This is a genomic window from Aestuariivita sp., from assembly GCF_049276915.1.
Classification (GTDB): domain Bacteria; phylum Pseudomonadota; class Alphaproteobacteria; order Rhodobacterales; family Rhodobacteraceae; genus Aestuariivita.
The window spans coordinates 1-57,189 of the sequence record NZ_JBASXK010000051.1; the positions used below are offsets into that span (position 1 = coordinate 1).

Consider the following 57,189-nt stretch of genomic DNA (forward strand, 5'->3'; position numbering starts at 1 on the left):
GGTACAAAACGTCCATTGCCCCTGTCAAAACAGGTACAAAACGCTCAATTTCCCGCTATGTGATGGGAAACGCGATATCCGGATCCTCGCCATACTGCGCCTCTGATGCGACCTGCGCCTTGACCTCCGGGTGATGTTGCTTGCGCCTCGACATCCCCGATCTGTTTCGCGGTGTGGCTCCCATAGCGGCATGTCTGCCTTGCCCAACACCATGCCAGCGGTCTGTCACCTCGCCACCCGCCGACGGCTTCAGAACCCTGTTGGACGGGCCGCAGCCTCAACAGCAGCCCGGACCCAGAGCAGACACCGGATGAACACGTAGTCATGCCTTATTTCCCCACAAATACAGATACTTGCTGGCATGTTTTCTGACATCGACAGGGCGATCCACAACCAAATGCTGAAGATGTTGCGCGGCCAAGGCCCAATCCCCGTCGACTTTCGGCGAAGGTGGTGCGAGCATGAACTCACGTTCGTGCACTGAACGGCAAGGAGAGGTGGAATGAGTCAGATCTGGCAAATGACAGCGAGCGAAATCGCTTCGGCGGTGCGTCTGAAAAAGCTGTCCGCAACCGAAGTCACCACTGCGCATTTCGAACGCCTCGACGCAGTAAACCCGAAAATCAACGCAGTCGTGCAGGACTGCCGCCAAGACGCCCTGCAGGCCGCCCGACAGGTAGATGAAACGGTTGCCCGCGGCGAAGATCCGGGCGCTTTGTGCGGTGTCCCGGTCACGATCAAGGTCAATGTCGATCAGGAAGGATATGCGACCACGAACGGCCTGCGCCTCCTTGAAAATCAGGTGGCGCAACATGACAGCCCGGTTGTGTCGAACATTCGCAAGGCAGGCGGCGTGATTGTCGGGCGTACGAATACTCCGGCATTCTCCCTGCGATGGTTCACCAAGAACAGCCTGCACGGGCAAACGCTCAATCCACGCAACAAGGGCATAACGCCCGGAGGCTCTTCCGGTGGCGCGGCCGCAGCAGTCGCTTCAGGCATCTGCGCCGTGGCCCATGGCACGGATATCGCGGGCTCTATCCGCTTTCCTGCATATGCCTGTGGATTGCATGGGTTGCGGCCGTCTCTTGGTCGGGTTCCTGCCTATAATGCAAGCGCTGCAGAGCGATATATCGGCGCGCAGCTTATGGCGACATCCGGGCCGATTACGCGCAGCATCTCGGACATCGCCATTTCGCTGACGGCCATGGCGGCACCTGATCCGCGCGACCCATGGTACATGCCAGCGCCCCTTTCACAGCAGGAGTTCCCCAAACGGGCAGCATTGGTGGTGGCACCGGATGGCATGCCCGTGGCAGATGACGTTCGCGCGGCCCTGGCCGATGCTGCGGACAAACTCAGAGCAGCGGGTTGGAGCGTCGACGAGATTGACTGTCCGCCCATGCGGCCCGCCGCAGACATCAATGCATGTCTCTGGATGGCGGAAACACAGTTCGGCGCAAAAGATCTCATCCGGCAAGAGGCCGATCCGGACGCAGTGTTTGTGTTTGAGCAAATGATGAAAACTGTCGGCGACATCGGACTGGTTGACGTGATGACAGCTCTGCAAGCGCGCGCCGGACTGGTCAGGGAATGGGCAGTGTTCTTGAAGGACTGCCCGCTTGTCATCTGCCCGGTGTCCGGAGAACTACCCTTCGATCAACAGTTGGATGTGCAGTCAGAGGATGCTTTCGCAAAGGTGTTCGAAGCACAACTCACACAAAGGGCGCTGCCGGTGATCGGTGTCCCGTCCCTCTCGGTTGCGACGGGTCAAAGCCGGGGCAGGCCGGTCGGTGTGCAACTGATTGCGCCAAGCTACCGAGAAGACATTCTTCTGGCCGCGGGCTTCGATCTTGAAGCGGCGGGAGAGCCGATCCAAGTTGCCGAACCGAATTGGGATTAGATCGGAATGTTGGCTTCACCACCGGTGTCAGAGATACCTGCCCCGGAACCGCGGTCATCTGTGAAACGGCCCGAGCATCTATCCGAGCGACTGCGCAGGCACGGACCGGACCGCCACTTTCTCAGCGGCCGGAGATGAGAAGCGCGCCCTGACTGATCAAACGCTCGATCTCATCGGCACAATACCCGTTCTCGGCCAGCACCTCGGCCCCATGCTGACCCAATGTCGGGGCCGGGCGGGCAACACCACCCGGGGTCTCGCTGAACTTGACCGGCAGGCCGATGGCCTTGACCGGGCCCGCCACCGGGTGATCCGTTTCGACGATCATGTCGCGTGCAACCGCTTGTGGGTCGCGATGCATCTCGCAGATGTTCATCACCGGCCCGGCGGGCAGACCTGCGGCCTCCATGCGGGCAAGCCAGTCGTCCGTGTCGCGGGTTTGCAGATGGGTTTCCAGAAGCGGCACCAGATCAGACAGATTGGTTATCCGCTCCAGATTGGTTGCAAAGCGCGGGTCTTCGCCAAGTTCCGGCGCATCGATCACCTCAAGCAAACGCAGCCAGTTTCGCTGGTTGGCGGCACCTATATTGATCCAGCCGTCGCTGGTGCGGAAGGATTGATAAGGCGCATTCAGCGGGTGGGCAGAGCCCAGTGCCCCCGGAGCCTGACCCGTGGCAAAGGCGATGGCTGATTGCCAATACGTCAGAGAAATCCCTGCCTCGAACAGTGAGGTGTCCACCATCTGGCCCTCTCCGGTGGCCTGCGCACGGGAATAGGCCGCGACACAGCCCATCGTCGCCAGAAATCCGGCGGTGATATCGGCAATCGGCGCGCCGGGCTTGACGGGCGGGCGGCCCGGCCCTTCGCCGGTAATCGACATCAGGCCGGACATGCCCTGAGCAATCAGGTCAAAACCGCCGCGTTCTGCATAGGGGCCGGTGCGGCCAAATCCGGAAATCGCACAGTAGACCAGCTTGGGATTGCTCTGACGCAGGCTTTCATAGCCAAGACCGAGTTTCTCCATCGTGTCGTGGCGATAGTTCTCGATCACGACATCCGCGCTGTCGAGCATTTTGCGCAGCACCGCAATGGCATCCGGGTCCTTGAGGTTCAGCGCGATGCCCCGCTTGTTCCGGTTCATCATCAAATAGGCCGCGCTTTCGCCCTTGATATCGGGCGGCAAGAACCTTCGCGTGTCGTCGCCATCGGGCTTTTCCACCTTGATCACATCGGCCCCCATATCGGCCAGCATCATCCCGCAGACGGGACCGGCCATGATATGCGCCAGTTCAATCACCTTCATGCCCGCAAGGGGGCCCACGGAGCTCATGAGCCGCTCCATTCCGGTTTGGTCTTGGCGAGGAATGCCTCCAGCCCATGTTTGAAATCATTGCTCATATAGCACAGCGTGATCAGGTCGCTGTCCTCGACCGCAAGCGCCGCGCGATTGCGGCGCATCGCTTCCTTGGTGGCGCGCAATGTCAGAGGTGCCATCCCCGCTAGATGCTGAGCAAGCTCCTCGGCCCGTGCCATCAAGGTGGCTTCATCCGGCAGCACTTCGGAGACAAGGCCTGAGGCCAGCGCCTCTTCTGCGCCCATCAAACGCGCGGTGAAGATCATCTCGCGTACGCGGCCCGCCCCAAGCAGTTCACTCAGACGAGCCAGGTTGCCCGCATTCAGGCAGTTGCCCAGCGTGCGCGCAATGGGAAAGCCGAACTTCAACTGCGCGCTGGTGATCCGGATATCGCACGCCGCCGCGATCGACGCACCACCGCCCGTGCAGGCACCATGCACCGCAGCCACTGTCGGCACCGGGCATTGATCAACCGCCGAAAGTACCCGTGTGATCTCATCTTCATAGTCAAGGGCATCCTGCGCGGTTTCAAAGGCGCGGAACTGCGTCATGTCGGTCCCGGCTGCAAAAGCCTTTCCACCCGCACCGCATATGACCATGGCACGGATGGATCCATCCGTCGGCATGTCCGCGCACAGACGGGCCAGTTCCTCATACATTGCGAAGGTCAGCGCGTTGCGGGCCTCGGGCCGATTGAACGTGACCCAGAGAGTCGTCCCTTTCTTCAGCGTGGTGATTTCACTGGTCATGCCTGATGTCCTCCCTCAGACGCGGGGCCGTTCTCGTCCTCAAGGGCTTTGATATGGGCCAAATGCTTGTTCATCATGTGCAGTTTCATGATCCGGCCCAGCCCTTCGGCATCGCGCGCGCGCAGGTGTTTCATGATGATCTCATGCTCATCGATCGCCTGCGCCCAGCGCTCGTCAGACAGATTGGCCATGTAACGAGCCCGTCGGACGCGTGCGGCCAGAAGCTTGTGGTGACCTTCGAGGATCTCATTGCCCGCGCCGCGTATCAGGGCCTCGTGAATGTCCTGATTGGCCTGAAAATACGATTTTCGATCCCGCGACGCATAGGCCTTGAGCATTGCCTCATGGCGTTTCTCGATCCACGCGAGTTCCTTTGCGCCCAGATGCTGACATGCCAGTTCTCCGGCCAATTGTTCAAGCACCGCAATCACGGGGAATGTGTTTTCCAGCTCTTCGCGCGTGACTTGTGCAACCCGTGCGCCGCGATTGGCCTGCAGTACGACGAACCCTTCAGAGGCCAGCACCTTGAGCGCTTCGCGCAATGGCGTGCGTGAGACACCGAAGCTTTCGCAAAGCTCTTTTCCCTCGTGAACGTGGCGCTGGACATGTACGGCGGCGCAACCAAGTTTTCGCTGATCGCGATCCCGATGTTCGTGCTTGCCGGTGCGATCATGAACGCCGGAGGGATCACGGATCGTCTGATCAACTTCGTCACCGCATTGATTGGTTTCGTTCGGGGCGGATTGGCACATGTGAATATCGGTGTGTCGCTGTTCTTTGCCGAAATCTCCGGGTCTGCAGTTGCCGACGTTGCCGCCATGGGATCCGTCATGATCCCGCAAATGAAAAAGCGCGGCTATTCCGGTGCCTTTGCCGCGGCGGTCACATCGTCTTCGGCTTCGCTGGCGATCATCATCCCACCCTCTATCCCCATGATCCTCTATGCAACTTCGGCGAATGTCTCGGTCGAGCAGCTGTTTGTCGCCGGTGTGATCCCAGGCCTCATGGGGGCGGCTGGCCTGATGGGCGTGGCCTATTACTTTGCCGTGCGCTATGACCTGCCCCGCGAAGAGCGTTTCTCGGGTCGCCGCCTGTGGGAAGCATTCATTGATGCGCTGCCCACTTTTGCCCTGCCGGTCATCATTCTTGGCGGCATCTTCGGCGGCTATGTCACCGCAACCGAAGCTGCTGGGCTTGCCGTGCTGGCCGCGATCTTGATCAGCCTGTGGTACCGTCAAGTCGATCTCAAGCACCTTCAGCGTTCGATGCTGGATGGTGGCATGCAGACAGCGGTTGTGATGCTGCTGGTTGCGGCCTCGGTGGTCATGGGCGGGTTTCTGACACGCGCGCAATACCCCCAGGAATTGGCCTCGGCCATTCTCAGCCTCACGGATAACAAATGGCTTGTGCTGTTGATCCTGAACTTCTTCTTCCTGATCATCGGCTTCTTCCTGCACTCTGCGGCCGCAATCATCCTTGTGGTCCCCATTGTCATCCCGCTGATCGAGGCAGTCGACATCAACCCGATCCACTTTGGCCTCGTGGTCACTCTGAACCTGGCGATTGGTCAGCAGACACCGCCAGTCGCCAGTGTGCTGATCACCGCCTGTGCGGTGGCACGCGCGAATATCTGGGATGTGACCAAGGTGAATATCTACTTCATCGCAGTCCTTCTGACCGTGCTCTTGATGTGCACCTACATCCCGGCGATCCCCATGTTCCTGGTGGATTACTTCTATAACTGATGATCTGGCCACACAGCTGTGTGGCCAGGCCTCGACACTGAAAGATCGAAGATGGACCTCGAACTGGCCAATTTTCTGATTGCGAACGCGCTCGAGTATCGTCGTCGAAACAACCTCAAGCCGCTGACAATCGCGGTTATTGATGCAGGCGGACATCTCGTTGCCTTGCAGCGTGAAGACGGGACCAGCAATCTCAGGGCCGAGATCGCGCAGGGCAAAGCCAAAGGCGCTGTGGCGATGGGACTGGGATCGCGCGCGCTTTTCAACCGGGCACAGGAACAACCCTATTTCATAAGCGCGATGAACGCGCTGAATGGGGGTAGTCTCGTGCCCGTACCCGGCGGCGTTCTGATCAAGCGCGATGGCGTATTGATCGGCGCGATCGGTATAACCGGCGACAGTTCGGACAATGACGAAGCCTGCGCCCTGGCCGCCATCGAGAACGCGGGCCTGAGCGCAGAAGCAGGATAAGCCGAAAAGTTTCTGAGATCGCGGCACCTTCAATCCGGATCGCGGGTGTCTCCGGAACCAAGGTCCAACCTGTTCAGATCTTCAGTAAGTCCAACTCCGACATGCAAAAGTCGCGGTGGCCTGGTGGCCGGACGCGATTGCCCTTGCGGGCCGCCGCGCGCTATTCGAAGGTGGCAGGTGGCCCCGATAGCTGCGCGGGGCCATTTTTGGGACAGGCAGACAGGTGAAGGAGACCGTCAGATGGCAGGTCTGATGACATTCGAAGCGCTGAAATCAGCGGTGACGGTGGGTGACATAGATACGGTTCTGGTCTGCATCGTGGATATGCAAGGTCGTTTGCAGGGCAAGCGTTTCGTGGCACAGCATTTCGTGGACAGCGCATGGGAAGAAACCCATTGCTGCAATTACCTGTTGGCGACGGATATCGCGATGGCCACACCTGATGGCTATGCCGCCACAAGCTGGCAGGCCGGCTATGGCGATTACATGATGAAACCGGATCTCGGGACGATCCGCCCGATGCCCTGGCTGGAAGGGACGGTCATGGTGATGTGCGACGTGATGGATCATCACGGCCACCATGAGATTGCCCATTCACCCCGGGCGATGTTGAAGAAACAAATCCGCCGGATCGAGGCCCTTGGCATGACGCCGATCATGGCGACTGAATTGGAGTTTTTCCTGTTCGCGCGCTCTTTCAGCGAGATTTTCGCCTCGGGCTTCCGCGATCTGCAGCCAATCAGCGACTACAACGAGGATTACAGCATCCTGCAGACCACCCGCGAAGAACATGTGATGCGCCCGCTGCGCAATCACCTTTACGCCGCAGGTATCCCGGTCGAAAACTCCAAAGGCGAGGCCGAAGCGGGTCAGGAGGAGCTCAACATCCGCTACGCGCCAGCGCTGGACACCGCCGACCATCACACCATTGCCAAACATGCCACCAAGGAAATCGCCAATCAGCAGGGCCATGCCGCAAGCTTCCTGCCCAAATGGCATCACGACCGCGTCGGCAGCTCATCCCATGTGCACCAATCGCTGTGGAAGGGCGGGGAAAACGCCTTTTTCGACCCTGATGCAGAATTCGGCATGTCCGAACTGATGCGCAGTTACATGGCCGGGTTGATCCATTACGCCCCGGACATGACCGTGTTCATGGCCCCCTATATCAACAGCTACAAACGCTTCGCCAAGGCGACCTTCGCGCCAACCAAGACAGTCTGGTCCGTCGACAACCGCACCGCCGGTTTCCGCCTCTGCGGAGAAGGCAGCAAGGCGATACGCGTCGAATGCCGGATACCGGGCGCGGACATGAACCCCTATGTGGCGATGGCGGCGATGCTGGCGGCAGGTCTGGCCGGCATCGAGGAAGGGCTCGAGCTACAGCGCCCCACCACGGGAGACATTTATGAGGCGGCGCAAGGCGGTGAGATCCCCAAGACCCTGCGCGATGCCGTAGACACGCTGCGCCACTCCCGGATGCTGCGAAAAGCCATGGGCGACGATGTGATCGACCACTACACCCGCGCGGCCTTATGGGAGATCGAGGAATTCGACCGCGTGGTCACCGACTATGAAATTGCCCGTGGCTTTGAGCGAGCCTGACCGAGAATGCCCGGGACCATCACGTGCATCGTGCCTGTATACGTATCGCTGGCAGCTGGACAGGCGACGGTTCAGGCGTCGGCCATCGCCTTTTCCGGTCTGCACTGGATCGAGCAAGCCAAAGGTCTCTCGGTCCTCGTCCGACACGGTCTGACCCGACCAAAACCTTACCATCCGAGGAAACAGCAATGACATTGCGCGCCAATTGGTCCTATCCCACCGCCATCCGCTTTGGGGCGGGCAGAATTTCCGAACTGGCAGAAGCCTGCGCGGCAGCGAGCATTCGCAAACCCCTGCTTGTGACCGACAAAGGGCTGGCCAACCTGCCGATCACCTCCGCCACGCTGGATCTGATGGCGGCCGAAGGCCTGGGCCGTGCCATCTTAGCCGAGGTTGACCCCAACCCTACGGAGATCAACCTGGCGGCAGGGCTCGCGGCCTATCATGCGGGCGGCCATGACGGCGTGGTGGCCTTTGGTGGCGGCTCGGGCCTTGATCTTGGCAAAGCCGTGGCCTTCATGGCGGGACAGACTCGGCCCGTTTGGGACTATGAGGATATTGGCGACTGGTGGACCCGCGCTGACGCTTCGGCCATTGCGCCCATCGTGGCCGTGCCCACGACAGCGGGAACCGGATCCGAGGTAGGCCGTGCCTCGGTGCTGACCAATTCAGTGACGCATGAGAAGAAAATCATCTTCCATCCGAAAATCCTGCCCTCGGTCGTGATCTGCGATCCCGAACTGACCGTCGGCATGCCCAAGGCGATCACCGCAGGAACCGGGATGGATGCGTTTGCCCATTGCCTTGAAGCCTATTGCTCACCGCATTTCCACCCGATGAGCCATGGCATCGCGCTCGAAGGGATGCGGTTGGTCAAGGAATATCTGCCCCGCGCCTATGCAGATGGCAGCGATATCCAAGCGCGCGGTCAGATGATGGCGGCTGCGGCGATGGGGGCTGTCGCCTTCCAGAAGGGTCTGGGTGCGATCCATGCGCTCAGCCATCCGATCGGAGCCGTGCACAACACACACCACGGCACGACAAATGCGGTGGTCATGCAGCCCGTGCTGCGCTTCAACCGCCCGGCCATCGAAGCGCGGATCGATCAGGCCGCTGCATATCTGGGGATTTCGGGCGGATTCGACGGTTTTTACAACGTCGTGGGTGCTCTGAATTCCGAGCTTGGCATCCCTGCCAATCTGACTGCCCTGGGGGTCTTGAACCCGGATCTGGACGCTCTGACCGCCTCCGCCTTGAAAGACCCCAGCACCGGCGGCAACCCGGTCGAAATGACAGCGCAGAACACACGCGCGCTGCTCGAGGGCTGTTTTTAGACTCCATGGGAAAGGGGCGAATCCCCCCGCCCCACCCGGACATGACTGACGCCAAGCCAGGTGCGCAGTCACAAGGGGGCTTTGCCTGCGACATGTCCGGGGTTGCCTCTTGTCGTCGCGCCTTCGCAAAGGGCAAACATCGAAAGTTATGCTGAAAAAAGAGACAGTCGCTGAATCCTCGTGCATTCTTTGCGTAAAGAGTGGAAATTGCCCAAGTAAAATTTACCGTACAGTCAAATATCGAGGAGTCGGGGAATGCTGGATCTACTTGTCAGGCAAGCGCGCCTGCCCGATGGGCGCGGTCCTGTAGATATCGGCGTGTCGGGGGACAAGATCGTCGTCATCGCGCCCCATATCGACACTCAGGCCCAAGAGGAAATCGACGCCGCTGGCCGGCTGGTCTCGCCCCCGTTCACGGATCCGCATTTCCACATGGATGCAACCCTGAGCCTTGGGCTTCCACGGCTCAATGTCTCGGGCACACTTCTGGAGGGTATCGCGCTCTGGGGCGAACTCAAGCCCCTGCTGACGCCCGAAGCCGTCATGGAACGCGCGCTGCGATATTGCGATCTTGCAGTCTCGCAAGGGCTCTTATCAATCCGGAGCCATGTCGATGTTTGCGATGACAGCCTGACTGCTGTCGAAGCCCTGATCGAGGTGCGCAAACAGGTGGCACCCTATATCGATCTGCAGCTTGTGGCCTTCCCGCAGGACGGGCTTTACCGTTCGGCCACAGCAGAAGCCAACCTGTTGCGCGCACTTGATATGGGGGTCGACGTGGTTGGCGGCATCCCTCATTTCGAACGCACAATGGCCGATGGTGCCCGCTCGGTGACGCGGCTGTGCGAGATCGCCGCCGAACGTGGCTTGATGCTGGACCTGCATTGTGACGAAAGCGATGATCCGATGTCTCGCCATGTTGAAACCCTGGCCTATGAGGCCACCCGGCTGGGTCTGGGCAATCGTGTAGTGGCCAGCCATGTCACCGCGATGCATTCCTATGACAACTACTATGCCACCAAGCTGATCCCGTTGATCGCCGAAAGCGGAATGCACGTGGTGCCCAACCCGCTGATCAACATCACCCTGCAAGGCCGCTCTGACACCTACCCGCGCCGGCGCGGGCTGACCCGGGTGCCCGAACTGCGCGCGGCTGGCGTCAACGTGGCCTTCGGTCAGGATTGTACGATGGACCCGTGGTATTCGCTGGGCTCGGCTGACATGCTTGAGGTCGCCCATATGGGCGTGCACGCCGTTCCGATGACATCGCGCGAGGCCATGAGCTGGGCTTTCCAGTCGGTCACCCAGAACGGAGCCATGGCCATGGGCCTGCCCGATCCGACGATCCGCGAAGGCGGACCCGCCAGCATGGTTGTGCTGCAGGCCCGCGACCCGATCGAGGCTGTACGCATGAAAGCCACCCGTCTGGCCGTGATCAAACACGGCAAGGTTCTTGCCCGGACAAGCCCGCGCCTTGCCGCGCTGGCCCTGCCCGGCCGTCCCGAAACCCTCGACCCGGCCGATTATGCCCCCGTGGCCGAGGACTAACCCGCCTGACATGACTGCCACCAAAAAGGAAAACCTCATGAAACTGACCACTACCCGCCGCCAGCTGATGATCGGCGCTGCCGCCACACTGGCCCTGCCCGCCTATATTCGCCGCGCCAATGCCCAGAGCGTTGTGCGCGTTGCAGGCGTTCACATGTCGCCCGTCGAAAACGCCTGGAACAGCCGCATTCACCTGGCGTTTCAACAGGCTGCCGCTTCAGGCCTGATCGAATATGATTTCTCAGAAGGCGTCGCACCAACCGATTACCCCCGCGCGATGCGCGAATATGCCGAAGGCGGTGCGCAGCTGGTTTGGGGTGAATCCTATGCCGTCGAGCGCGAAGCACGCGAAGTGGCGGGCGATTACCCCAACACGGCCTTCCTGATGGGATCTTCCGGTGGACCGGAAGGTGCAAACTTCGGTGTCTTCGGAACCCGCAACCACGAAGCAGCCTATCTTGCCGGCATGCTTGCTGGCCGGATGTCCCAAACCAACGTCTTTGGCTCGGTCGGCGGATATCCGATCCCCGAAGTGAACCTGCTGATCAATGCCTTCCGCATGGGTGTAAGCGAAGTGAACCCCGATGCCACCTTCGTCAACGGTTTCATCGGCGCATGGTTTGACCCCGCGCGCGCGAAAGAGGCCGCAATGGCGCAAATCGATGCCGGGGCGGATATCCTTTTCGGCGAACGGATCGGCACGGCGGATGCTGCTCAGGAACGCGGCGTCAAGGCCATCGGCTCGCTGATCGATTACACGCCGCGCTATCCCGGAACCGTATTTGCCAATGCGATCTGGAACTATGGCCCGACCATCGAAGCGATCGTAGCCGATGTGCAGGCGGGCAACCCGGTCGGACGCGACTATACCGAATATTCGTTCATGTCCTACGGCGGCAACGAGCTGATCTATGTGGCTGACGAAGTCCCTGCAGACGCGATCCCGGCAATGGAAGCCAAGCAGGCGGCAATTCAGTCCGGCACATGGAACGTTCCCATCGACAACAATGAACCTGCCTGAACGCGCAGACTGTGAGTGACGCCACGGCCCTTGCAGCCGCCATTGCCGAGGGGCGTACATCCGCCCGTGCGGTGATGGAGGCAAGTCTTGCCGCCTGTGACTCGCAGGCGGCGCTGGGGGCCGTGGTGTATCGCAATGACTTGATGGCCCGCGCCGATGCCGACGCCGCTGACAAGCGGCCCGGCGAGGGGCGCGGACCATTCCACGGCGTTCCGTTTCTGGCAAAAGATCTGGGCTCCAGGGCCCGGGGGCTGGCCGCCAGCGCCGGTGCCGCCGCGTTTCGCAACATCGCTGCATCGCAAGACGCGGATGAGGATCTGTTCCGGGCCTTCCGCAGAGCCGGTCTCATCCCGTTTGGCCTGAGCGCAACGCCCCCCTTCGGCCTTGCGCTCAGCAGCGAACCCGAAGCCCTGCCACCTGCCCGCAACCCCTGGAACGCCGCACTTACGCCCGGCGGCTCCTCCGGCGGTGCTGCGGCGGCGGTTGCCGCAGGTATCGTCGCAATTGCCCATGCCACCGATGCTGCGGGATCGATCCGAGTGCCCGCCGCCTGTTGCGGGCTGGTTGGGCTCAAGCCCTCACGCGGCGCGGTTCCCGGTGGTCCGACCTTTGCAAATCACCTGATGGGGATTGCATCCGAACTGGTTTTGGCGCGTTCGGTCCGGGATGTGCAGGCGGTCTTCAAGGCTCTACACCTGCAAACAGCCCCCGGTTCCCGGACTGACAGCACCCGCATTGCGCTGGCCCTGCCCGAGCGCTGTGACGCCGACCAGACCGGGGCTGCGCAAGCTGCCGCGAGGGCTCTGACGGATGCGGGCTTCCTCGTTCAGGAGATCGCCGCTCCCGACCGATTGGGGGGCGAGGCCCATGCACTGGCCCGCTTGATCCTGTCGGTGTCTCTGGCCGAATGGCTGGACGCCCTCGATATCGCGGACCATGAAGTGCCCCCCCTTGCCGCAGCACTTGCCGCTGAGGGGCGCGCTCTACCCGCCACCGATCTCTTCGCCGCGACCCGCCGTCTGGCGCGCCTGTCAGACGAGGCCCGCGCGCTGTTTGAAGGGGCAGATGCGATACTCAGCCCGGTTCTCGCATCCTCCCCGCCGCCCATCGGGGCCTTTGATCTAGGCCGAACCGATGTGGATGCCCATTTCGCTCAAATGGAGGCCTTTGCGCCGAATGCGGCCCTTGCCAATATCGCCGGCCTGCCGGCCCTGGCCCTGCCCTTCGGCATGGCAAACGGCCTGCCGCTGGGTGTGCAACTGCTCGGCCCGCCCGGATCCGATCTTGCCCTATGCCACCTCGCCGGCGCGATCGAATCCCGCGCGCCCGCCCTGACCTATCCCAATCCGATCGCAGGTATGCCCATATGACCCCGGTTCTGGAGCTTGACGGCATCACCAAGCGTTTTGGATCGCTGATCGCCAATGACAATGTGACCCTCTCTTTGGGTCAGGGCGAGGTTCTGGCGCTGCTGGGCGAGAATGGTGCGGGCAAGACAACATTGATGAACATCCTCTTTGGACATTATGCGGCGGATGAAGGCTCCGTGCGGGTATTCGGACAGGAACTGCCATCGGGCAAACCCCGCGCCGCCATCGAGGCCGGTGTCGGCATGGTGCATCAGCATTTCACCTTGGCGGGCAATCTGACGGTGCTGGACAATGTCATGCTTGGCTCGGAATCCCTGTTGCGGGCAAGATCGGCACGCTCTGGGGCACGCAAAAAGCTCATGGAGATATCCGAACGTTTCGGCCTGCCCGTCAAACCGGATGAGAAAGTCAGCCGCCTGTCTGTCGGTGAACGCCAGCGGGTCGAGATTCTCAAGGCACTCTATCGCGACGCCCGCGTGCTGATCCTGGACGAGCCCACAGCGGTGCTGGCCCGGCCAGAAGCACAGCGCCTGTTTGAAACGCTGCGCGAGATGACGAAAGAAGGGCTGTCGCTGATTTTCATCAGCCACAAACTACATGAGGTCATGGGTGCGTCAGACCGGGTCGCGGTTCTCAGGGGGGGCCAGATGGTGGCCGAGCGCAAAACGCATGAGACCAGCCCCGAGGAACTTGCCGAACTGATGGTCGGTCGCAAGGTCGAACGCCCGGTGCGTCAGGACCACAAGATTGGTGCGCCGGTCCTGATTGCCGACAGGGTGCGGGTCGAAACGGACGGGGAAACGCAGCTGAACGATGTGTCCTTCAGCATCCATGAAGGCGAGATATTGGGCATCGTCGGTGTCTCGGGTAATGGACAGGCAGCCCTTGGCGCGCTTTTATCCGGGCTGACGCACCCGGTCTCCGGTACCCTTACGCTGGCGGGCGAGGATGTGGGAGCACTGGGACCGCGCGGCATGATCCGGGCCGGTGCGGGGCGGATACCGGAGGATCGCCATGCCGAAGGCGCGGTGGGCGAGCTTGCGGTCTGGGAAAACGCGGTGCTGGAGCGGCTGCGCAGCCCTGAGTTTTCCCGGCGCGGTTTCGTCCGACAAGGGGCCTGCAAGGCCTTCGCCGCCGGTCTCATCAAACGCTTTGACATCCGCGGAGCGACCCCCGACACGCGTACCCGGCTTTTGTCCGGCGGCAACATGCAAAAGCTGATCCTCGGTCGCTCCCTGTCGATCGGGCCGCGCTTTGTACTGGCCAACCAGCCGACACGCGGTCTGGATGAAGGTGCCATCGCTGCGGTGCATTCCGAACTGCTGGCCGCGCGCTCTCAAGGGGCCGCGATCCTGCTGATTTCCGAAGAACTCGAAGAAGCCGTGGCGCTCTCGGATCGCATTCAGGCCATCGTCAAGGGCCAGCTGTCGCGCCCCGTGCGCGCCGAAGACGCCGATGCCCAGAGCCTTGGCCTGATGATGGCCGGTGTTTGGAAGGATGATATCCATGCGGCTTGAACGTCGTCCCAATGTGCCGGTGCATCTTGCCATAGCCGCCCCACTTGCAGCGGTGGCGGTGGCTCTGATCCTTGCCGGAGGGCTGATCGCAGCGGCCGGGGTCAACCCGCTGACCGCCTATGTTGAAATGCTGCGTGGTGCGCTGGGATCGCGCCTGTCGATCACCGAGATGCTGACCCGCGCCACACCGCTGATCCTGACTGGTCTGGCCGCCGCTGTCGCCTTTCGCGCCCGCCTCTGGAACATCGGCGGCGAGGGTCAGTTCTTTATCGGTGCCCTTGTCACAGCATGGATCGGGCATTCGCTTGGCCTGCCGGGGCTGTTGGGTATCCCGGTCCTGCTGGTGGTTGGCATGCTGGCTGGAGCCGCGCTGCTTGTAGGTCCGGCCTATCTGCGGCTGCGCTTTGGCGTGGACGAGGTTGTGACCACGCTTTTGCTGAACTTCATCGTCATTCTGTTCGTCGGCCTGATGATCGAGGGCCCCCTGCGCGATCCGCTGGCCTTTGGCTGGCCCTCTTCGGTTCCCGTGGACAGTGATTTCAGGCTGCCCGACCTGATCAGGGGCACGCGGCTGCATGTGGGCTTGCTTCTTGCGATTGCTGCGGCCGGGATTGTCTGGCTGATCCTTGCGCGCACGGTATTCGGTGCGGAAACCCGAGCCGCTGGCCTGAATGCAACGGCGGCGGCTTTTGCCGGCGTCTCGCTGCCCAGAACCCTGATGGGCGTGGCGCTGCTTTCGGGCGCGCTCGCCGGGCTGGCAGGATCGGTCGAGGTTCTGGGTGTCACGGCCGGTGTGACCACCACCATGTCTCCGGGCTTTGGCTATGCAGGGATCGTTGTTGCGATGCTGGCCGCACTGCATCCCGCCGGCGTGATCGCAGCGGCCGTGTTCGTGGCCACCGTCTTTGTCGGCGCGGACGCCATGAGCCGCGCCACGGGTGTGCCCAGCTTCATCGCGGACGTGATCGTGGCCCTGTGCCTCTTGACGATGCTCGTGGCGCTCTTGTTCACAACTTACCGGGTGCGCAGATGACCGACGTTCTGGACCTTTTGCTGAATACAAGTCTTTGGGCAGCCGTGCTACGCATCGCCACGCCGCTTATCTTCGGTGTTCTGGGTGCGTTGCTGTGCGAACGCGCCGGTGTTCTGAACCTCGGGATCGAGGGGATCATGACCATGGGTGCCATGACCGGCTGGCTGACCGTCTACCTCGGAGGTGACCTGTGGACCGGGTTGATGGTCGCGGCCATATCCGGAGCGCTGATGGGGCTGTTGCATGCCATCCTGACCGTACCTTTGGGCCTGTCGCAGCATGTCTCGGGGTTGGGCATCACGCTGTTTGCCGCGTCCCTGTCCTATTATCTCTATCGCCTGATCGTCGAGGTTGGCAGCCTGCCGCCGACGATCGAACCGTTCCGCCCTCTCGATATCCCCATTCTGACGGATATCCCCGTTCTGGGGCCGATCCTGTTTTCCCAGACAATGCCCACCTATCTTGCGCTGCTGTCCGTTGCGGTGATGGCCTATGTGCTGGCGCGCACGCCGCTGGGTCTGGCCATTCGCATGACCGGTGAGAACCCGCATGCCGTCGAGGCTCAGGGTTTGAACCCGATCCGCATTCGCATCGGCGCAGTCATGGCGGGATCGGCGCTCATGGCAATCGGCGGCGCATTCCTGACAACGGCTGCCTTCAACAGCTTTTTCCCCGAGATGGTCCAGGGGCGTGGCTGGATCTGCATTGCGCTGGTCGTCTTTGCATCCTGGCGCCCCGGAAAAGCCCTGATCGGTGCCTTGCTTTTTGCCTTTTTCGACGCGTTCCAGTTGCGCCTGCAAACCTCGATCGAAGGTGTACCCTACCAACTGTTCCTGATGGCACCCTATGTGCTCTCGATTGCAGCGTTGATCCTTGTGGCGCGTCGCGCCGAAGTCCCCGAGGCACTGATGGCACCCTACCGCCGCGGCGAACGCTGAACGCAACTGTGTTCCTGCTGCAGCGCTTACGCCTGAGGGCGGCCCCTACGTATGCTGATCATTGCATGGTGCCTGCGAAATGCTAGGCTGGGGGGTGTCTGATACTGATCAAAGGATCGACCGTTGGCCGATACTCCGAAGATTACCGCATATGAACATTATGACATGCCTTCCTCTCTGCGCCCCGGCACCCAGCGGCGCGACTGGATGGACGATACTCGCGAAAAATTCGCCTATCGCTGCCTGCCGCTGACAATCGCAAACAGCCATGGCTGGGAGGTGATCGGGGACACGACCTTCCGTGCGGTCTGGAACGGCAAGCCCGAGCCCTCTGGTGTTCAGTTCGACATCAAGACGCAGGGCCAGATCATGCCCTCCAGCCATTTTGGCGACGGGATCATCACCTTCACCATGCCATATCTGTTCCGCACCGATGAGAACATCGGGCTTTGGGTCAGCGGCGCGCCCAATCAGGTCAAACACGGGATTCAACCCCTGACCGGGCTGGTCGAAACCGACTGGTCTCCGATGAACTTCACCATGAACTGGAAGATCACCCAGCCGCATGTGCCAGTCGCCTTCAAAGCCGGCGAGCCGGTCTGCTTTTTCTTTCCGTTGGATCGAACTTTGGTCGACCGCATCGAACCCGTGATCCGCCCTCTGTCGGACAATCCCGAACTGGCTGCAAAAAACGCCGAATGGTCCAAAAGCCGCGCCAATTTCCTGAAACAGATCAAGGTCGAGGGCTCTGCCGAAAGCCAGATGGGTTGGCAGAAAGACTATCACAAGGGCCGCTTCCCGCCCGAGGCCGACAAAGCCACCAACCACTATTCCAAGATCAAGGCCAAGGCCTTCAAGCGCCCCGAGTAAGACAGAGCTTCATCACGCTTGGGATGGAAACAACATATTGAGCCGTGCCGCCCAGTGATCGCCGGCGCGCCAGTGATCCAGATCACCATACTCGAGCGCGTCCCATCTGCGCTTTTGCACCGCCCCCCAGACCAGGGCGAGGTTGCACGAGATCGCCGGTGTCAGACCGTCTTGATGCCCGCGCAGGATCGGATGCAGTGTCGCCATACCTGTTCCCAGCATCAAGACAGCATCCGCGCCGCTGTCGGACAGACGTCGATAGGACGCCAGCACTGCCGGTCCGGACATGGCATAGATCGGATGAAACGCCCCCTCTTCCAGAGCCGGGCCGGATTTGGCCACAACCTCAAAGCCATGCGCTTCCCAATAGGGAGTGCTCGCCCGGTTCAGATCTTCGGGATAGGGCGACAGAACTGCGATCTTGCGCGCGTTCAGCGCCCGCAAAGCCGCCACGGTGGCCAATGCTGCGGTCAGGAAAGGCACACCGCGTGCCGCTTCGACCTCGGCCACGATCCGCGCCTCTTCCTCGGCCCCGATCAGATAGGACGCCCCGGTACAGGCCGCCGCGATCACATCGACAGGCGCATTGGCGAATTGCTCGGTCGTTGAGCCGAACCGCGTGGTGTAGTCAACCAGCCGCTCGGGGATCGTGCCCATCTCCGAGACAAGCCGCGCATTCAGCATTGACCAGCCGGGCGGCATCAGCGCCCAGAACTCGGGCTCGACCGTGGTGTTGGCCTGCGGCGTCAGCACCCCCATGACGCCGCGCGCGCCGTATTCCAGAGGGCCGCTCACAGCCAGCCCAAGACGCCGGGAAGCCAGAGGCTGAGCGCGGGAAACAGGATAAGAACAATCAGCCGCGCCAGATCAGCGAACACAAACGGGATCACACCACGAAAGATCGTGGACAACGGCAGATCGCGTGCCATGCCATGTAACACAAAGACGTTGATCCCGATGGGCGGGGTGATCATGCCCAGTTCGATCACCACGATCATCACCACGCCCCACCAGATCGGATCATAGCCCAGTCCGATCACCAGCGGATAGACAAAGGGCAGCGTCAGAACCATGGCAGCAATCGTGTCGAACAAGGCACCAAGGATCAGGTAGAAGATCATCAGCATCACGATCACCATCAATGGCGACAGACCCAGGCTTTCGATCCAGTCGACCGTGGCGGAAGGCAAGCCGGACAGCGTGGCGAAATAGGAAAACACCGATGCACCGATGATGATCACAAAGATCAGACCGGTGTTTGACGCCGTATCACCCAGCGCTGACAGGAACTTGACCTTGGTCAGCCGTTTGCGGAAAATCGCAAGAAGCAGGGCAACGGACGCCCCGACCGAGGCGGCTTCGCTTACCGTAAAGATGCCCGAGTAAATGCCACCCGACACGATCACCGCCAGCAGGATCACCGCCCAGCTTTGATAGCTGGCCTTCCTGCGTTCTGCCCAGGCGATCCGGTCGCCCAGCGGGGCAAGATCGGGGTTGCGCTTGACCACCCATGCAATGGCGACAAAGTAAAACACCACCGCCATGATCCCCGGAACAACAGCCGCGAGAAACAACGCGATGATCGAGTTTTCCGTCAGGATCGCGTAAAGGATCATCACCACGGACGGCGGCACGATCATGCCCAGCGTCCCGCCCGCCGCGATGGATCCCGCCGCCAGAGACTTGGCATATCCGCGCTCCAGCATCTGCGGCAACGCGATGCGCGCCATGGTGGCCGCAGTGGCCACGGAGGATCCGCAAATCGCGCCAAATCCGGCACAGGCACCGATCGTGGCAAAGATCAGCCCGCCGCGCCTGTGCCCGATAAAGACATAGGCCAGACGATAAAGCTCATCCGATAGACCGCCCAGATGTGCCAGATTGCCCATCAGCAGAAACATTGCGATCACAGCCAATCCCTCGGCAGCCATGGCCGAAGACGGTTCGGTTGCCAGCAGGGTCAGCGCCGGGCCGAACCCGATGATCAGCCCGGTGCCGATCACGCCGATCACGCCCATCGCGATGCCCACGGGCACCTGCGCGATGATCAGCACGAACATCGCTCCAAGGCCCAACAGGCCAGTTGTCATTGGATCGCTGAACATCGGGTTATGCGACCTCGCCTTCGTGGCGCAGATTGTCATGCGCGGGGGGCGTGCCGGTGATCAGCGCCTTGCCCCAGGCAAGTGTCACATAGACCTGCACCGGCAGGCACAGCGCCATGATCGCCGTGGTTCCCCACCACCATGGCGCAAGAGGAACGTCGATGGTGCGCGTCGTGCGCCCGGCACTGGCGTATTTTGCGGTCAGTTCAAAGAATTGCCAGACAAGGATCGCAAAGAAAACCAGCGTGACCAGGGCTGCAAGAAACTCGAAGAACGCGTTCACGCGTGCTCCGCCCAGCTTGCCCATCACACGCACGGTGACATTGGTCTGACGCAACAATCCAGCCGGAAAACACGAGGCGATGACCAGCGGGAAAATCACCTCGCCATAGTCGGAAAATCCAGAAATGCGCGGCGCATTGAGGTAACGCGCCGTACCATCGTAAAAGATCAGCAGCGCCATCACCACCAGACCGCAAAACCCCACAAGGGCCACGCTCTGGGTTATCCGGTCAAGCCGGAGAGCGACGGCGCTGCCGGTCATCAGCTCTGTCCCCGCATATCTGCCAGCAGTTTGACGGCGGCATCGTAGACCGCCTGTCCGTTCGGCGTTTGCGCGATCCACGCCTCATGCACGGCTTTGGCTTGCTCGACATACTTGGCCATGGCGGCCTCATCCGGTGTGACGATCTCGATACGTCCTTCGGCGATCACACCCTCGCGGATGGTATTGCCGATATCGGTATAGGCTCCACCGCCCATCTCGGCCATTGCCATGCCACCGTGTTTCATGATCGAGGCCTGCGCCTCGGGTGACAGCGAGCTCCACTTGTCCTCGTTCATCAGCAGAAGGAAGGGGATCGCTCCGGCCGGCACGATATAGGCCTGATCGACCAGAGGCAGGGATTTGAACGTCTGCATGCCCGTCCAGCCCTGAATGGCTCCATCCACTGTGCCGCGGTTCAAACCTTCGTTCATCTCGGCCGAACTCAGGGTCTGAGGTGCAGCGCCCAACGCCTCGAGCCAGGACGCATGAATGCCCCCGACCGAGCGGATCTTCATGTTGGCCAGATCGTCCAGAGAGCTGATCTTTTTCTTCATGAACATCGCATTGGGTTCAGCCGCGAAAAAGCCGATTACATGCACGCCATCGAACCCGGTGAGCAGACCCATCTCATGCATCTGCCAGCCCACGACACTGGCTTCTTCAGCTGTGCGGAACAGGAACGGCAATTCGAAAACGCCCATCTCGGGGAATTGCCCGGCTGTATAGCCCGGCAGAACCCAGGTCACATCCGCAACACCATTCTGAACCAGTTCGAACTGTTTGAACGGGCTTTTGCCCAGCGTGCCGCCCCAAAAGCCCTGCAGGGTCACGTCATCGGTTTCGGCCGCCACCGCCTCCATCCACGGCTTGATGACTTTGCTCACGCCGACACTTTGTTCCGGTACAAAGGTACCAACCTTGACCAGCTCTTGCGCCAGAACCGGCAAGGCGGTGAGTGTTGTCAGTGCAGCGCCCGCCAGCGCCATTTTCCAGTGTTTCATGATAACCTCCTTGTTGGATTGTCCCTGTTTAGGTTTGCGCCCCGAGTTTTCTCAGTGGCTGTGGATTGATCGGTATCGTGACCGTGCGCTCTTCGGTGTAGAACGCCTCGCAGGATGCACCGCCCTCGCGCCCCACACCCGAAGTCTTGAACCCTCCGAAGGGGGCGCGCAGTTCGCGCATCATGGGCGTGTTGACCCAGACCACGCCCGAGCGCATCTGCTCGCTCATGCGCATCACCGTTGGCAGATGATCGGACCAGATGTATGAGACCAGCCCAAAGCGCGTGTCATTGGCAATCGCTGCGGCCTCGTCCTCGCCGTCAAAGGGCAGGAAGGTGGCAAAGGGCCCAAAGATCTCATCCTGCGCCACGCGCGCCGCATTGGAGGGCACTGTCACCGCAGTCGGGTTCACGAAATATCCCGCCCCCAGATCCTCGCGCCGCGTTCCGCCGGTCAAGACCGTGCCGCCATCTCCCTTGGCGATGTCAACGAAACTCAGCACCCGGTCGCGATGGGCCGCCGAGGCCAGCGGCCCGATATCGGTGTCCTGAGACAAGGGATCCCCGACGCGCACGCGCCCGGCGCGTTCCACAAAGCGCCCCACGAAATCATCAAAGATCGACCGCTCGACCAGAATGCGCGAGCCGGCCAGGCATTGCTGACCGTTGTTGGAAAAGATGCCCATCAGCGCACCGTCCAGAGCCCGCTCCATATCCGCCGAGGCAAAGATGATATTGGCCGATTTCCCCCCCAGCTCCAGCGTGCAGGGGACCAGGTTGCGGCCTGCCGCCGACATGATGGCGCGACCTGTCTCGGTTCCGCCGGTAAAGCTGACCAGATCAATGCCCGGATGATCAACCAGCGCCGCCCCGGTGACAGGTCCGCGCCCGTTCACAAGGTTCAGCACGCCCTCGGGCAGCACCTCTTGCAAAAGCTCGACAAGCCGCGCCAGCGCCAGTGGCGTCTGTTCGGAAGGCTTGAGCACAACCGTGTTTCCAAAGGCCAGAGCGGCGGCGATCTTCATGGTCGCCAGCGCCACCGGCGCATTCCATGGCGCGATCAGCGCCGCGACCCCGACCGGAACGCGCGACACGGTCGTCATGTAACCCGGCGTCTGATCATAGCGCTGGCCCGACGTCTGGCTGATGTATTCGGCAAAAAACCGAAAGTTATAGGCCGCGCGCAGCATGTGGCGCTCGCGCAATTCGCGCAGCACCAGACCTGTGGCCGCGCATTCCAGCCGCGCCAGTTCGTCAACATGATCCAGGATGGTCTGACGACAGCGTTCAAGTGCTTCTTGTCGCTGCGGCAGGGTCAAACCGGGCCAGGGCCCACGATCAAAGGCCCGGCGCGCAGCGCTGACGGCCCCGTCCACCGCCTGCGCATCATCCTCGATCAATGTCGAGACCTGCGCCCCTGTCGCGGGGTAGAACACCGGGAGTTCCAGACCACCGCCCGAAGTCGCCCGATCACCGGCCCAGCCGGTCACGCGCGCAGGTGGCGCAATTGGCAGATCAAAGCTCATGGCATGAAGGCTCCCCCATTCACATGCAGCGTCTGGCCGGTGACATAGCTGGCCTGATCGGACAGCAAGAACAGCACCGGTCCCGTCACATCGCCCGGCAACGCCACACGTTTCAGCGGAATGGCCGCCGCATAGGCTTCGATGTCCAACCGCACGGGCGCATCCTCATCCGAACGCCCCGTGCCACCGCGCAAAAAAGCCGTATCCACCGCCGAAGGGGCCACGCAGTTCACCCGGATGTCCGGTGCCAGTTCCAGCGCCATCTGCCGCGTCATGGCCGCGATCCCGGCCTTGGCAATCGCGTAAGGCCCATAGCCCGAGCGCGCGAGATGCCCCAGACCCGAGCCGATCTGTACGATGGCACCGCCGGGGGTGATGATGGGCGCAAAGGCTTTGGCGGCGAAGAACGCGGCATTCAGATTACCGCTCAGCACCTCGGTCCATTCCGCCACGGAGCGTTCGAGCAGGGGCTCATTGCCGCTGACAAAGCCGCACAGGTTGACGAAGCCCGCGACCGGGGTGCCCAGTTCCGACACCGCGCGCGCCATGTCCTGCGGGTCGCTGGCGTCGACGGCATGCATCTCGATGCCCTCCATCGGATGCGCCGCGATCGAGCGGGGCAGATCAAACACGACGGGAGTCCAGCCCGCGGCCTGCGCATCGATCACCAACTGTCGGCCAATGCCGCCGCAGCCTCCCAGTAGGGCCAGTCGTTTCGTCATCACAATCCCTCTGCCCGGCGCAAACCTTCGATCATCGACGAGCGCAGCAGGAAACTGCGCGCCAGACCGGGATCACCCGCAATCCGCTTCAAATCATCCAGATGTGCCTGACGCGCCACCGGATCGGTGGCATTCATGCGTGCCCGGTTCGCATCGGCCTGACCCACAATGTCATCGCGTGCAATCGGGCGGCGCTTGCGCTCATAGGCGTCCAGCACGTCATCACCGGCCCCCCCGGCCACTTCGATCAACAGATCAGCCAGCGCCCAGGCGTCATGCACCCCGCCGTTCATCCCCATCCCACCCTTCGGGCTGTTGAGATGCGCGGCATCGCCGGCCAGAAACATGCGGCCCTGCCGATAGCGCGACGCGACCCGGCGATGGATGCGGTAAATGCGTTTCTCCACGATATCCATGTCCCGTGCCGCGGGCAGAATATCCACGGTCTGCGCGCGGATCGAGGCATCTTCCAGTGCCTCCTCCGGCGTCTGATCGCCCATGGGATGAAGCGACACGCGCCACAGATCCGGCAAGCGCAGCAACGAATAGGTGCCACCCGGTTTCCAGATGTAATTCACGCCAGACAGCCCGCTGAGATGATCTTCAAACGGGAAATGCGTGGTCACCAGAATGGTGTTTTCGGGATAGGTTCCGCCCTCCCATTGCGCGCCAATTGCCTCGCGTACGACAGACCGCGCGCCATCACACCCCACCACGACGCTGGCGCGCATGGTTTCGGAGCCGGACTTGGATCCCGCGGTCACGGAGACACCATTGCCGTCTTGTTCCACCGCCGTGACCGGGCTGGCAAAGCGGACCGTGCCTTCGGGCAGGCGAGCCAAAAGTGCCCGGCTCAACTCGGCCTGACGACATTGCAGGCGATAGGGATGCGCGGTGTCATCGGCCAGAACCGACAGATCAAACTCGGCCCGGTCCTCGGTGCTGTGCATCCGGATCTGCCAGGTCGGCGTGATCCGCCCCTTGGCAATCAGCGCATCCGTGATGCCATCTTCATCAAACATGTCCAGCGTCGGAGGATGAAAGGTCGACGCCCGCAACTGATCGGTGATCTCGGCTTCTGCCTCAAAGACCTGCACCGGCACCCCGGCCTGAGCCAGACGCCACGCCAGCGTCAACCCGACAGGCCCCGCACCGACAATCACAACCGGATCGGTTGACAGATCCACCTTGTTCCAGCCCTCTGTAAACACATGCTCTGGTTAAAAATGATATATAGATATAACATTAATGCAATAGGCCTGACTCAGACCTGCAGGACACGAGAATTAACGCATGACATCAAAAGGCTACAGCAAGGACGCCGACGAACAAACCACCGTGCTGAACGCGGCTGACGGGGTGCCTCTCTACCAGCAGATCTTTGTGATTCTGCACAACAAGATCCAGTCCGGAGAACTTGCACCCGGCGATCCTGTTGCCAGTGAACAGGAGCTCTGTGCCGATTTTTCTGTCTCTCGCATCACCGCCCGGCGGGCGCTGAATGAACTGGCGGACCGCGGTCTGGTCGAACGTCAGCGCGGACGCGGCACTCGCGTGGCGGGATCTCCGGCCCAACCCGTACGCGCCTCGATCGACGGGCTGCTTGAAAACGTCAGCCATATTGGGCGCACCACAACCGTACAGGTGCTGCGCAATGGCCTTGTGCCGGCAGGAGGCGAAGCCGGGACCGCCCTCGACCTCGCGCCAGAAACCCCCGTTTTGCGCGCAGTGCGCGTGCGCCGCTTGGGAGGTGCAGCGATGTCCTATCTGATCACCTCGGTGCCTGAAGACATCGTTGCACGCATCAGCGGTCAGGACATGTCTGAAACGCCGTTGTTGCTCTTGTTGGAACAGGCCGGCGTGGCCGTGGCGACTGCGCGTCAGACCATCACGGCAACAGTGGCCGATGCGCAGGTCTCGGCGGCGCTGGATGTTCCCGCCGGATCCCCCCTGATCGAAGTGCGCCGCATCGTCTTTGACGCCACCGGACGCGCGGTCGAATACATCAAGATCCTCTATCGCCCCGAACTCTATCAGTTCGAAATGATGATGCACCGACGCAGCGGAGCAAACGGTCGCGTCTGGCATGCGCAGGACGCCGTCACCCTGGAAGGGCCGGACACGGTACAATAGGCCTCAGGGCGACAGCCATTGCCCGGACCAGCCGTTTGCGGCTTCAAAAACCGCGCGGCGATGCTGCGTACCCAGTTCCAGCAGATCGATCCGGGCAATCGCGCAGACCAGCACGGCGAAATCCTCTGGCCGACCAAGCACCGTGTATTCAAACGGGGCTGCAATCGGCGCGCCCACCGCCGGGCTTTTGCCATAGGCCTGCCGCGATCCCTCCGGTACCCGGGCCCACCTGTCGGCGACAGCATCACCCGTCAGCACATGGACCTGCACATAAAGCCGGATCTGCAAGTCGACCTTGGGATCCCAGACATGCAACTGCGCGCGCGGATTGTGTCGCACCGCAGCCAGTTTTGCCGAGGATGGATCGGTATGCACCTCGGCCCAACCCTCCGCCCGGTTTGCCGCGCGCAAAACCACCGTGCGCGCCTCGGGCCAGCCCTCGGGCGAAACAGTGGCCAGCACCGGATGGCGCGCGCCAGCCCGTCGATCCGCCACACCACGCGACAGCCTTTGCCAGCCGTGATCCAGAAAGGCCCGCAGATCGCCTGCCTCATTCATATCCCGTCATCTCCAGATATCCCCGCCCCTCATGGCTGCCCTTGATGGTCACCGGCCCTTCCCAATAGGGCAAGGACACGGCCATCCAAGCCTGAGGAAACGCAGCCTCGACCGTTACATCCACCCCCTTGTCAGGCAATTTCACCTGCCAGCGGGTCGGCACGCTGCGCCCGGCCACCTCGGTCTGTGTCAAAGGCTCTGCACGAAAGGCCCCGTCGGGAAAAGCCGTGGCGGTGCCATCCGGCGCGATCCATGTGGCCGAGGAAAAAAACGTGCCATCGGTTTGGCGCAACAGAAAACCCATCATCTTATCGCCACTGTCAAAGGACAGCGAGAACCAGTCCCACCCCGATTGATTGTCCGACAAAGGTTGCGAGGACCACTCTCGATCCAGCCATGCCGACCCGGTCACCGGCACGTCCTTGTCACCCAGACTGAGAACGCCGCTGACTTCAAAGAACGGTTGCGAATAATAATAGCTTGCCTGCCCCTCAGCCGATTTCACGGAAAAACCGCCAGCGCCGTGAAACACCAGCGGTCCCTGCGCCTTCAGATCCAGATCATAACGAAACTCCGGCCCCGAGGCGCTCAGGCGCATGGTGTCGAAATCCGGCCCCGCCATCTCCCAGTCATCAATACAGGCGCGAAACGGTGCGACCTCGACACCTGCCTGTCCGATCCCGCCCCGTGCCAGACGCTCGGCAACATAATGGGCATTGGGGGTGGTCACGGCCGCATGGGCGAACCAGATCTGCGGATCCTCCCATCCTTGCCGCGTCTCCGGTGCCAGCGCCGAGCGGAACAGCGTCCATTGCACACCGTAAAGCGCGCCATCCGGCCCGCTCAGATTTGCCGTGAGATACCACCATTCAATGCGATACTCCGGATGCGCGCCGTGATCGGCCGGAAACTCGAACTGCGGATCAGGCTGCGGGATGGCAAAACCCTCGGCATCGCTGCCAAGCCCGGCAAAGCCCTGCGTGATGCCCTGCACAGGCATCAGCATCAGTATCAGCAAGATAAATGCGAAAGGTCTAACGCTCATTGGCAAACACCTTCAGCAAATCCCCCGGTGGCGTATGCGCGAGCCGGATCGCGGGCCACAACGCCGCCAACGCCGCCGCACCCAGCGCGAACACTCCCAACCGGGCATAATCCAGCGGAAACAGGAACATCGGCAGTTTCCAACCAAACGCCTCTACATTCACGATGGCCAGCAACACCCAGGCCAGAGCCAGCCCCAATGGCATGGCCAGAACCGTGGTGAAAACCGCCAGAACCGTCGCACGGAGCAACTCGAGCCGACCCAGCCGCGCCCGCGTCACGCCCAGCGCCCAGACCGGAGCCAGTTGCGGCACCCGGATCGCCGCCAGCGTGAGCAGGCTCATCAGAATGGCAAAACCCGCCACCGCCAGCGTCAGGATGTTCAGCGCGCCGGTCACCGTAAAGGTGCGCTCGAACACCTCGATCGAAAACGCCTTGATCTGCGCCTGATTGATGATGCTGCCCTCTTGCATCCCATACTCGTCTATCAGCGCCCGCCTGAGCGCGTCCGGATCATCGCTGCGCAGGCCAAACCGTGTCGCCATGCGCTCGGGGAACAGGTCGGCATACACCGCCTCTGACACCACGGCCTGCCCGATCGGATTGCCATAATCAGCCACGATCCCGACCACCGGCAAGACCAGATCCGGCCCCACCGCCAACTGATCCCCGATCCAGAGCCCACCGCGCCGGGCAAGCTGTTCGTTGATGATCACCGCCTCACCCGCGCCGACCATGTCCCAGACAGGCTCCTGGCTTGCCAGGAACCGCCAGTTTTCACGATAGGTGGGCCCGACCCGCGCCCCGAACAAATCCGCAGGCAGGCCCGCCAGCCGCGTCTCGACGGACTGTACCGGCAGCACTTCGCGTGCGCGGGTGGCCAGAAAGGCCTCCAGAACCGGGCTTTCTTCAGCACGTTCGACCGTGACAAACAACTCAGGGGCCAGCCTCTGATCCAGAAACCCGATAAAGGTCAGCCGGAAACTCGACACCATGGTCGACACGCCAACATTGGCCGCAATCGCCAGCAACAAGGCCATCAGCGCAAGGCTCATGCCCGGGAGTTGCTGGCGCGTATCGGCCCAGAACCATTGCCAGACCACATGGCGCGCACGCCCCTCGGCCAGAGACAAAGCCCAGCGCAGCACCAAAGGCAGCGCCAGCGCGGCACCGGTCAACAAGCAGGCCAAGAGCGCGAACCCGCCAGCCAGACCATTGCCCCACAGCGCAAACGCGCCAGCCCCCGAAAGAAGCGCGCCTGCAACAGCGCCCAGCCGCAGAGCGCCCGACCCCGAGGCCATCACCCAGGCACGCGGCCGCGCGCTGGCCAGAAGCGGCATGCGCGAGATCTGCCAAAGAGCACTGGCCGACGCAACAGCCGTGCCGATCAGCGCAATCGCATAGCCCGAGGCCCACCACGACGGCCGCAACCGGATCGAACCCGCCACATCCGCACCGTAAAGGCCGCGCAGGGTTGCCGCCACATCCGGCAACAACAGAGCGGCAATCAGATAGCCAAGGATCACCCCAACCGTACCTGCCACCAGCGCCAGAACCAGCAACTCAGCCACCATCAGCCAGACCAGATGGCGCAACGGCATGCCCAGCGCGCGCAGGGTGCGCACCATGCCCCGACGCTGCTCGAACGCCAGACCAATCGCGCCGTGCACGATGAAAATCCCAACGGCAAAACTGAGAAAGGCAAAGGCCGTCAGGTTGAGATGAAAGCTGTCGGTCAAGCGGCTGACATCGCTCACTGCTTGCGCTGCGCGCCGCGTCAGATCCGGGGCAAGCACATCAAGCGGGCGCAAGCCCATGGGCTGACGATCGGACAGGATCATCCGCGTCAAGAGCTCGGGCCGATCCAGCAAACGCTGCGCCGTGCCGATATCTGTGATCGCCAGACCCGGCGCGATGCCCGGATCAATGCGCACGGCCATCTCGACCGCCCCCTCCAGTCGCGCAGCGGTTTCGCCATCCGCAAACAGGATGCCGTCCGACAGAAAAGTGGGCAGATCGCCGCCGCTGTCCATTCTCACCGGCGACAAGCCCCCCGGCGTCGTCAGAGGGTCCAGCCCAAGCACCCGCACGCTGCCCCCGTCCAAAAGCACACGCCCCTCCAGAACCGGCGAGACCTGCCAGCCCGCGCGGCGCAGATCAATGTAGCGCGCCTGCGGGATCGTCTCGCCCACGCGGGGCACCAGATGGTCAAACCGCCCCTCGCCAAGTGTTTCGGCAGCCGCGTCATAGCTGGCGCGCGCCTCGGCATTTATCGCCTGAACGCCCGACCACAGAGCAGTGGCCAGCGCCAGACCGGCAATCAGCGTGAACAGCTGCAAGGGATTGCGCCGCCAATGCGACCAGAGCGCGGACAGACCCGCGCCCGTCATGCCAGCTGACCCTGGCTCAGATGCACCACACGCCCCATCCGCGCGGCCACGCTAGCCGAATGCGTCACAACCATCAGGGCCGCACCGGTCTGTGCCACCAGCCCAAGCATCTGATCCAGCACCTCCGAGGCGGTGGCCTCATCCAGATTCCCGGTCGGCTCGTCCGCCAGCACCAACCGGGGCCGCGCCATCAGCGTACGCGCAATGGCAGCCCTTTGCTGCTGACCGCCCGAAAGTGCCTCGGGGTATTTGTGCAGATGTTCCGCCAGACCCAAGGCACCGGCCAGATCTGAAACCCGCGTCGGATCATTGACCCCAGCAAGACGCGCCTGAAATGCGATGTTGGCCGCGACATCCAGCGAGGGGATCAGGTTGAACTGCTGAAAGATCACGCCAACCTCGCGCCGGCGCAGATCGGCCCGGCCCTGGTCGTCCAGCCCGGTGATATCGCGCCCGTCCAGACGGATATGCCCGCTGTCTGCACTGTCCAGACCGCCCACCAGATGCAGCAAAGTGCTTTTGCCCGATCCGGATTCCCCGGTCAGCGCCAGCGTCTCTCCTGCATCCAGTTGCAGATCGACCCCGCGCAGGACCGGCACAGGGCCATCGGCCCCATCATAGGATTTCATCAGGTTTTCGATCTGCAACAGCATGGCGTGTCAGCTATCACAATCCGGCAAAAGGGAAAGGGACATGCGGCAATCCGGCAGGACCCTTCAGAGCGGAATGACCTCGCCCGCGCCCACATGCGGTGTGCCAAGCGCCGCATGAAACGCCGCCATGTATTCGAACTCGACACAATGCATGGGCAACAGCAACTCGGGTGCCATGCGGCGAAAATAGTCGATCGTGGCTTCGATCGGCGGATCCTCGGCAGCCATCAGGTGAAAGCCGCCGATCACGGCGCGCAGCGGCAGGCCCGTGACGGCCATGGCATGCTCGCAGATGTTGCAGATGTTGCAGATTCCCGCATGCGCGCATCCGCTGACAATCACGACACCCGTCGGGATCTCGAAGGCAAGGGCGGTGTCATCAGGCATCGGATCGTCGAAAAACGCGCCCCTCTCGAACGGGGTTACCCGCGGGATTTCGCCCAGAAACCACGCGCCAGGCATCATCTGTGTCGCTGTCGTTTCGGTCTGGATGTCGAAATCATCAGACAGAACCTGATGAATGCGCGCGTAATCGGCGTGTATGGTCTTGTCGTCGGTGTCCAGAACAGCGGTCAGGATACGCGGGTGCAGGATCAGCCGTTTCCTGTCGGTGACCTGATGATGCAACAAGCCTCGCGTGTGATCACGGTGAAAATGCGACAGCGCGATCATGTTGACCGTGTCGAGATCAATTTCCGCAATCGCGGCATTGCGCTGCCATATATCCGAGAACCCGGTATCGAACAGGATCGTCTGATCGCCATAACCGATCAGCGCGGAAAAGCCCCATTCGGCCTGCCACACCATCCCCGTCGCGAGGTTTTCGCACAGAATACGGATCTCCATACGGGCAGCCTGGCGCGCTTTCCAGCCTGTGCCCAGCGCTCAACTCACGCGGCGGCCATGACACCAGACCGAACGCACCACTGGCATCTGACCGATGCGCGCCACGCGCACCAGATCGGCATACATCCCTTCGGCGATCCGACCCCGATCCGTCAGCCTTGTTGCCTGCGCAGGGGCGGCCGTAACCGTCGCCAGGCCACGCGGTAAATCCCCCCAGAGATCCGCCAGCAGAAATGCCCCGGTCAGCAAGGCCGATGGCACATAGTCAGAGGACAGAATGTCCAGCAACCCGGCCTCGGCCAGTTCATGCGCGGCCACATTGCCCGAATGCGACCCGCCCCGGATCAGATTGGGCGCGCCCATCATAACCGCAATACCGTGATCCTGACAGGCTACAGCGGCTTCCTGCGTAGTCGGGAATTCCGCCAGGCGGATCCCATGGGACGCAGACACATCCACCTGCCCGCGCGTGGTATCATCATGGCTTGCCAGGATCGCTCCGAGCCGCGCGGCCTCGGTCACGGCGACCGCCTCGTGGCGCTCTCCATGCTGATCGCGCAGGGTCTTGAGGTTCTCCACATGGGCTTCGAACTCGGCGTCGGTCAGGTTGTTCTTGCCCTGCACATAAAGCTTCAGCTTGGAGAGATCGCGAAACTGCCGTTGCCCCGGCGTGTGATCCATCAGGCTGACCAGACCAACGCGGTCCTCGGCCGTGAACTCGGCCAGTTCCTCTTCCAGAGTTTCCGAGCACAGCTCGGCACGCAGATGCAGGTAATGTGAAATCTTCAACGCCCCGCTCTTGCGCATCTCCATCAACTCGGAGGCCAGAGGGCGCGCATATTTCAGATAGCGCCCCTTGCCCGATGGGATCGATCCGACCCGCATCGCGTCAAACACCGTGGTGATCCCCACGCTGGCCAATTCCCCGTCATGGGCCAGAATGGCCGGCCCATGGGGCCAGTCCACGCGCGGGCGCGGCTGGATGTGACGCTCAAGATTGTCGGTATGCAGCTCGATCAGACCAGGGATGAGCAGATCACCCTCCATATCCAACGCGCCGGGTGCCTGCGTAGGCCCGTCGGATATCTCGACAATCCGTCCATCGCGCATGACAAGCGTGCCAAAGCGCAGTTCGTCCTCCAGAACCAGCCTGGCATTTGTAATCAGGGTGTCTTGCACGTCGGGTCACCTTTCAAAGGGTCAACTGTTTCAGACCTGCTCGGGATCAAGCGCGGCGAGGCAAGCGGCCACGCTCTGCTCAAGTGAGCCGGAGTTGTCGATATGGGTTACACTCAAGGACGCCGACAGTGGCGGTGCCACGCGGGCGATACGCGCGGCGATATCATCAGGTGTTTCGCGCCCGCGCCGGGCCAGCCGCATGGCACGAATGTCATCGCTGGCGGTGATGTTGAACACGTGCAGGCCCCCAAAAGCCACCGCCGCCACCGGCAAAACCGAGCGAGACAGGTTGACCATCGCGTCCCGCCCTTCAGCAAGCCGCGCGTGCAGCGAGGACGGGATGCCATAGCGCAGACCATGCGCCTGCCAGTGCAGCGCGAATGCGCCCTCCTTCAGACGTGCCGCGAACTCGGCCTCGCTGACGCTTTCAAACGGTTCGCCCTCGGGATCGCTGGGCCGCGTGATCACCCGCTGCACCCGGTAGATGTCAGGGCGCGCCTGGGCCAGCGCGGCCATGACAGTGTCCTTGCCCGCCCCTGACGGACCAACCACCGCAATCAGGCGTCCCCATCTCATGCCGCCATCCCCGGAGTAAAACGGGTTACATCGATTTCTCGGTCAGCCACCCGGTCGCGCGCGGCCTCGTCATGAAAAATCCCAACAATGGCCGTCCCGCGGGCCTTGGCTTCTTCGATCAGGCCCAGCACAGTTTCACGGTTGGTCGCATCAAGACTCGCCGTCGGTTCATCCAGAAGCATTGCCGGATAGGGATGCGCAAAGCCCCGGGCAATGTTGACGCGCTGCTGCTCTCCGCCCGAAAAGGTCGTCGGTGACAGCGCCCAGAGCGTGCGCGGAATACGCAATCGCTCCAGCAGATCACGCGCACGCGCCAGCGCCACTTGGCGCTCGATCGCCACCGCCAGCAGCGGTTCGGCCACCACCTCAAGGGTCGGCACGCGGGGCACCACGCGCAGAAACTGGCTGACATAACCCAGCCTGTCGCGGCGCAACGCCAGAACATCGCGCGGTTCCGCCCCCACCAACTCAACCCCGGCGATTTTGACCGACCCGGAATCGGCCAGGTAGTTTCCATAAATCATCCGCATGAGCGTAGATTTCCCCGCCCCCGACTGACCGGTCAGCGCGACACATTCGCCCGCGGCCACATCGAAACTTGCCCCCGCCATCACCTGAATTCGTGCACCGCCCTGATTGTGCAGGGTAAAGCTCTTGGAGAGGTTCTCGATCTGGATCATCATATTTAATCCCTTGTGAGTAAACGCTGGCTTCGACGAAGCCTCAGACATGCAGAACCGAAGACACCAGCAGTTGCGAATAGGCATGCTGCGGATCATCCAGAACCTGATCCGTCAGACCGGCCTCGACGACGTGGCCACCCTTCATCACCATGATGCGATGGGCCAGCAACCGCACCACGGCAAGATCATGTGTCACGATGATCGCCGACAATCCCATCTCGCGCACCAGCCCGCGCAACAGATCCAGCAATCGCGCCTGCACGCTCACATCCAGACCACCCGTGGGTTCATCCATGAACACCAATCGCGGCCCTGTCACCAGATTGCGCGCGATCTGCAACCGCTGTTGCATCCCCCCCGAGAAGGACGATGGGCGATCATCCACCCGGTCCTGGCTGATCTCGACCCGGCCCAGCCAGTCTGTCGCGCTTTCGCGGATCTCGCCATAGTGACGCGCACCCACCGCCATCAGCCGTTCGCCGACATTGCCCCCGGCGCTGACGGACATGCGCAGACCATCGCGCGGGTTCTGATGCACAAAGGCCCAATCCGTGCGGCCGAGCATCCTGCGTTCCGGCTCGCTTAACGTCAGCGTGTCGCGCAGACCCTGCCCGCGCATGTCATAGAGCACCTGTCCGCTATCGGGGGCCAGATGTCCGGCCAGACAACTCAGCAAGGTCGACTTGCCCGACCCACTCTCGCCGACGATGCCCATCACCTCTCCGGGATAGAGATCAAAGCCGATATCGCTGCAACCGATTCGGCCGCCGTAGGTTTTGGTGATCTCGCGGACCGACAGTAACGGGGTCATGCCGCCTCTCCCTTTGTGCGGGTTGCGCAATAATCGGTATCAGAACAGACAAACATCCGCCCGCCTGCATCATCCACGATCACCTCATCAAGATAGCTGTCGATCGCACCGCACAATGCACAGGGATGATCGGGTTTGGAGGCCTCGAACGGATGATCCTCGAAATCAAGGCTGACCACCCGCGTATGGGGTGGAATGGCATAGATGCGCTGCTCGCGCCCCGCGCCAAACAGCTGGATCGCCGCCATCTCCATCTTGGGATTGTCGAATTTCGGGATGGGCGAGGGATCCATGACATACCGTCCCTCGACCTTGACCGGATAGGCATAAGCGGTGGCAATCGCCCCGTGCCGTGCGATATCTTCATAGAGTTTCACATGCATCAGCCCGTATTCTTCCAGCGCATGCATCTTGCGCGTTTCGGTCTCACGTGGTTCGAGAAACCGCAAAGGCTCGGGGATGGGCACCTGATAGACAAGGATCTGATCCTCTCTCAGAGGCTCTTCAGGGATGCGGTGGCGGGTCTGGATGACTGAGGCCTCACCCGTCCGTTCCGTCGTGGCAACCCCGGCGGTGTTCTGAAAGAACTTGCGGATCGACACCGCGTTGGTGGTGTCATCCGCGCCCTGATCAATCACCTTGAGGGTATCGTCCGGCGTGAGGCAAGCAGCCGTCACCTGCACGCCACCCGTACCCCAGCCATAGGGCATGGGCATCTCGCGGCTGGCGAAGGGCACCTGATAGCCCGGGATCGCGATTCCCTTGAGGATCGCGCGGCGGATCATGCGTTTTGTCTGCTCATCGAGATAGGCAAAATTATAGTCGGAGTGCGTCATGATCCCATCTCCAGCGTCGCGCCATGCGCTGTGTTGCTTGGGGCAGCCCCAAGAAGAACCTGTTCCAAGCCGCTCATTCCGCGGCCTCCTGATGCGCTGCCCGCGCCTCAGTGCGAAGTTTGCGGATCAGCTCCAGCTCGGATTGGAAATCCACGTAATGGGGCAGTTTGATATGTTCCAGAAACCCGGTTGCTTGAATGTTGTCGGCGTGGCTCAGCACGAATTCCTCGTCCTGCGCCGGAGCGCCCACATTGTCCTCGCCCAGTTCTTCCCAGCGCAGGGCCCGATCCACCAGCGCCATCGAGATCGCCTTGCGTTCGGAATGCCCAAAGACCAGCCCATAGCCGCGCGTGAATTGCGCAGGCTCGGTCTTGGAGCCGGTGAACTGGTTGACGGTCTCGCATTCGGTCAGCAGGATCTCTCCGATTTCGATCGAGAAGCCCAACTCGGCAATCTCCATCTCGACGGGCACCGTGCCCACGCGCATCTCACCCACAAACGGGTGATTGCGCCCGTATCCGCGCTGGGTCGAATAGGCCATGCCCAGCACAAAGCCCTCATCCCCACGGGTAAGCGCCTGCAGGCGCAGGGCACGGTCGGCAGGATATTCCATCGGCGCGCGGGTGATGTCCGCAGGCGTCTCGTCAGACCGGATCTCGGGCTGGATCAGACCATCGCGATTGAGAAATTCGGTGACACGCGGCTTGGGCTCGGGATCAGGCATGGCCTCGGGCGGCGGGCTCAGACCTTCGCTCTCGGCGGCCAGTGCGAAATCCAGAAGACGGTGTGTATAGTCAAAGGTCGGTCCCAGAACCTGACCGCCGGGCAGATCCTTGAAGGTTGCCGAAATACGGCGATCACAAAGCATCGCGCCGGTCTCGACAGGCTTGGAATGACCAATGCGCGGCAAGGTCGTGCGATAGGCGCGGATGAGGAAGATCGCCTCGATCAGATCGCCGCGCGATTGCTTGATCGCCAGCGCGGCCAGATCCGGGTCATAGAGCGAGCCTTCGGCCATCACCCGGTGCACGGCCAGCGAAAGCTGCTCACGGATCTGCGAGAGGCCCAGTTCGGCTACATCCGTATCCCCCCGGCGTTCCTCGGCCAGCCAAGCATGGGCATTGTCGATGGCGCGCTCGCCCCCTTTGACGGCTACATACATCTTACATCGCCTCCACAATCGTACTGCGCGGCAGGCCCGCGATCTGATCGCCTGCGGTCAGGAAGAAATCCAGACCCTGCGGAAACAACGCGCGATTGTCCTGAAACGCCTGCGTTTCCGGCAAGCTCAGATACGCGACCGTTTCGATCCCCGGCCCGGAGAGGCGCGCACCGGTTTGGGCCAGCGTAGCGGTCTCGACAATCAGCGTGGCCGCGCGGTCGGGATATTCGGCACTGCCGATGGAAAAACGATGGAGCGGGCTCAGAGCCTGCCATGTACCAAGGGCAAAAGCGGCCGGTTCGGGGCCCGTGACAGGCGCTCCGATGTGAAAGGCAATCCAGGCGCGGATGTCAGCCGTGTCGTGATCTCCAGCCAGATGAATGGGCGTTTCAGGGTCACACAGCACCAACATCAACGTGGCCGCAGCAGGCGAGACCGGAGTCGGGGCCCGCGCGCCGGTAATCGTCTCGATCCGGCCTGGCCGGGACAGCGCATTCAGCGCGGCACGAAAGCCATGGGCCGCATCATGGGGCGCATTGATGAACCCCCCAGAAAGAGCATCGGCATGCATCAGTCTTCTCCCCGGACCATGGTAAAGAAATCGACCTTGGTGCCCGCAGCCTTGGCCGCGCGCGTGGTGCGCCGTGCGGTCTCTTCGCGTGCCAACGGGTCCAGGACAATGTCCCGGATCTCTGCTGCCGCCGCGCCTTGCATCAATGCGTCGACAACAGCCGCGCGTTCGGCATGGGCCTTCGAGCGGCCCTGCACATAGGCATGACCCACAGTCCCGCAGGACAGGCGCAGTGCGCAGCGGGTCACGGTCATTTCACCCAAGTTGAAGGCACCCCCCGTCCCTCCGGTTCGGCCCCGCACCATGACCCCTCCGGTTTCGGGCGGGCGGAGCCAATCGAAGGCGGGCGCGTCGATTTGCGCATAAATCGCGCTGAGTCGCGCTTCGGGGGCGCGCGCCAGAAGACCCATCCAGGTCTTGCGCGCCTGCGCGGGGTCAGTGTTGGGGGGCAGATCATCAAGCATCTAGACACCTTGCGGATTTGTCTATATTTGTCTATTTATAGACAACTCATACGCCAAACCCGCCCCTCATCACAAGCATGGTTTCGTGAAACTTTGGTGACACATGCCCCGCACGCCAATCTGGAAATCCATCTCGCAGACGCTGGAAACCGAGATTTCCGCGCGTCATTATGGCCCCGGTGACCAGCTTCCCACCGAGGCAGCGCTCTCGGCGCGTTTTGATGTGAACCGGCACACGGTGCGCAGGGCGCTGGCTGAAATGGCCGAGCGCGGGATCGTCCAATCGCGGCGCGGCTCGGGCGTTTATGTCTCGGAAAACCCGGCCACATATCCGATCTCGAAACGGGTGCGGTTTCATCAGAACATCAAGGCCGCCGGTCAGTTTCCGCAAAAACGTGTGTTGCGGCTGGAGACACGGGCAGCGGATGCCAAAGAGGCCGAGGCGCTGCGAATATCCAAGGGCGATGCGCTGCATGTCTATGAGGGGCTGTCGCTGGCCGAGGGCAAACCGATTGCCTGGTTCCAAAGCCTCTTTCCTGCCGAACGCTTTGCAGCGCTGCCCGAGATCCTGAACGAGGTCAGTTCGGTCACCGAGGCGCTGAGACGTTGCGGCGTTGATGATTACACCCGCGCCGAGACCCGGCTGACGGCGGTTGCGGCAACATCCGTGCAAGCAGTGCATCTGCAGGTGCGCGAGGGCGCGCCACTGCTACGCTCGACCGCGCTGAACGTCGATCCGGATCTCTGCCCGGTCGAGTTCGGGATCACCTTTTTCGTATCGGACCGGGTCGTTCTGACGGTAACGCCCGACTGATCACTCGTATTTTTCAAGAAAGGCTTCAGCGGGCAATGTGCGGAACTCACCAAGCCGGGCGCGCAATGTGTCGTGATCCCAATCCCACCATGCCAGCGCCATCATCCGCTCGCCAATCTCTTCTGGCAAACGCGCGCGCAGCGGTTTGGCGGGAAGGCCCGCAACAATCTGGTAGGGGGCGACATCCTTTGTCACCAGGGCACCCGCGGCAACTACCGCACCGGTGCCGATCGTGACCTCTGGTCGGATGACCGCGTTGTGGCCAATCCATGTGTCATGGCCGATATGGGCAATCCGCGCGCGTCGGTGCGCGAAGAAATCCGCATCCGCTTCGGCATCATCCCAGTAATCGGCAGAGCGGTAATGGAAGTGGTGAAGCGAGGCCAGTTCCATAGGGTGATCGGTGGGGCCGATACGTACATAGCTGGCAATATTGGCGAATTTGCCGATGCTTGCATTGGCGATGTCGGCAAAACGGTCGCAATATGAGTAATCCCCCATGCTGACCGCGTTAAGCCGGCTGCCTCGCCCGATTTCGACAAATGTGCCGAACTGGCTGTTGGTGATCTCACATTCGGGGTGAATGAACGGGTCTGTGCTCAGGCGGGCCATGTATCAGCCTTTGATCAGTTTGCGCCGCAGCCAGCCCGACACGGTATCCATCATGATGACCATCAGCACGACAAGGATAATGTAGTAGGTGACCTCTTCCCAGTCTTTCTGCGTTATGATCGCCTGGGTGAGCAAAAGGCCGATGCCGCCGCCGGTAATGGCACCGATTACGGTGGCAGACCGGGTGTTGGATTCCAGGAAATAGAGCACCTGACTGAGCAGGATCGGCGTGATCTGGGGGATGACGCCAAAGCGGTAGCGCTGGATCGGTTTTGCACCGGTCGACTGCACACCTTCGATCTGTTTCTTGTCGACGTTTTCCAGCGCTTCGGAGAACATCTTTCCAAAGGATCCGGTGTCAGTAATGAGGATGGCCAGTGTTCCGGTCAGTGGACCAAGACCGAAGGCGCGGGTCAGGATGATTGTCCAGATCAGCCCGTCCACACCACGCACAAAGTCGAACAGGCGGCGGAATGTGAAGCGGATCCACATGACAGGTGTGAAGTTGCGCGCCGCCAGAAAGGCCAGCGGCAGCGCCACGATAGCCGCGCCCATGGTTCCCAGGAACGCCATCAGAACAGTCTCGAAGATCGCCCAAGCCACATCGGCGTGACGCCACATGTTGTTGTGCCAGAAATCATCCCAGATCTCGCCCGCTTCGCCATTGAAGGCGCGCGCGGCCACCTGGGTCACACTCAGGCCGTGATAGGGGCTGTCGAGGGTAAAGAAGAACAGCTCCCACCCGGCGAAATAGCGAAAGACTTCCGAGCGGTTGCGCGTGACCGAAAGGCGACCTGCCTCGGTTGTGACGGCCAGACGGTTGCGCGAAGAGTTGATCCACTCGGGCAGATCACCGGCCGGAAACTCTTGTATCACACCGTTCGTCGTGCTGGGCGTGGCGCGGATCACACCATAGCCGGGGATGTCATATGTGATGGTTTCAGGGCCGAAGGTGACCACATGGCCATCACCCAGATCAATGACCGTCGTCTCACCCAAGGTCACCCATTCGGGGACAGTGCCATCTGGATACCGTCCCTTGCGCTCGCCCTCGATCGAGGCGCTGACCGCGCCATCGCGATTGTCGCGCGTAATGTGGGTCTTATAGCTGTAGGTATCGGCCATCAGGGCGCGTGCATTGTCGGCGCTGGCGCGTTGCATCAGGCCCGGCACGTCAAAAGCGAAGACCGTATAGATCAGATAGGCCAGGATAACGACAGGAACCATCAGGGCGAAAAGGCGCTTGTGGCGAAAGATCGTGACGGCCTGAAGGCGCAGATCGGCGGTGTCGGCGGTCATGGTCATGCCATCTTTCCTTTGATGGGTGCCCCGTGGGTCAGCCTCTCGCGGAAATGGCCCGAGATCTGATCGACCACGACAATGGTCACGAACAGCAGCAGGAACATCGCCGCCGCTTCGTCATAGCGCCCCTGCCCCCAGCTGATGGCGTTCTTGAGTTCGTATCCGAGGCCTCCGGCACCGACAAAACCCAGAATGGCCGAAGCGCGGATGTTGATCTCGAAACGCAACAGCGCATAGCTGAGCCAGTTCGGGGCCACTTGTGGCACTACGCCCAGGAGCATGCGTTGCGACCAGTTGGCACCGACGGATTCCAGCCCTTCGATCGGTTTGAGATCGGCATTCTCGTTCACTTCGGAGAACAGCTTGCCCAGTGCCCCGACCGTATGAAGCGCAATGGCGATCATGGCGGGCACAGGTCCGCCACCAAGGATAAAGATCAGAACCAGAGCGATCACGATATCCGGGACCGCGCGCAGGATATCCATGAGCCGGCGGATCACGCCGATCAGGCGTGGATACCGGGCCAGACCACGGGTAGCCAGCAACGACAGGATGACAGCGAAGATCGCTCCGATAAGCGTGGCGACAGCTGCAATGTTCACCGTCTCGATCAGGGCGGGCAGATACGTCAGGAAATGGCCCGGAAGCTGGTCGATTTTCGAGATCGCTTCGAGGACAAGTTCTGAGGGGTAGTCAAAGAAATTGCCAATGCCGTCCCAGAACCCGCCGCCATTGCGTGCGGCCGCAGTATTGAAACCGGATACCATGAGCAGCACGAAAATCAGCAGCATCACCCCGGAATACAGCCGTCGCCGCTGAACCTGGGCCATGTAGGTTTCGCGCAGGTCCAGACTGGCCTGACGGGGTGCGGAAAGCTCGCTCATGAAACGCCTCGGTCAAAGAGGCAGGCCCGGATTGGGGCCTGCCTTGGCTGGATCGGATCGGATCAGTTGGATTTCGCTTTGCGCGCTTCGATGATCGACAGATAGGCGTCATGGCCGATCGGGTTGAAGCCCAGCGATTCACCGGCCGAGATGTTATAGGTGCACTCGCGGTCGGTCTCGTACATGTTGTCCACCAGAGCGGTCATGGTGGCTTTGACATCCGCAGGCAGCGAGCTGCGCAGCACGATGGGGCCTTCGGGAATGGGCTTGGATTTCCAGATCTCGACCAGGTCGTTCATGTCGACGATGCCGGAGTCCACGGCCTTGCGCAACGCACCGGAGTTATAGCCGTCTTCCCAGTTGCCCTGACCATCGGCCCATGTCACGCCTGCATCCACATCGCCGTTGTTGACCGCAACAATGGTCTGCTCGTGACCTCCGGTGAATTTCACCTCGCCGAAGTAATCCCCGGACGCCATGCTGGCACCGGTCGTCTGGGGGATCTCGATCGAGGGGATCAGATAGCCGGAGGTGGAGTTGGGATCACCAAAGCCAAAGACCTTGTCCTGCATGTCTTCCAGCGAGGTGATGCCGCTGTCCTTGCGGGCAAACCCGATGGAGTGATAGCCGAATGAGCCGTCCAGGTTGATTTTCACCAGCACGGGCTCGACCGCTTCGGGGTCTTGCAGATAGGTCGCCGCATAGGCCGAGGCACCCAGCCAGGCCATGTCGATGGTGCCGCCCACGAGGCCCTGGATCACGCCTGCATAATCGGCAGGTGCAAAAAGCTTGACCGGAACGCCCAGCGCTTCTTCGGTATAGGCGCGCAGGCATTCATTCGAGTTCAGACGGTCCTGTGCGTTTTCTCCGCCCAGGATCCCGATGCGGAATTCGTCGATGGGATCAGCGGCAAGGGCCGGTGTAACAAGGGCTGTGGTCATCAGGGCAGTGGCAAGTAGCTTTTTCATCGTCTCGTCTCTCCAGTTGATGAAAACCCGCCGCAGGGCAGCGACGGGTGGGTCAAGTCAGGCGTATTCCTTCTTGAGTACGCTCAGGTTCGTGGATGTGGCCTCTTCGGTGAAATCGGCTTCGGCACCATAGATGTCGCGCGCCACACCCAGCGTCAGCTGCGCAGGCGTTCCGTCAAAGACCTTGCGCCCGTCCCGCATGCCGATGATGCGGTCGCAATAGCGGCGCGCGGTATCCAGCGTATGCAGGTTGGCGATGACCGTGCGGCCATCTTCATCATGGATGCGGCGCAGGGCATCCATGACGATCTGTGCATTCATCGGATCGAGCGAGGCAATCGGCTCATCCGCAAGGATCATCTTGGGGTTCTGCATCAGGGCGCGCGCGATGGCGACGCGCTGTTGTTGACCGCCGGACAAGGCTTCGGCGCGCTTGGATGCGTTTTCGGCAATGCCAAGACGCTCGAGGATATCAATCGCGCGGTAGATGTCGTCTTTCGGGAACATGTTGAACATCGTCGCCAGTGTCGAGCGCTGGTTCAGCGTGCCATGCAGCACGTTGGATACGACATCCATCCGCGGCACCAGATTGAACTGCTGAAAGATCATCGCGCAGTCCGATTGCCACGCGCGCTTGGCAGCACCGGTAAGACCGAGAATGTCGCGCCCCTCGAATGTCAGCGACCCAGAGGTCGAATCCGTCAGGCGATTGACCATACGCAGGAAAGTCGATTTCCCAGCCCCCGAGCGACCGATGATGCCAACGAATTGCGGGCGATCCACCTGGAATGTCAGATCATCAACCGCCTTGTTCTGCCCGAACAGCTTGTTCAGGCCAATCACACTCAGCATCGCACACCCCCGCTTCCGATGGGGGCACCATCCACGCAAGGCGTGACACAATTGTAAGGGTTTCTTGAAAGTTTTTTGAAGGCTGGAGGCAGGTCGATTGCAACGCCTGCCCGCTTACCCTGCAATAGGGGGCTGCACTCAGAATTGAGTGGGCAGCCATTCCATCACGGCCGGGCGCACAGATTGATCGCCGCGATGGCGCCCGTCCGAGATGATCTTGCGCAGCTCATCCAGATCAACACGCCGCAGCAGGCTTTTGACCGGCCCGATCGACGCCGGGCGCATGGAGAGTTTGCGCAGCCCGATGGCCGCCAGACAGAGCGCCTCGACCGGGCGGCCCGCATCTTCGCCGCAAAAGGACAGGGGTGTGTCTGTCGATGCACAGCGTTCGACGATCCGTTCGATGAAGGTGAGAAAGCTGACATTCAGCGTGTCATAGCGTCGCCGCACACGTTCATTCTCGCGGTCAGCGGCAAAAAAGAACTGCTTGAGGTCATTGCCTCCAATCGACAGGAAATCGACCTCTTGAAAGAATTTCGGCGGCGCAAAGGCCAGGCTGGGCGTTTCCAGCATCGCGCCGATCTTGATGCTTTGCGGCAGGACATGTCCCAGCTTTTCTTCAAGAGCCAGGGTCTTGTCCACTTCGGCGCGCGCGCGTGTGTATTCGTCAAACTGCGCCACGAACGGAAACATCACCGTCAGAGGGCGTCCGTTCGCCGCCCGGATCAACGCCTGAAGCTGCATGCGCATGACACCGGGTTTATCAAGACCGACCCGGATCGCGCGCCAGCCCAGCGCCGGGTTCGGCTCGTCATTGGGCTTCATGTAGGGCAGCACCTTGTCCGAGCCGATATCCAGCGTCCGGAACACCACTTCCTTGTCCTTGGCCGCATCCAGCACGCGCGCATAGATCGCGCTGAGTTCACTGCGGCGGGGCATCTGGTTGCGTACGAGAAATTGCAATTCGGTGCGAAACAGCCCGACCCCTTCTGCGCCCGAGCTTTCCAGCGAGGGCAAATCCGCCATCAACCCGGCATTCATCACCAGCGAAATCGTCTTGCCGCAGCGGGTTTGTGCGGGTTTGTCCTTGATCGAGACATAGCGCTCTTGCGCCTTTGCCTGCATGGCGATCTTTTCGCCAAAGGCCGAGGCGACCGTATCATCGGGGCGCAGATGGACGAGGCCTTGGTCGCCATCAACCATGATGCGATCGCCATTGAGCGCCTCGGTCGTGATGCGTTTGGCGTGCACGACAAGGGGAATGGCCAGCGCGCGCGCCACGATAGCGGCATGTGAGCCGACCGAGCCTTCCTCAAGCACGATACCCTTGAGCTTGCGATCATATTCCAGCAGTTCCGCCGGCCCGATGTTTCGCGCCACCAGAATCGGGTCTACGGGCATCGCGGCCCCGGTTTCCGCACCCTGCCCTGTCAGAATGCGCAACATGCGGTTGGACAGATCATCCAGATCGCTGAGGCGTTCGCGCAGATAGGCGTCCTGCACCTGCTCCATGCGGGCGCGCGCCATGGATTGCTCCTTTTCCACTGCTGCCTCTGCCGACAGGCCGCTGCGGATATCGTCCTGCATCCGCCGCATCCAGCCCTTGGAATTGGCATACATCCGATAGGCTTCGAGGACCTGCAGCTGATCCTTGTCGCCCCCCGCCGAGGCCGCCAGCATCTTGTCGACACCCACGCGCAGCTCTTCAACGGCACCTTGCAGACGTTCAAGCTCGCGCTCGGGATCATCCGCGATCGGGTTGGTGACGACCACACGCGGTTCATGCAGCCAGACATGCCCCTGCGCGGCACCCTCTTGCGCGGTGGTGCCGCGCAGCAAGACGGATTGCTGGTGGCGTGCAGACAGGGCCGCTCCCTCGCCCACAAAGGCACCCAGTTCAGTCATTTCGGCCAGCACCATGGCCACAACCTCAAGCGCGTAAATCTCATCGGCCGAATATGTTCGCTGGTCCTTGGACTGGACCACCAGAACACCCAGCCTTTCGCCAAGCCGCTGCACCGGCACGCCGAGGAAAGAGGAATAGATCTCTTCGCCGGTTTCAGGCATGAAACGAAAGCCCTTGGCCGAGGGCGCATCGGCGGTATTGATCACCTGCGCGCGTTTGGCCACGCGCCCGACCAACCCTTCGCCCAGCCGCATCCGGGTCTGGTGTACCGCTTCGGGGTTGAGCCCTTGCGTGGCGCAAAGCTCAAGCGTGTCTTCATCGCGAAACAGATAGATCGAGCACACCTCGGTGCCCATGCTGTCAGCGATAAGGTGCGTGATCTTGTTAAGCCGCGCCTGACCGGCAAGTTCCCCGGCCATGACATCGCGCAGACGGACCAGCAGTTTGCGGCTTTCGCTGTCGGTTTGCTCAGACATCGACTTTTGGGCCTCCCCCGAGCGGTATGTTTCCACCGCAACGGGTTAGATCATACCGCCACGCTCTTTGAAACGGGTTTCTGTATATGCTCTGTGACAGAGCGGCATTGGCCGCTGGCATTGATCCGGATTGAGGCACCCAAAGCAAAGGCGTTGTGTCGCCCGTTCCCCTGGCAGAGCAATACGCCAGCAAGACGACCGGCCGGCGGCGGTCAGGCGGTCTTTTCCAGTTCGAACGCATCGTGGAGCGCTTGCACGGCAAGCTCCATGTACTTGCGATCGATCAGAACCGAAATCTTGATCTCGGAGGTTGTGATGACCTTGATGTTGATGCTCTCATCCGAGAGCACCTTGAACATTTTGGCCGCAACGCCGGTGTGGCTGCGCATGCCGATACCGACCACCGACACTTTGGCCACATTGGTGTCTGCAACCAGTTCGGTAAAGTTCAGCGCGCCCGATTTCTTGGTTTCGCCCAGCGCGCGTTCGGCGCGGGCGACCTGATCGGTCGGGCAGGAAAAGGTCATGTCCGTGCGCCCCTCTTCCGAAATGTTCTGCACGATCATGTCGACATTCACGCCCGCATCGCTGAGCGCGGTAAAGATCAGTGCGGCAATACCCGGGCGATCTGCCACAGAGAGCAGTGTCAGTTTGGCTTCGTCACGCGAATAGGCCACTCCGGCCACAACTTTGGATTCCATGATTTCCTCCTCATCGCAGACGAGCGTTCCGGCATCGTCGGATTGTTCCTCAAAGCTCGACAGCACGCGCAATTTCACCTTGTAGCGCATCGCGAGTTCGACCGAGCGGGTTTGCAGCACCTTGGCACCGAGGCTGGCAAGCTCCAGCATCTCTTCAAACGCGATCTTGTCGAGTTTTTGGGCCTTGGAGCAGATGCGCGGATCGGTGGTATATACGCCGTCCACGTCCGTGTAGATATCGCAGCGCTCGGCCTCGAAGGCGGCGGCAAAGGCGACAGCCGTGGTATCTGACCCGCCCCGCCCCAGAGTGGTCACGCGCCCTTCGGGGCTGACGCCCTGAAAACCTGCCACCACGGCCACCTTCATGCCTTCGCCGAATTTGCGCATGATGTTGGCGGGCGGGATGTCTTCGATCCGGGCCGAGGCATGTGTGTCGGTTGTCAGTACCGGCACCTGCCAGCCCTGCCAGCTGCGCGCGGGAATATCCATTTCCTGCAGCGTCAGCGCCATCAGCCCCGCCGTGACGTTTTCGCCGGACGAGACCACGGCATCATACTCGCGCGCATCATAGAGCGGTGAAGTCTCGCGCACCCAGCCCACAAGCTCATTGGTCTTTCCCGACATGGCCGACACGATGACGATCACGTCATAGCCTTTGGCAACTTCGACGCCCACGCGTTTGGCTGCGCGGCGGATGCGGTCGAGATTGGCGACAGAGGTGCCACCGAATTTCATCACGAGAACGGGCATGGGATGTCCTGGCCTTTGGTATTCGCGCCTGCGTGTAAGGAATTGGCCGCGTCTGCGCAAGACGCGCCAGATCTGCGCGTTAATCCGTCTGACGATGGTCTCTGGTCTGCAACCGGAGTGCATGCCCCCGGTTTTCCGCAAGCTGCCCGACAGCCATGTTCTGCCCCCTCGCGTCCCGTGACAGAGGCGTCAATAAGGATGCGCCCGGCCATCCCATGTTTCAAAGCATCCCGTCGTCCCAAGCGAGAGATGCGCAAATCGTGCCATCAGGCCCTCTGCGGCCTCTTTGACCGAGATATCTCCGGCATCCGTTCCCATATCCGTGCGCACCCAGCCGGGATGATAAATGCCGACAGCGATACCATCGGATTTCAGGTCGCTGGCCAGATTGCGGCCCAGATTGAGAACTGCCGCCTTGGAAGCGCGATAGATATAACTTCCCCCCGGCGCGCGGGTGTGGGAGGCCATCTGCGAAGAAATAATGGCAATCTTCGCCCCCCTGGCCCGGCGCAGGTTGGGCAGGAGGGACTGGATTGTCATGAATACACCGGTGACATTGGTCGCGAATGTATCAGCCCACATCTGGGCGGGATATCCGGTTTCAACAGATTGTCCCTTGTCGAGATAGACACCCGCGTTGCACACCAGCAAATCCAGTGGACGATCCCTGAGCGCTTCGGCCATTGCAACCTGTGCCGCGGGATCGCTCACATCGAGAGTCAGCGTTCCTGCTCCATCGCGGCTGGTTGCGATCACGTCGTCGCCTTGTGCGCGATAGCTTTGGGCAAGCTGCGCGCCGATTCCCCGATTGGCACCGGTAATCAGGATATGCATGTCAGTTTGTCTTTCGTGTGGGCCGGAAAGGCAGAGGCATGACCGGAACGCCGTCTTCAATCAGTTTACGCGCCTCTTCCGGTTTGGCCTCTCCGTGGATCGACCGGGCAGGCGCATCTCCTTCATGCATGGCGCGGGCCTGTGCGGCAAAGTTCATGCCCACATAGTCCGAGTTTTTCTCGACATGCTCCTTGAGCTGCGCCAAGGCGGCTTCCTGACTGTTTGCAGGCGTGGACAGTGGGCGGTTTTCCGGCGAAGTCGCAGCCTTGCGGGCCGGGCGCACGTTGGGGGCCATGACGGATTTGGCAACCTCACTGGTGCCGCAGATCGCGCAAGAGATCATGCCGGCACCCAACAGCTTGTCGAATGCGTCAGCCGACTGAAACCAGCTGTCGAAAACGTGGCCGTCGGTGCATTTGAGACTGTAGTTAATCATGTGACTCGCGGGGTCTGAATTCACTCAGAAGTATCCACCCGCGCGCCAATATCAAGGGCGCAGATGTCAGCGCAGGAGCTTTGGGTCGAAATCGCGCAAAATGCGGGCAAGCTCGGGTTCTGCGACGCGGGCGGCCGCGCGTTTGGGCGACATCCATTTGCGCCGCCGTTCGCCTTGTTCCGGATAGACCTTGGCCAGGCTTTTGACCTTGACCGGATAGACCATGGCCACGCAGGGATAACTTACACCCGGCTCGATCATCTTGGCATAGGAAAACAGCCCCAGGCAGCGATCCTCGGCCTTGCCGATCACGCCGGCTTCTTCCCACGCTTCCTTGAGCGCGCTGTCAGCGGGCGTCATGCCATCTTCGGGCCAGCCCTTGGGAACGATCCAGCGACCAGTCCCGCGCGAGGTGATCAGCAGCAGTTCGGTCTTTTCGTCACGCACCCGATAGCACAACGCCGCAAACTGGCTGCGCACGTCATTCTTGGACGCCGCACGAAGTTTGAGGGGAAGTTGTTTGATCATCGGCACCGACACCGGCCTGCTCCTGTTGGTTTCTCAATGTATAGCGTGACTTAGGCGGAAAATCACGTCAATTTCAAAATATATGTCAAATATAGTGTCTGTTTGACGACAGACTACCACGAGTGGATGTCCGCATCTGTCAGGATGGGCCGGGGATAGGTTGGCCCAAGTGCTCAGCCAAACGCGCGACCAGCTCCTCATGCGGTATGTCGGCATCAATCGCCAGGCGTCTGAGCCTGAAGTGAACATGCGCCATTTGCTGATAATAATTTGTGAACGCGTAATTGGTCGCGGCACCGGCCACAGCACCCAGAACAGGCACGGTCTGGGCCGCCAGTTTCTGACCGAGAGCCGCACCCAGACGCGGTGCGACAGCCGCGATCATCTTTTGCATCGCGCGACCGCTCAGCGCCAGGCGCACGGACAAAAAGCCAAGGTCCGCCCCGTCATCATGCGCCAGCGGCCCTGCCGAACCAAAGACGGTCAGACAATCAAATCGCACGCCCTCGGTTGACGGGTCAAAGCCTTGCTCGGCCGCGACACCCTGAATGGTGCGCAACAAAACCGTGGTTGTGACCGGCAGTTCGACCAGCGCTGTTGGCAACCCGCCAAAGCCACCTGCCGCGCCCATCGCGGTTGCCACCACGGTGTTGAGCCAACCCGCCTGATCGGGCACCGCCCTTCGGGAGCTTTCAGCGGCGTCCATCGCAATCACCAGTGCGCTTTGGGTGGCCACATCCAGACGGGCGCGTACCGGATCGGGCAGGCGATCCAACAGGTTTTCAGCCTGCCCGCCCAGCAGGTTGAGAACCTGAATGCCCGGGCCTGCCGCCGCGCGGTAGCGCGCGGCGATGGCGCGCATCTCTTTGTCGACATCAAGCGGTCGGGTGAGGATGATATCTGTCATCGGGTCCTGTCCTTAATGCCTCTAGAAATCGGGATTGAAGGCTGGAATTTCAATGTCACCCGCGCGTCCAGCGTGAAACCGGGCCTGTGACGCCCTCCCAGGCACCGGGGCGCAACTCATGACCCAACACCCTGTCAGGGTTGGTGGGCGGGGGCATGATCACGTCATCCAGACGCTGAAACCCAAAGCGCGAATAATATGGCGCATCGCCTACAAGAATGACCCGCTCCCAGCCCAAGTCCTGCGCCAGATGCAGGCCGGAGCGGATCAGCAAGCCGCCCAGGCCTTCGCCCTGGCGTGTCGGATGAACTGCAACCGGGCCCAACAGCAGTGAATCGTAGTCACCCACATGCACTGGCCAGAAGCGGATTGCGCCTGCCAGAATCCCATCGGGATCGCGCGCAACGCAGGACAACCCCTGCAGCGGCGCGATGTCATCGCGCAGACGGTAAGAGGACAGCGCCTCACGACCAGGTGCAAAACACAGGTCGTACAGCGCCTCGACCTCCCACCAGTCGTCAGGCGTTTCAGGATGAAGTTCGAGCACCGGTTGCCGCTTTGATCAATTCTTTTCGTGGCGTTCGACCTATCATGGCGTTAGGTCTTCGGCAAATCAGACCGGAGAGATGCATGTTCTACAAACCACAAGACGGGCACGGCCTGCCCCACAACCCGTTCAACGCAATCGTCACACCCCGCCCGATCGGCTGGATTTCGACGCGTGATGCGCAAGGGCGAAACAATCTGGCTCCCTATTCGTTCTTCAATGCCACGGCCTATGTGCCGCCTCAGGTCATGTTCACCTCGACCACCACGAAGGACGATCAGGACAACACCAAGGACAGCGTCGCCAACATCCGCGAAACAGGGGTGTTCTGCGTCAATGTCGTTGAATATGCCATGCGCGATGCGATGAACGCCAGCTCGGCCACGCTGCCCAAAGAGGTGGACGAGTTTGTGCATGCGGGTGTGAAAGCTGTCGAATGCGATACGATAAACTGTCCGCGTGTTGATGGGGCTCCGGCGGCACTGGAATGCAAGCTGACGCAGATCATCAACCTCGAGGGCGAGTCGAATTACATGGTGCTTGGTGAAGTCACCGGGATTCATATGCGCGATGATTGTATCCGGGATGGCCGCTTCGACGTCACCGTCTATCAACCGCTCAGCCGCCTGGGCTATCGCGACTATACTCGCATCAAGGATCTGTTCGAACTGGCCCGCCCGGACGATTGAGCCAGCCGCATGTCAAAGAACGCGCCAGAAACCATCACTGTTTCTGGCGCGTTCTCTGGATGGTCGCCAAATCAATCGTCTGTCGTCATCATTTTCCAGATGATCGCGCCGAGCGCCGCACCGACCAGCGGAGCAACCCAGAAAAGCCAGAGCTGTGTCAAGGCGGGCCCATCGGCAAAGAGCGCCACACCCGTCGATCGCGCCGGGTTCACCGAGGTATTTGTTACCGGGATTGAGATCAGGTGGATCAGGGTCAAACCAAGACCGATTGCGATAGGGGCAAACCCGGCAGGCGCACCCGCAGACGTCGCCCCGAGAATGATGATCAGGAAAAAGGCCGTGAGCAGGATTTCGATGATCAGGGCCGAGGTCATGGAATAGCCCTGCGGCGATGCCTCGCCATATCCGTTGGAGGCGAAGCCACCCACACCCTCAAAGCCGGCGGCACCAGACACCACCAGATAGAGCGCCAGCGCCGCCGCAATGGCTCCTGCGACTTGAGCGATCCAGTACGGGATCAGATCTTTGCCCTCAAAACGCCCGGCCAGCATCAGCCCCAGGGATACAGCCGGGTTGAAATGCCCGCCTGATATGTGACCTACGGTGTATGCCATGGTGAGAACGGTCAGGCCAAATGCCAAGGCGACACCCAGCCAGCCGATGCCAACATCCGGCACACCGGCGGCGAGGACAGCAGCACCGCACCCTCCGAATACCAGCCAGAACGTGCCGAAAAACTCGGCCATCAGTTTCTTTGTCATGATGCGGTTCCCTCTTTCTGAATGCGCATTCAACAGGCCTAGCACTGCGTCTGCCTGTTCTCAGAGCGAAAAAACGATTTCGTGGCGGATTTCGCACCGCCATTGTGGCGGAATTGGGTGGGGATCGGCGGATCAATGCCCGCCGATGATCCCTGTTCTGACCGAGTAATCGACTGCGATCTCGTAATCGGGGTCATCATCGCTGTCGACCATCAGATGGCCTGCCTTGTTCAGCAATTGGTGACAATCGCGGCTGAGGTGGCGCAACTGGATCTGCTTGCCTTCGTCTTCATATTTCAGGGCGACGGCTTCGATAGCCTGCAACGCAGAGTGATCCACGACCCGGCTGTCGGCAAAGTCGACGATCACGACCGAGGGATCGTTCCTGGGGTCAAAAAGCACGGCGAAGCCTTCTGCAGAGCCAAAAAACAAAGGGCCCTGCACCTGATAGACCCGCGCGCCTTCGGGCGTTTCATAGGTCTTGGCATGGATGCGCCGGGCGTTGTTCCAGGCATATGCCAGTGCCGAGACGATGACGCCGACCACAACCGCCACGGCAAGGTCTTCCATGACGGTCACGACCGTGACCAGGATGATCACGAAGGCATCCATCAACGGGACCTTGGTCAATATCTTCAGGCTGTTCCAGGCGAAGGTACCGATCACGACCATGAACATCACACCGACCAGCGCGGCAAGCGGGATAAGTTCGATCATCGGGGCCGCAAAGAGAATGAAGATCAGCAGGAACAGCGCCGCAGCCACTCCGGCCACGCGGGTGCGTCCTCCGGATTTCACATTGATCATGGATTGACCAATCATCGCGCACCCGCCCATGCCACCGAAGAAGCCGGTCACCGTGTTAGCCACGCCTTGGGCCAAGCATTCCTGGCTGGCTCCGCCGCGCTTGTTGGTCATCTCTCCGACCAGATTGAGCGTCAGAAGGCTTTCGATCAGACCGATGGCCGCAAGAATGACCGCATAAGGCAGGATGATCCGGAAGGTCTCGAGGTTGAGTGGCACGGAGGGAATGTGAAAGGCAGGCAAGCCGCCCTGGATGGACGCCAGATCGCCGACGCGCGGAACATCAAGCCCGACCGCAATCACCAGCCCTGCCACGATGCCGATACCGGCAAGCGGAGCCGGGATGACTTTGGTGAAGCGCGGCATGCCCCAGATGATGGCCATGGTCAGTGCGACAAGACCCAGCATCAGGGCCATTTCCGCAGGCGGAAGCCATTGCCCGCCGCCCATGCCATGACCGGTGTTTTCCAACGTTCCGGGCACCTTGAATTGCGAAAGCTGCGCAAGGAAAATCACGATCGCAAGGCCGTTCACAAAGCCCAGCATGACCGGATGAGGCACCAGACGAATGAACTTGCCCCATCGCAACACACCGGCTGCGATCTGCAAAAGACCCATCAGAACCACCGTGGCGAAAAGGTATTCCACCCCGTGTTGCGCCACCAGCGCCACCATGACAACCGCCAGCGCGCCTGTCGCCCCCGAGATCATGCCTGGGCGCCCGCCGATCAGCGCAGTGATCAGCCCGACCAGAAACGCCGCGTACAGCCCCACCAGCGGGTGCACCCCGGCCACGAAGGCAAAGGCGACAGCTTCGGGCACCAGTGCAAGAGCAACCGTCAGACCCGACAGCAGTTCGATCCTCAGACGCTCGGGCCCAAAACCCTCTGGCGGGCGTAGCTCGCCCATGGACAGACGTTCAGCGAAGGAAGCAAGCATGGCTCGGGGCAAGGTGTTTTTCCTGACAAGTTCAGCGGGCAAGCCCGCGTGATACGCAATTCGGCCCTCTGGGGCCACCGATCGCAGCGGATAGCTGCTATGCGCCGGACACATAGCTGAATGCAAGAGAATTGCACTGTATTCATATGTACACGTTTCCGGCAGCGACTGTTGCAAGTCTCGCGGCGCTGTCTGAAAGTGTTTGAAACGAACACAGACGAGGCCTTCATGTCAGAGACAACCATAGCCGTGATCGGCGGATCCGGGATTTATGAAATCGACGGGCTTGAGAATGCGCGTTGGCAGACCGTCGAAAGCCCTTTTGGCACGCCGTCCGATCAAATCCTGACGGGCCAGCTTGAGGGTGTTAAGATGGCCTTTCTGCCGCGTCATGGGCGCGGGCATGTCCATACGCCCAGTTCGGTGCCTTACCGCGCAAACATAGATGCGCTCAAACGGCTTGGAGTCACGGATATCATCAGCGTCTCGGCCGTGGGCAGTTTTCGTGAGCAGATGGCACCGGGGGATTTCGTGATCGTCGATCAGTTCATCGACCGCACCTTTGCGCGGGACAAGTCGTTTTTCGGCCCCGGCCTCGTGGCGCATGTTTCGGTCGCCCATCCCACCTGCGCCCGGCTGAGCGATGCCTGCGACACTGCCGCCCGTGATCAGGGCATCACCGTGCATCGTGGCGGCACCTATCTGGCCATGGAGGGGCCGCAATTCTCGACACTGGCGGAATCCAACATGTACCGAACCAGTTGGGGCGCGGATGTGATCGGCATGACAAACATGCCCGAGGCGAAACTCGCCCGGGAGGCCGAGATATGCTATGCCTCAGTGGCCATGGTGACCGATTATGACAGCTGGCATCCCGATCACGGAGAAGTCGATGTCAGCCAGATCATCGCCACCTTGATGGGCAATGCCGACAAGGCACGCGGCATGGTCGCGCGCTTGCCGGCCTTGCTGGGATCTGAACGCGCGCCCTGCCCCTATGGCTGTGACCGCGCGCTGGAATACGCGATTCTGACCGCGCCGGAAAAACGCGACCATGCCATGATCGAAAAGTTGAGCGCCGTCGCAGGACGGGTTCTGGGATGAGCTGTCGCGCGGGCATTTGGAGCAGCGCAACCCGGCGCGCGCAATCCTTCGAGCAAGCGAACGCCAGCACCAGCTTGACAGCGCGGTCGCCGCGCGTCTCTCTGGAGTGGTAATGCGGGGATTTTCTGATGCCACTTGATCTCTGGCTGGCTTTTGTTGCCGCCTCGACTGCCCTGTTGCTCATCCCCGGCCCCACCGTGATGCTGGTGCTGAGCTATGCGCTCTCGAAGGGGCGAAGCGTAGCTGTCGCTTGCGCCAGCGGAGTCGCACTGGGTGATTTCATCGCCATAACCGCCTCTCTGGCTGGTCTGGGAGCATTGGTTCTGGCATCGGCCACGGCTTTCACGATCCTGAAATGGGTCGGGGCCGTATATCTGATCTGGCTGGGGATCAAACTGCTGCGCTCGGCCCCGTCTTCGGGGCTGGAGACATTGACGGCCGAACGCGATATCACAGTGCGCAGCGTGTTTGGCCATGCCTGCGCCGTGACTGCGCTCAACCCGAAATCCATCGCATTCTTCATCGCCTTCGTGCCGCAATTCGTCCAGCCACAGGCCCCTCTCATCCCGCAGTTTGCGATCCTGATCGCCACATTTGTCGGGCTTGCCGCGCTGAATGCCCTGGCCTATGCGCTGCTGGCAGACCGGCTGCGCCAGACGATCGGGCGGCCTTCGGTCATCACATGGCTGACCCGCGCGGGTGGGTCGACCCTGATCGGCATGGGCCTGCTGACCGCCAGTTTACGCCGCGCAAACAGTTAAGAGCTCTCATGAAAACCGTAAAAGACTATATCCGCACCATCGTCGATTTCCCCCATGAGGGGATCATGTTTCGCGATGTGACCACCTTGTTTGCCGACCCGCGCGGGTTTCGCATGGCGATCGACCAGATGCTGCATCCCTATGCCGGCCTCGACATAGACAAGGTGGTCGGGCTGGAAGCGCGGGGCTTTATCCTTGGCGGCGCGATTGCCCATCAACTGTCGGTGGGCTTTGTTCCGGTGCGCAAGAAAGGCAAACTGCCCGGCACAACGATCAGTCAGGAGTACAAACTGGAGTACGGTGAAGCGATCGTGGAGATCCACGACGATGCAATCAAAGCCGGTGAAAAGGTCCTTGTGGTCGACGATCTTCTGGCCACGGGCGGCACGGCAGCGGCGGGTATTTCACTGATCGAACGGCTGGGAGGAGACATTGTCTCCTGCGCTTTCGTGATCGATCTGCCGGAACTGGGCGGGCGCAAGCTCCTGGAGGGTCTGGGGATGGATGTGCATACCCTGTGCAGTTTTGAAGGGCATTAGGCAGACAGCACCGCACCCGGGTTCATGATCCCGTTCGGATCGAGCCCCGCCTTGATCGCGCGCATGGCTGAAAGCTTGGCCGGATCGCTGTATTTCTCGATATCGGCCACCTTGAGCCTGCCGACCCCATGCTCGGCGCTTACCGATCCACCCAGAGCGTGAACAAGGTCATGGATCGCAACCTTGATCACATCACGCTCGGCCAGATGGTCGGCCCGGGTCTTGCCCGCTTGCGGAAAGACATTGTAATGCAGATTCCCGTCGCCAACATGGCCAAAGCAGTTGATGCGGAAATCACCCAGTTGCGCGACGACCTCGCGCCCACGTGCTATGAACTCGGGGATCGCCCCGAGCGGCACCGAGATGTCATGGCTGGAGATCGAGCCGATCCGGCGATTGGCTTCCGGGATGGTTTCACGCACGGTCCAGAACGCAGAGCGCTGCGCCTCGGACTGTGCGATCAGACCATCGCTGGCCAAACCAGCCTCGAATGCGGCTTCAAACAGGGTGGCAAGCGCCTCCTCCGGGTCCAGCCCCTGCGCAAGGCCGACTTCGATCAACACGCTCCATTCCGGAGCGACCGGGAACGGGTGACGCACCTCGGGCATTGTATCGGACAGGAATGTGTATCCCATCTTGTGGATCAGCTCGAACGCGCTGATGCCTTCGCCCATCTGTGCGCGCGCCATGGACAGCAGCGACAGTGCCGCCTCGGGTGAGGGAACCACGAACATGGCCGTGCCTTCGCAGGCCGGCCGGGCAAAGAGCTTGAGCGCAGCCGCAGTGATCACGCCAAGCGTACCCTCCGAGCCGATCAGCAGATGGCGCAGATCATACCCGGTGTTGTTCTTGCGCAGCCGCGACAGCCCGTGCCAGATCTGACCGTCGGGCAACACGGCCTCGAGCCCAAGACACAGATCACGCGCGTTCCCATATCTCAGTACCCCGGTCCCCCCGGCATTGGTCGCCAGATTGCCACCGATACGGGCAGACCCCTCGGCAGCCAGCGACAGCGGAAACAGCCGGTCGGCCTGTTGCGCCGCCGCTTGCACATCTGCAAGGATCACACCGGCCTCGGCAACCAGCACGTTTTCCTGCGGATAGACCTCGCGAATGCGCGTCATCCGCTCAAGCGTCAGAACAACCGGGTTCATGTCGCCTTCCAACACCTGTCCACCGACAAGGCCCGTTCCCCCGCCATAGGGCACAATGGGAACCAGCGCGGCATTGCAGGCCCGCACGATCTGGGACACCTGCTCCACAGTCTTGGGAGCAAGGATCAGACCGGCCGTGCCCTGATAGCGCCCGCGTGGTTCTTCAAAGAACCGCGGCTCGTTGGGGCGGAACGTTTCCGGGGGCAGGACAGCCCGCAAACTGGCTGTGAAATCGTCCGTGACGGGGTTTAGCATCTTGGCGCACCTTGTCTGATATCAGCAGGGCCTAACAACAAAGACTGCAAGGCTCAACGCCACATTATTCAGGATCGCGCAGCCACTCCGGGCGCAGCAGCACAACGGTCGGGCGATCCGGCAGGGTCCTGAGCGAGACCTCATAGCTCGATCCCCCCGGACGCTCGATCGCGAACTCGTCCGCCATGCCGTCCACAAAGGTTTCCAATGAAAACCCCGAGAACCAGTGCATCGGGATCACCACCGAGGATTTCAGTCGTTTGAGCACGGAAATCATCTCTGGCAAGGACATCGTGTATCCGCCATCCACCGGAGCCATCACCACATCAAGGCGGCCCAGCGCCGCGAATTGTTCGTCATTTGGCACATGGTGCAGATGCCCGAGGTGACCAATACAGAGCC

At 61.3% G+C, this 57,189-nt stretch carries 56 protein-coding genes and 1 pseudogene (1 of these 57 only partly in view); 18 read left to right on the plus strand and 39 right to left on the minus strand.

Features of this window, described 5'->3' with window-relative positions:
- Window positions 1-502: 502 nt before the first annotated feature.
- Window positions 503-1,903: an amidase family protein gene (locus tag WAO69_RS05305; protein ID WP_422177013.1), complete on the plus strand. Its 1,401-nt coding sequence runs from the start codon at window positions 503-505 to the stop codon at window positions 1,901-1,903.
- Window positions 1,904-2,024: 121 nt separating this feature from the next.
- Here the strand turns inward: WAO69_RS05305 and WAO69_RS05310 are convergent, their stop codons facing one another.
- The 3 genes from WAO69_RS05310 to WAO69_RS05320 are packed head-to-tail and all read right to left on the minus strand — an operon-like array spanning window position 2,025 to window position 4,701.
- The gene (locus WAO69_RS05310; RefSeq protein WP_422177014.1) at window positions 2,025-3,233 is read right to left on the minus strand and encodes a CaiB/BaiF CoA transferase family protein; all 1,209 of its coding nucleotides are present in this window, start codon (window positions 3,231-3,233) and stop codon (window positions 2,025-2,027) included.
- Entirely contained in the window at window positions 3,230-4,006 is a 777-nt protein-coding gene (locus tag WAO69_RS05315) for an enoyl-CoA hydratase/isomerase family protein (protein WP_422177015.1), read from the minus strand. Before WAO69_RS05315 ends, WAO69_RS05310 begins: the two co-directional genes overlap by 4 nt.
- Window positions 4,003-4,701, minus strand: coding sequence for a GntR family transcriptional regulator (locus tag WAO69_RS05320; protein ID WP_422177082.1), 699 nt, complete (start codon window positions 4,699-4,701; stop codon window positions 4,003-4,005). The genes WAO69_RS05315 and WAO69_RS05320 overlap by 4 nt, the downstream gene beginning before the upstream one ends.
- Here WAO69_RS05320 and WAO69_RS05325 point away from each other — a divergent pair.
- The 11 genes and pseudogenes from WAO69_RS05325 to WAO69_RS05375 all read left to right on the plus strand — a co-directional run.
- Window positions 4,588-5,751 (plus strand): annotated as a pseudogene (locus WAO69_RS05325) (TRAP transporter large permease); the annotation flags it as partial. The gene WAO69_RS05320 and the pseudogene WAO69_RS05325 sit on opposite strands and share 114 nt — an antisense overlap.
- Before the next feature lie 51 nt (window positions 5,752-5,802).
- On the plus strand, window positions 5,803-6,222 hold the full coding sequence (locus tag WAO69_RS05330; protein ID WP_422177016.1) for a GlcG/HbpS family heme-binding protein: 420 nt from the start codon (window positions 5,803-5,805) through the stop codon (window positions 6,220-6,222).
- Between the two features lie 240 nt (window positions 6,223-6,462).
- A complete protein-coding gene (locus tag WAO69_RS05335; RefSeq protein ID WP_422177017.1) occupies window positions 6,463-7,827 on the plus strand; it encodes a glutamine synthetase family protein in 1,365 nt (454 codons plus the stop codon).
- 188 nt (window positions 7,828-8,015) lie between these two features.
- A complete protein-coding gene (locus WAO69_RS05340; RefSeq protein ID WP_422177018.1) occupies window positions 8,016-9,161 on the plus strand; it encodes an iron-containing alcohol dehydrogenase in 1,146 nt (381 codons plus the stop codon).
- 255 nt (window positions 9,162-9,416) lie between these two features.
- Window positions 9,417-10,709, plus strand: coding sequence for an amidohydrolase family protein (locus WAO69_RS05345; RefSeq protein ID WP_422177019.1), 1,293 nt, complete (start codon window positions 9,417-9,419; stop codon window positions 10,707-10,709).
- A 37-nt stretch (window positions 10,710-10,746) separates the two neighbouring features.
- Entirely contained in the window at window positions 10,747-11,730 is a 984-nt protein-coding gene (locus WAO69_RS05350; RefSeq protein WP_422177020.1) for a BMP family protein, read from the plus strand.
- Window positions 11,731-11,741: 11 nt separating this feature from the next.
- Complete coding sequence (locus tag WAO69_RS05355; protein WP_422177021.1) at window positions 11,742-13,100, plus strand: amidase; 1,359 nt, start codon at window positions 11,742-11,744, stop codon at window positions 13,098-13,100.
- Window positions 13,097-14,617, plus strand: coding sequence for an ABC transporter ATP-binding protein (locus WAO69_RS05360; RefSeq protein WP_422177022.1), 1,521 nt, complete (start codon window positions 13,097-13,099; stop codon window positions 14,615-14,617). The genes WAO69_RS05355 and WAO69_RS05360 overlap by 4 nt, the downstream gene beginning before the upstream one ends.
- On the plus strand, window positions 14,607-15,650 hold the full coding sequence (locus WAO69_RS05365) for an ABC transporter permease (RefSeq protein WP_422177023.1): 1,044 nt from the start codon (window positions 14,607-14,609) through the stop codon (window positions 15,648-15,650). The genes WAO69_RS05360 and WAO69_RS05365 overlap by 11 nt, the downstream gene beginning before the upstream one ends.
- Window positions 15,647-16,588, plus strand: a complete 942-nt coding sequence (locus WAO69_RS05370) for an ABC transporter permease (protein ID WP_422177024.1) — start codon at window positions 15,647-15,649, stop codon at window positions 16,586-16,588. Before WAO69_RS05365 ends, WAO69_RS05370 begins: the two co-directional genes overlap by 4 nt.
- A gap of 123 nt (window positions 16,589-16,711) precedes the next feature.
- Window positions 16,712-17,458, plus strand: coding sequence for a DUF6065 family protein (locus tag WAO69_RS05375; RefSeq protein WP_422177025.1), 747 nt, complete (start codon window positions 16,712-16,714; stop codon window positions 17,456-17,458).
- 12 nt (window positions 17,459-17,470) lie between these two features.
- On the opposite strand, the gene WAO69_RS05380 is transcribed toward WAO69_RS05375, so the two are convergent.
- Genes WAO69_RS05380 through WAO69_RS05410 form a run of 7 tightly spaced genes read right to left on the minus strand, consistent with a single transcriptional unit; the run spans window position 17,471 to window position 24,545 of the window.
- Entirely contained in the window at window positions 17,471-18,253 is a 783-nt protein-coding gene (locus WAO69_RS05380; protein ID WP_422177026.1) for a maleate cis-trans isomerase family protein, read from the minus strand.
- On the minus strand, window positions 18,250-19,563 hold the full coding sequence (locus WAO69_RS05385) for a TRAP transporter large permease (protein WP_422177027.1): 1,314 nt from the start codon (window positions 19,561-19,563) through the stop codon (window positions 18,250-18,252). The genes WAO69_RS05380 and WAO69_RS05385 overlap by 4 nt, the downstream gene beginning before the upstream one ends.
- Window positions 19,564-19,567: 4 nt before the next feature.
- On the minus strand, window positions 19,568-20,107 hold the full coding sequence (locus tag WAO69_RS05390) for a TRAP transporter small permease (RefSeq protein WP_422177028.1): 540 nt from the start codon (window positions 20,105-20,107) through the stop codon (window positions 19,568-19,570).
- Window positions 20,107-21,111, minus strand: coding sequence for a TRAP transporter substrate-binding protein (locus WAO69_RS05395; RefSeq protein ID WP_422177029.1), 1,005 nt, complete (start codon window positions 21,109-21,111; stop codon window positions 20,107-20,109). Before WAO69_RS05395 ends, WAO69_RS05390 begins: the two co-directional genes overlap by 1 nt.
- Before the next feature lie 28 nt (window positions 21,112-21,139).
- Window positions 21,140-22,636 (minus strand): aldehyde dehydrogenase, encoded by a 1,497-nt coding sequence (locus tag WAO69_RS05400; RefSeq protein WP_422177030.1) that lies wholly within the window; start codon window positions 22,634-22,636, stop codon window positions 21,140-21,142.
- A complete protein-coding gene (locus tag WAO69_RS05405) occupies window positions 22,633-23,358 on the minus strand; it encodes an SDR family NAD(P)-dependent oxidoreductase (protein WP_422177031.1) in 726 nt (241 codons plus the stop codon). Before WAO69_RS05405 ends, WAO69_RS05400 begins: the two co-directional genes overlap by 4 nt.
- Entirely contained in the window at window positions 23,358-24,545 is a 1,188-nt protein-coding gene (locus tag WAO69_RS05410; protein ID WP_422177032.1) for an FAD-dependent oxidoreductase, read from the minus strand. The genes WAO69_RS05405 and WAO69_RS05410 overlap by 1 nt, the downstream gene beginning before the upstream one ends.
- Before the next feature lie 106 nt (window positions 24,546-24,651).
- Here WAO69_RS05410 and WAO69_RS05415 point away from each other — a divergent pair, with 106 nt between their 5' ends.
- A complete protein-coding gene (locus WAO69_RS05415; RefSeq protein WP_422177033.1) occupies window positions 24,652-25,491 on the plus strand; it encodes a GntR family transcriptional regulator in 840 nt (279 codons plus the stop codon).
- A 3-nt stretch (window positions 25,492-25,494) separates the two neighbouring features.
- On the opposite strand, the gene WAO69_RS05420 is transcribed toward WAO69_RS05415, so the two are convergent.
- The 13 genes from WAO69_RS05420 to phnG all read right to left on the minus strand — a co-directional run bounded on the left by WAO69_RS05420 (window position 25,495) and on the right by phnG (window position 37,264).
- The gene (locus WAO69_RS05420) at window positions 25,495-26,049 is read right to left on the minus strand and encodes a pyridoxamine 5'-phosphate oxidase family protein (protein ID WP_422177034.1); all 555 of its coding nucleotides are present in this window, start codon (window positions 26,047-26,049) and stop codon (window positions 25,495-25,497) included.
- Complete coding sequence (locus tag WAO69_RS05425) at window positions 26,042-27,094, minus strand: lipocalin-like domain-containing protein (protein WP_422177035.1); 1,053 nt, start codon at window positions 27,092-27,094, stop codon at window positions 26,042-26,044. The genes WAO69_RS05420 and WAO69_RS05425 overlap by 8 nt, the downstream gene beginning before the upstream one ends.
- Window positions 27,084-29,483: an FtsX-like permease family protein gene (locus WAO69_RS05430; RefSeq protein WP_422177036.1), complete on the minus strand. Its 2,400-nt coding sequence runs from the start codon at window positions 29,481-29,483 to the stop codon at window positions 27,084-27,086. The genes WAO69_RS05425 and WAO69_RS05430 overlap by 11 nt, the downstream gene beginning before the upstream one ends.
- Entirely contained in the window at window positions 29,480-30,136 is a 657-nt protein-coding gene (locus WAO69_RS05435) for an ABC transporter ATP-binding protein (RefSeq protein ID WP_422177037.1), read from the minus strand. Before WAO69_RS05435 ends, WAO69_RS05430 begins: the two co-directional genes overlap by 4 nt.
- Window positions 30,137-30,199: 63 nt before the next feature.
- The gene (locus WAO69_RS05440) at window positions 30,200-30,982 is read right to left on the minus strand and encodes an MBL fold metallo-hydrolase (protein ID WP_422177038.1); all 783 of its coding nucleotides are present in this window, start codon (window positions 30,980-30,982) and stop codon (window positions 30,200-30,202) included.
- Between the two features lie 39 nt (window positions 30,983-31,021).
- On the minus strand, window positions 31,022-32,161 hold the full coding sequence (locus WAO69_RS05445) for an alpha-D-ribose 1-methylphosphonate 5-triphosphate diphosphatase (protein ID WP_422177039.1): 1,140 nt from the start codon (window positions 32,159-32,161) through the stop codon (window positions 31,022-31,024).
- A gap of 30 nt (window positions 32,162-32,191) precedes the next feature.
- Window positions 32,192-32,737: a phosphonate metabolism protein/1,5-bisphosphokinase (PRPP-forming) PhnN gene (gene phnN, locus WAO69_RS05450; protein WP_422177040.1), complete on the minus strand. Its 546-nt coding sequence runs from the start codon at window positions 32,735-32,737 to the stop codon at window positions 32,192-32,194.
- Window positions 32,734-33,417: a phosphonate C-P lyase system protein PhnL gene (gene phnL, locus WAO69_RS05455; RefSeq protein ID WP_422177041.1), complete on the minus strand. Its 684-nt coding sequence runs from the start codon at window positions 33,415-33,417 to the stop codon at window positions 32,734-32,736. The genes phnN and phnL overlap by 4 nt, the downstream gene beginning before the upstream one ends.
- A gap of 43 nt (window positions 33,418-33,460) precedes the next feature.
- A complete protein-coding gene (gene phnK / locus WAO69_RS05460; protein ID WP_422177042.1) occupies window positions 33,461-34,231 on the minus strand; it encodes a phosphonate C-P lyase system protein PhnK in 771 nt (256 codons plus the stop codon).
- Window positions 34,228-35,067 carry an alpha-D-ribose 1-methylphosphonate 5-phosphate C-P-lyase PhnJ gene (locus WAO69_RS05465; protein ID WP_422177043.1) on the minus strand — a complete coding sequence of 280 codons (840 nt, stop codon included), beginning with the start codon at window positions 35,065-35,067 and terminating at the stop codon, window positions 34,228-34,230. Before WAO69_RS05465 ends, phnK begins: the two co-directional genes overlap by 4 nt.
- Before the next feature lie 73 nt (window positions 35,068-35,140).
- Window positions 35,141-36,229, minus strand: a complete 1,089-nt coding sequence (locus WAO69_RS05470; protein WP_422177044.1) for a carbon-phosphorus lyase complex subunit PhnI — start codon at window positions 36,227-36,229, stop codon at window positions 35,141-35,143.
- Window position 36,230: 1 nt separating this feature from the next.
- Window positions 36,231-36,800: a phosphonate C-P lyase system protein PhnH gene (gene phnH / locus WAO69_RS05475; protein WP_422177045.1), complete on the minus strand. Its 570-nt coding sequence runs from the start codon at window positions 36,798-36,800 to the stop codon at window positions 36,231-36,233.
- Window positions 36,800-37,264: a phosphonate C-P lyase system protein PhnG gene (gene phnG / locus WAO69_RS05480; RefSeq protein WP_422177046.1), complete on the minus strand. Its 465-nt coding sequence runs from the start codon at window positions 37,262-37,264 to the stop codon at window positions 36,800-36,802. The genes phnH and phnG overlap by 1 nt, the downstream gene beginning before the upstream one ends.
- A gap of 103 nt (window positions 37,265-37,367) precedes the next feature.
- Between phnG and phnF the strand changes: the two genes are divergently transcribed.
- Entirely contained in the window at window positions 37,368-38,078 is a 711-nt protein-coding gene (phnF, locus tag WAO69_RS05485; protein ID WP_422177047.1) for a phosphonate metabolism transcriptional regulator PhnF, read from the plus strand.
- Here the strand turns inward: phnF and WAO69_RS05490 are convergent, their stop codons facing one another.
- From WAO69_RS05490 to WAO69_RS05545, 12 genes are all read right to left on the minus strand, one after another.
- Window positions 38,079-38,690 (minus strand): chloramphenicol acetyltransferase, encoded by a 612-nt coding sequence (locus WAO69_RS05490; protein WP_422177048.1) that lies wholly within the window; start codon window positions 38,688-38,690, stop codon window positions 38,079-38,081.
- A gap of 3 nt (window positions 38,691-38,693) precedes the next feature.
- Window positions 38,694-39,995 (minus strand): phosphonate ABC transporter, permease protein PhnE, encoded by a 1,302-nt coding sequence (phnE, locus tag WAO69_RS05495; protein WP_422177049.1) that lies wholly within the window; start codon window positions 39,993-39,995, stop codon window positions 38,694-38,696.
- A complete protein-coding gene (gene phnE / locus WAO69_RS05500; RefSeq protein ID WP_422177050.1) occupies window positions 39,992-40,876 on the minus strand; it encodes a phosphonate ABC transporter, permease protein PhnE in 885 nt (294 codons plus the stop codon). Before phnE (WAO69_RS05500) ends, phnE (WAO69_RS05495) begins: the two co-directional genes overlap by 4 nt.
- A 62-nt stretch (window positions 40,877-40,938) precedes the next feature.
- The gene (gene phnD / locus WAO69_RS05505; protein ID WP_422177051.1) at window positions 40,939-41,844 is read right to left on the minus strand and encodes a phosphonate ABC transporter substrate-binding protein; all 906 of its coding nucleotides are present in this window, start codon (window positions 41,842-41,844) and stop codon (window positions 40,939-40,941) included.
- Between the two features lie 57 nt (window positions 41,845-41,901).
- Window positions 41,902-42,696, minus strand: coding sequence for a phosphonate ABC transporter ATP-binding protein (gene phnC, locus WAO69_RS05510; RefSeq protein ID WP_422177052.1), 795 nt, complete (start codon window positions 42,694-42,696; stop codon window positions 41,902-41,904).
- 138 nt (window positions 42,697-42,834) lie between these two features.
- Entirely contained in the window at window positions 42,835-45,078 is a 2,244-nt protein-coding gene (ptsP, locus tag WAO69_RS05515) for a phosphoenolpyruvate--protein phosphotransferase (protein ID WP_422177053.1), read from the minus strand.
- 212 nt (window positions 45,079-45,290) lie between these two features.
- On the minus strand, window positions 45,291-46,529 hold the full coding sequence (locus WAO69_RS05520) for an aspartate kinase (RefSeq protein ID WP_422177054.1): 1,239 nt from the start codon (window positions 46,527-46,529) through the stop codon (window positions 45,291-45,293).
- A gap of 189 nt (window positions 46,530-46,718) precedes the next feature.
- Window positions 46,719-47,363 (minus strand): SDR family oxidoreductase, encoded by a 645-nt coding sequence (locus tag WAO69_RS05525; protein ID WP_422177055.1) that lies wholly within the window; start codon window positions 47,361-47,363, stop codon window positions 46,719-46,721.
- 1 nt (window position 47,364) lies between these two features.
- Entirely contained in the window at window positions 47,365-47,799 is a 435-nt protein-coding gene (locus WAO69_RS05530) for a DUF1178 family protein (protein WP_422177056.1), read from the minus strand.
- 66 nt (window positions 47,800-47,865) lie between these two features.
- Window positions 47,866-48,327 carry an NUDIX hydrolase gene (locus WAO69_RS05535; RefSeq protein ID WP_422177057.1) on the minus strand — a complete coding sequence of 154 codons (462 nt, stop codon included), beginning with the start codon at window positions 48,325-48,327 and terminating at the stop codon, window positions 47,866-47,868.
- A 139-nt stretch (window positions 48,328-48,466) separates the two neighbouring features.
- Window positions 48,467-49,234: an EcsC family protein gene (locus tag WAO69_RS05540; protein WP_422177058.1), complete on the minus strand. Its 768-nt coding sequence runs from the start codon at window positions 49,232-49,234 to the stop codon at window positions 48,467-48,469.
- Window positions 49,235-49,289: 55 nt separating this feature from the next.
- A complete protein-coding gene (locus tag WAO69_RS05545; protein WP_422177059.1) occupies window positions 49,290-49,781 on the minus strand; it encodes a GNAT family N-acetyltransferase in 492 nt (163 codons plus the stop codon).
- A gap of 83 nt (window positions 49,782-49,864) precedes the next feature.
- Here WAO69_RS05545 and WAO69_RS05550 point away from each other — a divergent pair, with 83 nt between their 5' ends.
- A complete protein-coding gene (locus tag WAO69_RS05550) occupies window positions 49,865-50,470 on the plus strand; it encodes a flavin reductase family protein (RefSeq protein ID WP_422177060.1) in 606 nt (201 codons plus the stop codon).
- A gap of 71 nt (window positions 50,471-50,541) precedes the next feature.
- Here WAO69_RS05550 and aqpZ read toward each other — a convergent pair whose 3' ends face one another.
- Window positions 50,542-51,231 (minus strand): aquaporin Z, encoded by a 690-nt coding sequence (gene aqpZ / locus WAO69_RS05555; RefSeq protein WP_422177061.1) that lies wholly within the window; start codon window positions 51,229-51,231, stop codon window positions 50,542-50,544.
- A gap of 132 nt (window positions 51,232-51,363) precedes the next feature.
- A complete protein-coding gene (locus WAO69_RS05560; RefSeq protein WP_422177062.1) occupies window positions 51,364-52,974 on the minus strand; it encodes a SulP family inorganic anion transporter in 1,611 nt (536 codons plus the stop codon).
- Window positions 52,975-53,202: 228 nt separating this feature from the next.
- Between WAO69_RS05560 and WAO69_RS05565 the strand changes: the two genes are divergently transcribed.
- From WAO69_RS05565 to WAO69_RS05575, 3 genes are all read left to right on the plus strand, one after another.
- On the plus strand, window positions 53,203-54,078 hold the full coding sequence (locus WAO69_RS05565; RefSeq protein WP_422177063.1) for an S-methyl-5'-thioadenosine phosphorylase: 876 nt from the start codon (window positions 53,203-53,205) through the stop codon (window positions 54,076-54,078).
- Window positions 54,079-54,206: 128 nt separating this feature from the next.
- Complete coding sequence (locus WAO69_RS05570; protein ID WP_422177064.1) at window positions 54,207-54,839, plus strand: LysE family translocator; 633 nt, start codon at window positions 54,207-54,209, stop codon at window positions 54,837-54,839.
- 8 nt (window positions 54,840-54,847) lie between these two features.
- Window positions 54,848-55,378, plus strand: coding sequence for an adenine phosphoribosyltransferase (locus WAO69_RS05575; RefSeq protein WP_422177065.1), 531 nt, complete (start codon window positions 54,848-54,850; stop codon window positions 55,376-55,378).
- Here the strand turns inward: WAO69_RS05575 and WAO69_RS05580 are convergent.
- Both WAO69_RS05580 and WAO69_RS05585 read right to left on the minus strand, forming a co-directional pair.
- Window positions 55,375-56,787, minus strand: coding sequence for an FAD-binding oxidoreductase (locus tag WAO69_RS05580; protein ID WP_422177066.1), 1,413 nt, complete (start codon window positions 56,785-56,787; stop codon window positions 55,375-55,377). The genes WAO69_RS05575 and WAO69_RS05580 overlap by 4 nt on opposite strands.
- A gap of 64 nt (window positions 56,788-56,851) precedes the next feature.
- A protein-coding gene (locus WAO69_RS05585; RefSeq protein WP_422177067.1) for an MBL fold metallo-hydrolase crosses the window boundary here: on the minus strand, window positions 56,852-57,189 show its 3' end. The gene runs 493 nt beyond the window's last position; 338 of the gene's 831 nt are visible here — the last part of the coding sequence; its start codon lies beyond the right edge, outside the window — the gene reads right to left on this strand; its stop codon occupies window positions 56,852-56,854.

Bases quoted from the DNA above. Each gene is read 5' to 3' on its own strand.
- WAO69_RS05540 (WP_422177058.1), bottom strand. From the start codon at position 49,234: ATGACAGATATCATCCTCACCCGACCGCTTGATGTCGACAAAGAGATG.
- WAO69_RS05420 (WP_422177034.1), bottom strand. From the start codon at position 26,049: ATGAATGAGGCAGGCGATCTGCGGGCCTTTCTGGATCACGGCTGGCAA.
- phnE (WP_422177049.1), bottom strand. From the start codon at position 39,995: ATGACCATGACCGCCGACACCGCCGATCTGCGCCTTCAGGCCGTCACG.
- WAO69_RS05365 (WP_422177023.1), top strand. From the start codon at position 14,607: ATGCGGCTTGAACGTCGTCCCAATGTGCCGGTGCATCTTGCCATAGCC.
- ptsP (WP_422177053.1), bottom strand. From the start codon at position 45,078: ATGTCTGAGCAAACCGACAGCGAAAGCCGCAAACTGCTGGTCCGTCTG.
- WAO69_RS05310 (WP_422177014.1), bottom strand. From the start codon at position 3,233: ATGAGCTCCGTGGGCCCCCTTGCGGGCATGAAGGTGATTGAACTGGCG.
- WAO69_RS05370 (WP_422177024.1), top strand. From the start codon at position 15,647: ATGACCGACGTTCTGGACCTTTTGCTGAATACAAGTCTTTGGGCAGCC.
- WAO69_RS05425 (WP_422177035.1), bottom strand. From the start codon at position 27,094: ATGAGCGTTAGACCTTTCGCATTTATCTTGCTGATACTGATGCTGATG.
- phnC (WP_422177052.1), bottom strand. From the start codon at position 42,696: ATGCTGAGTGTGATTGGCCTGAACAAGCTGTTCGGGCAGAACAAGGCG.
- WAO69_RS05360 (WP_422177022.1), top strand. From the start codon at position 13,097: ATGACCCCGGTTCTGGAGCTTGACGGCATCACCAAGCGTTTTGGATCG.
- WAO69_RS05465 (WP_422177043.1), bottom strand. From the start codon at position 35,067: ATGACGCACTCCGACTATAATTTTGCCTATCTCGATGAGCAGACAAAA.
- WAO69_RS05525 (WP_422177055.1), bottom strand. From the start codon at position 47,363: ATGCATATCCTGATTACCGGTGCCAATCGGGGAATCGGCGCGCAGCTT.
- WAO69_RS05400 (WP_422177030.1), bottom strand. From the start codon at position 22,636: ATGAGCTTTGATCTGCCAATTGCGCCACCTGCGCGCGTGACCGGCTGG.
- phnK (WP_422177042.1), bottom strand. From the start codon at position 34,231: ATGACCCCGTTACTGTCGGTCCGCGAGATCACCAAAACCTACGGCGGC.
- phnE (WP_422177050.1), bottom strand. From the start codon at position 40,876: ATGAGCGAGCTTTCCGCACCCCGTCAGGCCAGTCTGGACCTGCGCGAA.
- WAO69_RS05575 (WP_422177065.1), top strand. From the start codon at position 54,848: ATGAAAACCGTAAAAGACTATATCCGCACCATCGTCGATTTCCCCCAT.
- phnN (WP_422177040.1), bottom strand. From the start codon at position 32,737: ATGAGATGGGGACGCCTGATTGCGGTGGTTGGTCCGTCAGGGGCGGGC.
- WAO69_RS05530 (WP_422177056.1), bottom strand. From the start codon at position 47,799: ATGATTAACTACAGTCTCAAATGCACCGACGGCCACGTTTTCGACAGC.
- WAO69_RS05560 (WP_422177062.1), bottom strand. From the start codon at position 52,974: ATGCTTGCTTCCTTCGCTGAACGTCTGTCCATGGGCGAGCTACGCCCG.
- WAO69_RS05570 (WP_422177064.1), top strand. From the start codon at position 54,207: ATGCCACTTGATCTCTGGCTGGCTTTTGTTGCCGCCTCGACTGCCCTG.
- WAO69_RS05390 (WP_422177028.1), bottom strand. From the start codon at position 20,107: ATGACCGGCAGCGCCGTCGCTCTCCGGCTTGACCGGATAACCCAGAGC.
- phnD (WP_422177051.1), bottom strand. From the start codon at position 41,844: ATGAAAAAGCTACTTGCCACTGCCCTGATGACCACAGCCCTTGTTACA.
- WAO69_RS05565 (WP_422177063.1), top strand. From the start codon at position 53,203: ATGTCAGAGACAACCATAGCCGTGATCGGCGGATCCGGGATTTATGAA.
- WAO69_RS05415 (WP_422177033.1), top strand. From the start codon at position 24,652: ATGACATCAAAAGGCTACAGCAAGGACGCCGACGAACAAACCACCGTG.
- aqpZ (WP_422177061.1), bottom strand. From the start codon at position 51,231: ATGACAAAGAAACTGATGGCCGAGTTTTTCGGCACGTTCTGGCTGGTA.
- WAO69_RS05305 (WP_422177013.1), top strand. From the start codon at position 503: ATGAGTCAGATCTGGCAAATGACAGCGAGCGAAATCGCTTCGGCGGTG.
- WAO69_RS05405 (WP_422177031.1), bottom strand. From the start codon at position 23,358: ATGACGAAACGACTGGCCCTACTGGGAGGCTGCGGCGGCATTGGCCGA.
- WAO69_RS05490 (WP_422177048.1), bottom strand. From the start codon at position 38,690: ATGGCCCGCCTGAGCACAGACCCGTTCATTCACCCCGAATGTGAGATC.
- WAO69_RS05520 (WP_422177054.1), bottom strand. From the start codon at position 46,529: ATGCCCGTTCTCGTGATGAAATTCGGTGGCACCTCTGTCGCCAATCTC.
- WAO69_RS05440 (WP_422177038.1), bottom strand. From the start codon at position 30,982: ATGGAGATCCGTATTCTGTGCGAAAACCTCGCGACGGGGATGGTGTGG.
- WAO69_RS05330 (WP_422177016.1), top strand. From the start codon at position 5,803: ATGGACCTCGAACTGGCCAATTTTCTGATTGCGAACGCGCTCGAGTAT.
- WAO69_RS05430 (WP_422177036.1), bottom strand. From the start codon at position 29,483: ATGACGGGCGCGGGTCTGTCCGCGCTCTGGTCGCATTGGCGGCGCAAT.
- phnL (WP_422177041.1), bottom strand. From the start codon at position 33,417: ATGATCCAGATCGAGAACCTCTCCAAGAGCTTTACCCTGCACAATCAG.
- phnF (WP_422177047.1), top strand. From the start codon at position 37,368: ATGCCCCGCACGCCAATCTGGAAATCCATCTCGCAGACGCTGGAAACC.
- WAO69_RS05550 (WP_422177060.1), top strand. From the start codon at position 49,865: ATGTTCTACAAACCACAAGACGGGCACGGCCTGCCCCACAACCCGTTC.
- WAO69_RS05345 (WP_422177019.1), top strand. From the start codon at position 9,417: ATGCTGGATCTACTTGTCAGGCAAGCGCGCCTGCCCGATGGGCGCGGT.
- WAO69_RS05340 (WP_422177018.1), top strand. From the start codon at position 8,016: ATGACATTGCGCGCCAATTGGTCCTATCCCACCGCCATCCGCTTTGGG.
- phnH (WP_422177045.1), bottom strand. From the start codon at position 36,800: ATGCATGCCGATGCTCTTTCTGGGGGGTTCATCAATGCGCCCCATGAT.
- WAO69_RS05395 (WP_422177029.1), bottom strand. From the start codon at position 21,111: ATGAAACACTGGAAAATGGCGCTGGCGGGCGCTGCACTGACAACACTC.
- WAO69_RS05335 (WP_422177017.1), top strand. From the start codon at position 6,463: ATGGCAGGTCTGATGACATTCGAAGCGCTGAAATCAGCGGTGACGGTG.
- phnG (WP_422177046.1), bottom strand. From the start codon at position 37,264: ATGCTTGATGATCTGCCCCCCAACACTGACCCCGCGCAGGCGCGCAAG.
- WAO69_RS05315 (WP_422177015.1), bottom strand. From the start codon at position 4,006: ATGACCAGTGAAATCACCACGCTGAAGAAAGGGACGACTCTCTGGGTC.
- WAO69_RS05435 (WP_422177037.1), bottom strand. From the start codon at position 30,136: ATGCTGTTGCAGATCGAAAACCTGATGAAATCCTATGATGGGGCCGAT.
- WAO69_RS05470 (WP_422177044.1), bottom strand. From the start codon at position 36,229: ATGTATGTAGCCGTCAAAGGGGGCGAGCGCGCCATCGACAATGCCCAT.
- WAO69_RS05385 (WP_422177027.1), bottom strand. From the start codon at position 19,563: ATGTTCAGCGATCCAATGACAACTGGCCTGTTGGGCCTTGGAGCGATG.
- WAO69_RS05580 (WP_422177066.1), bottom strand. From the start codon at position 56,787: ATGCTAAACCCCGTCACGGACGATTTCACAGCCAGTTTGCGGGCTGTC.
- WAO69_RS05350 (WP_422177020.1), top strand. From the start codon at position 10,747: ATGAAACTGACCACTACCCGCCGCCAGCTGATGATCGGCGCTGCCGCC.
- WAO69_RS05535 (WP_422177057.1), bottom strand. From the start codon at position 48,327: ATGATCAAACAACTTCCCCTCAAACTTCGTGCGGCGTCCAAGAATGAC.